The 57671-nt window shown below is 69.2% G+C and carries 48 protein-coding genes (2 of these 48 cut by a window edge); 30 read left to right on the top strand and 18 right to left on the bottom strand.

Going from position 1 to position 57671, the window contains the following annotated elements; all coding sequences use genetic code 11:
• The 4 genes in view from CFP71_RS34905 to CFP71_RS34920 are tightly spaced (at most 42 nt apart) and all read left to right on the top strand, a layout consistent with a single transcriptional unit that may run on beyond the window.
• Positions 1-462, top strand: the end of a protein-coding gene (locus CFP71_RS34905) for a xanthine dehydrogenase family protein molybdopterin-binding subunit (RefSeq protein ID WP_093938206.1). It extends 1986 nt beyond the left edge of the window; the window shows 462 of its 2448 coding nt (coding positions 1987-2448); the start codon falls outside the window, past its left edge; its stop codon occupies positions 460-462.
• Positions 459-1313, top strand: coding sequence for an FAD binding domain-containing protein (locus tag CFP71_RS34910; RefSeq protein WP_093938207.1), 855 nt, complete (start codon positions 459-461; stop codon positions 1311-1313). Before CFP71_RS34905 ends, CFP71_RS34910 begins: the two co-directional genes overlap by 4 nt.
• 19 nt (positions 1314-1332) lie before the next feature.
• Positions 1333-1959, top strand: coding sequence for an SRPBCC family protein (locus tag CFP71_RS34915; RefSeq protein WP_093938208.1), 627 nt, complete (start codon positions 1333-1335; stop codon positions 1957-1959).
• A 42-nt stretch (positions 1960-2001) separates the two neighbouring features.
• Positions 2002-3060, top strand: a complete 1059-nt coding sequence (locus CFP71_RS34920; protein WP_093938209.1) for an NAD(P)-binding domain-containing protein — start codon at positions 2002-2004, stop codon at positions 3058-3060.
• On the opposite strand, the gene CFP71_RS34925 is transcribed toward CFP71_RS34920, so the two are convergent.
• On the bottom strand, positions 3029-3898 hold the full coding sequence (locus CFP71_RS34925) for an alpha/beta hydrolase (RefSeq protein WP_093938210.1): 870 nt from the start codon (positions 3896-3898) through the stop codon (positions 3029-3031). The genes CFP71_RS34920 and CFP71_RS34925 overlap by 32 nt on opposite strands.
• 317 nt (positions 3899-4215) lie before the next feature.
• Between CFP71_RS34925 and CFP71_RS34930 the strand changes: the two genes are divergently transcribed.
• From CFP71_RS34930 to CFP71_RS34945, 4 genes are all read left to right on the top strand, one after another.
• Positions 4216-8010: a non-ribosomal peptide synthetase family protein gene (locus tag CFP71_RS34930; RefSeq protein WP_093938211.1), complete on the top strand. Its 3795-nt coding sequence runs from the start codon at positions 4216-4218 to the stop codon at positions 8008-8010.
• Positions 8011-8027: 17 nt separating this feature from the next.
• Complete coding sequence (locus CFP71_RS34935; RefSeq protein WP_093938212.1) at positions 8028-8774, top strand: maleate cis-trans isomerase family protein; 747 nt, start codon at positions 8028-8030, stop codon at positions 8772-8774.
• A gap of 47 nt (positions 8775-8821) precedes the next feature.
• A complete protein-coding gene (locus CFP71_RS34940; RefSeq protein WP_244199953.1) occupies positions 8822-9400 on the top strand; it encodes a TetR/AcrR family transcriptional regulator in 579 nt (192 codons plus the stop codon).
• A gap of 102 nt (positions 9401-9502) precedes the next feature.
• The gene (locus CFP71_RS34945) at positions 9503-10363 is read left to right on the top strand and encodes an NAD(P)-dependent oxidoreductase (protein ID WP_093938214.1); all 861 of its coding nucleotides are present in this window, start codon (positions 9503-9505) and stop codon (positions 10361-10363) included.
• A 108-nt stretch (positions 10364-10471) separates the two neighbouring features.
• Here CFP71_RS34945 and CFP71_RS44405 read toward each other — a convergent pair whose 3' ends face one another.
• Positions 10472-10636 carry a hypothetical protein gene (locus tag CFP71_RS44405; protein WP_167406382.1) on the bottom strand — a complete coding sequence of 55 codons (165 nt, stop codon included), beginning with the start codon at positions 10634-10636 and terminating at the stop codon, positions 10472-10474.
• A gap of 249 nt (positions 10637-10885) precedes the next feature.
• Between CFP71_RS44405 and CFP71_RS34950 the strand changes: the two genes are divergently transcribed.
• Positions 10886-11977, top strand: coding sequence for a hypothetical protein (locus CFP71_RS34950; RefSeq protein WP_093938215.1), 1092 nt, complete (start codon positions 10886-10888; stop codon positions 11975-11977).
• Positions 11978-12080: 103 nt separating this feature from the next.
• Here CFP71_RS34950 and iolD read toward each other — a convergent pair whose 3' ends face one another.
• From iolD to CFP71_RS34985, 7 genes are read right to left on the bottom strand one after another with little or no spacing between them, the layout of a single operon-like run.
• Entirely contained in the window at positions 12081-13919 is a 1839-nt protein-coding gene (gene iolD / locus CFP71_RS34955; protein ID WP_208636099.1) for a 3D-(3,5/4)-trihydroxycyclohexane-1,2-dione acylhydrolase (decyclizing), read from the bottom strand.
• Positions 13916-14806: a 5-deoxy-glucuronate isomerase gene (gene iolB / locus CFP71_RS34960; protein WP_093938216.1), complete on the bottom strand. Its 891-nt coding sequence runs from the start codon at positions 14804-14806 to the stop codon at positions 13916-13918. The genes iolD and iolB overlap by 4 nt, the downstream gene beginning before the upstream one ends.
• Entirely contained in the window at positions 14803-15735 is a 933-nt protein-coding gene (iolC, locus tag CFP71_RS34965) for a 5-dehydro-2-deoxygluconokinase (protein ID WP_093938217.1), read from the bottom strand. Before iolC ends, iolB begins: the two co-directional genes overlap by 4 nt.
• On the bottom strand, positions 15732-16514 hold the full coding sequence (locus CFP71_RS34970; RefSeq protein ID WP_093938218.1) for an ATP-binding cassette domain-containing protein: 783 nt from the start codon (positions 16512-16514) through the stop codon (positions 15732-15734). The genes iolC and CFP71_RS34970 overlap by 4 nt, the downstream gene beginning before the upstream one ends.
• Entirely contained in the window at positions 16511-17545 is a 1035-nt protein-coding gene (locus CFP71_RS34975; RefSeq protein WP_093938219.1) for an ABC transporter permease, read from the bottom strand. Before CFP71_RS34975 ends, CFP71_RS34970 begins: the two co-directional genes overlap by 4 nt.
• Positions 17542-18528 carry a sugar ABC transporter substrate-binding protein gene (locus tag CFP71_RS34980; RefSeq protein WP_093938220.1) on the bottom strand — a complete coding sequence of 329 codons (987 nt, stop codon included), beginning with the start codon at positions 18526-18528 and terminating at the stop codon, positions 17542-17544. The genes CFP71_RS34975 and CFP71_RS34980 overlap by 4 nt, the downstream gene beginning before the upstream one ends.
• A 23-nt stretch (positions 18529-18551) precedes the next feature.
• Positions 18552-19451 (bottom strand): sugar phosphate isomerase/epimerase family protein, encoded by a 900-nt coding sequence (locus CFP71_RS34985; RefSeq protein ID WP_093938221.1) that lies wholly within the window; start codon positions 19449-19451, stop codon positions 18552-18554.
• A 110-nt stretch (positions 19452-19561) separates the two neighbouring features.
• Between CFP71_RS34985 and CFP71_RS34990 the strand changes: the two genes are divergently transcribed.
• The 3 genes from CFP71_RS34990 (at position 19562) to CFP71_RS35000 (ending at position 22538) form a co-directional block, all read left to right on the top strand.
• Positions 19562-20566 carry a LacI family DNA-binding transcriptional regulator gene (locus tag CFP71_RS34990; protein ID WP_093938222.1) on the top strand — a complete coding sequence of 335 codons (1005 nt, stop codon included), beginning with the start codon at positions 19562-19564 and terminating at the stop codon, positions 20564-20566.
• A gap of 4 nt (positions 20567-20570) precedes the next feature.
• The gene (locus tag CFP71_RS34995) at positions 20571-21572 is read left to right on the top strand and encodes a Gfo/Idh/MocA family protein (protein ID WP_093938223.1); all 1002 of its coding nucleotides are present in this window, start codon (positions 20571-20573) and stop codon (positions 21570-21572) included.
• A 471-nt stretch (positions 21573-22043) separates the two neighbouring features.
• Complete coding sequence (locus CFP71_RS35000; RefSeq protein ID WP_093938224.1) at positions 22044-22538, top strand: hypothetical protein; 495 nt, start codon at positions 22044-22046, stop codon at positions 22536-22538.
• Here CFP71_RS35000 and CFP71_RS35005 read toward each other — a convergent pair.
• Positions 22535-25522, bottom strand: a complete 2988-nt coding sequence (locus CFP71_RS35005) for an AfsR/SARP family transcriptional regulator (protein WP_093938225.1) — start codon at positions 25520-25522, stop codon at positions 22535-22537. The genes CFP71_RS35000 and CFP71_RS35005 overlap by 4 nt on opposite strands.
• Before the next feature lie 402 nt (positions 25523-25924).
• Between CFP71_RS35005 and CFP71_RS35010 the strand changes: the two genes are divergently transcribed.
• From CFP71_RS35010 to CFP71_RS35025, 4 genes are read left to right on the top strand one after another with little or no spacing between them, the layout of a single operon-like run.
• Entirely contained in the window at positions 25925-26320 is a 396-nt protein-coding gene (locus tag CFP71_RS35010) for a GntR family transcriptional regulator (RefSeq protein WP_093938226.1), read from the top strand.
• Positions 26317-27180, top strand: a complete 864-nt coding sequence (locus CFP71_RS35015) for an ABC transporter ATP-binding protein (protein WP_093938227.1) — start codon at positions 26317-26319, stop codon at positions 27178-27180. The genes CFP71_RS35010 and CFP71_RS35015 overlap by 4 nt, the downstream gene beginning before the upstream one ends.
• An 8-nt stretch (positions 27181-27188) precedes the next feature.
• The gene (locus tag CFP71_RS35020; protein WP_093938228.1) at positions 27189-27983 is read left to right on the top strand and encodes an ABC transporter permease; all 795 of its coding nucleotides are present in this window, start codon (positions 27189-27191) and stop codon (positions 27981-27983) included.
• A 14-nt stretch (positions 27984-27997) separates the two neighbouring features.
• Positions 27998-28918 (top strand): ABC transporter permease, encoded by a 921-nt coding sequence (locus CFP71_RS35025; RefSeq protein WP_093938229.1) that lies wholly within the window; start codon positions 27998-28000, stop codon positions 28916-28918.
• Positions 28919-28938: 20 nt separating this feature from the next.
• Here the strand turns inward: CFP71_RS35025 and asnB are convergent, their stop codons facing one another.
• Complete coding sequence (gene asnB / locus CFP71_RS35030) at positions 28939-30771, bottom strand: asparagine synthase (glutamine-hydrolyzing) (RefSeq protein ID WP_093938230.1); 1833 nt, start codon at positions 30769-30771, stop codon at positions 28939-28941.
• 344 nt (positions 30772-31115) lie between these two features.
• On the opposite strand from asnB, the gene kdpF reads away from it, so the two are divergent.
• From kdpF to smc, 9 genes are all read left to right on the top strand, one after another.
• Positions 31116-31217, top strand: a complete 102-nt coding sequence (kdpF, locus tag CFP71_RS35035; protein ID WP_020630647.1) for a K(+)-transporting ATPase subunit F — start codon at positions 31116-31118, stop codon at positions 31215-31217.
• A 37-nt stretch (positions 31218-31254) separates the two neighbouring features.
• On the top strand, positions 31255-32916 hold the full coding sequence (gene kdpA, locus CFP71_RS35040) for a potassium-transporting ATPase subunit KdpA (protein ID WP_093938231.1): 1662 nt from the start codon (positions 31255-31257) through the stop codon (positions 32914-32916).
• Positions 32913-35006 carry a potassium-transporting ATPase subunit KdpB gene (gene kdpB / locus CFP71_RS35045; protein WP_093938232.1) on the top strand — a complete coding sequence of 698 codons (2094 nt, stop codon included), beginning with the start codon at positions 32913-32915 and terminating at the stop codon, positions 35004-35006. The genes kdpA and kdpB overlap by 4 nt, the downstream gene beginning before the upstream one ends.
• A gap of 4 nt (positions 35007-35010) precedes the next feature.
• Positions 35011-35622 carry a potassium-transporting ATPase subunit C gene (locus CFP71_RS35050; RefSeq protein ID WP_093938233.1) on the top strand — a complete coding sequence of 204 codons (612 nt, stop codon included), beginning with the start codon at positions 35011-35013 and terminating at the stop codon, positions 35620-35622.
• Between the two features lie 5 nt (positions 35623-35627).
• On the top strand, positions 35628-38213 hold the full coding sequence (locus tag CFP71_RS35055) for a sensor histidine kinase (RefSeq protein ID WP_093938234.1): 2586 nt from the start codon (positions 35628-35630) through the stop codon (positions 38211-38213).
• A complete protein-coding gene (locus CFP71_RS35060; RefSeq protein WP_005154857.1) occupies positions 38210-38911 on the top strand; it encodes a response regulator in 702 nt (233 codons plus the stop codon). The genes CFP71_RS35055 and CFP71_RS35060 overlap by 4 nt, the downstream gene beginning before the upstream one ends.
• 256 nt (positions 38912-39167) lie before the next feature.
• Entirely contained in the window at positions 39168-39680 is a 513-nt protein-coding gene (locus CFP71_RS35065) for a hypothetical protein (RefSeq protein WP_244199954.1), read from the top strand.
• 285 nt (positions 39681-39965) lie between these two features.
• On the top strand, positions 39966-40253 hold the full coding sequence (locus tag CFP71_RS35070) for an acylphosphatase (RefSeq protein WP_093938235.1): 288 nt from the start codon (positions 39966-39968) through the stop codon (positions 40251-40253).
• 88 nt (positions 40254-40341) lie between these two features.
• Positions 40342-43941: a chromosome segregation protein SMC gene (gene smc, locus CFP71_RS35075; RefSeq protein ID WP_093938236.1), complete on the top strand. Its 3600-nt coding sequence runs from the start codon at positions 40342-40344 to the stop codon at positions 43939-43941.
• A gap of 147 nt (positions 43942-44088) precedes the next feature.
• Here smc and CFP71_RS35080 read toward each other — a convergent pair whose 3' ends face one another.
• The 3 genes from CFP71_RS35080 to CFP71_RS35090 form a co-directional block, all read right to left on the bottom strand.
• Positions 44089-44592 carry a DUF3455 domain-containing protein gene (locus CFP71_RS35080; RefSeq protein ID WP_093938237.1) on the bottom strand — a complete coding sequence of 168 codons (504 nt, stop codon included), beginning with the start codon at positions 44590-44592 and terminating at the stop codon, positions 44089-44091.
• A gap of 116 nt (positions 44593-44708) precedes the next feature.
• A complete protein-coding gene (locus CFP71_RS35085; protein WP_093938238.1) occupies positions 44709-46292 on the bottom strand; it encodes a sodium:solute symporter in 1584 nt (527 codons plus the stop codon).
• A 9-nt stretch (positions 46293-46301) separates the two neighbouring features.
• Positions 46302-47510 (bottom strand): anhydro-N-acetylmuramic acid kinase, encoded by a 1209-nt coding sequence (locus CFP71_RS35090; RefSeq protein ID WP_208636100.1) that lies wholly within the window; start codon positions 47508-47510, stop codon positions 46302-46304.
• A gap of 153 nt (positions 47511-47663) precedes the next feature.
• Between CFP71_RS35090 and ftsY the strand changes: the two genes are divergently transcribed.
• Entirely contained in the window at positions 47664-48995 is a 1332-nt protein-coding gene (gene ftsY / locus CFP71_RS35095; protein WP_093938239.1) for a signal recognition particle-docking protein FtsY, read from the top strand.
• Between the two features lie 64 nt (positions 48996-49059).
• On the opposite strand, the gene CFP71_RS35100 is transcribed toward ftsY, so the two are convergent.
• The gene (locus tag CFP71_RS35100; RefSeq protein WP_093938240.1) at positions 49060-50559 is read right to left on the bottom strand and encodes an MFS transporter; all 1500 of its coding nucleotides are present in this window, start codon (positions 50557-50559) and stop codon (positions 49060-49062) included.
• 107 nt (positions 50560-50666) lie between these two features.
• On the opposite strand from CFP71_RS35100, the gene CFP71_RS35105 reads away from it, so the two are divergent.
• Positions 50667-51392, top strand: a complete 726-nt coding sequence (locus CFP71_RS35105) for a TetR/AcrR family transcriptional regulator (protein WP_093938241.1) — start codon at positions 50667-50669, stop codon at positions 51390-51392.
• On the opposite strand, the gene CFP71_RS35110 is transcribed toward CFP71_RS35105, so the two are convergent.
• Complete coding sequence (locus CFP71_RS35110; RefSeq protein WP_005154827.1) at positions 51382-52158, bottom strand: IclR family transcriptional regulator; 777 nt, start codon at positions 52156-52158, stop codon at positions 51382-51384. The genes CFP71_RS35105 and CFP71_RS35110 overlap by 11 nt on opposite strands.
• A gap of 103 nt (positions 52159-52261) precedes the next feature.
• Here CFP71_RS35110 and aceB point away from each other — a divergent pair, with 103 nt between their 5' ends.
• Together aceB and CFP71_RS35120 are read left to right on the top strand one after the other, a co-directional pair.
• Positions 52262-53848: a malate synthase A gene (aceB, locus tag CFP71_RS35115; RefSeq protein ID WP_093938242.1), complete on the top strand. Its 1587-nt coding sequence runs from the start codon at positions 52262-52264 to the stop codon at positions 53846-53848.
• A 4-nt stretch (positions 53849-53852) separates the two neighbouring features.
• Positions 53853-55049 carry a DUF6986 family protein gene (locus CFP71_RS35120; protein ID WP_093938243.1) on the top strand — a complete coding sequence of 399 codons (1197 nt, stop codon included), beginning with the start codon at positions 53853-53855 and terminating at the stop codon, positions 55047-55049.
• A gap of 103 nt (positions 55050-55152) precedes the next feature.
• On the opposite strand, the gene wzt is transcribed toward CFP71_RS35120, so the two are convergent.
• Positions 55153-55905, bottom strand: coding sequence for a galactan export ABC transporter ATP-binding subunit Wzt/RfbE (gene wzt / locus CFP71_RS35125; protein WP_093938244.1), 753 nt, complete (start codon positions 55903-55905; stop codon positions 55153-55155).
• Between the two features lie 73 nt (positions 55906-55978).
• On the opposite strand from wzt, the gene CFP71_RS35130 reads away from it, so the two are divergent.
• The gene (locus tag CFP71_RS35130) at positions 55979-56623 is read left to right on the top strand and encodes a TetR/AcrR family transcriptional regulator (RefSeq protein ID WP_093938245.1); all 645 of its coding nucleotides are present in this window, start codon (positions 55979-55981) and stop codon (positions 56621-56623) included.
• A 622-nt stretch (positions 56624-57245) separates the two neighbouring features.
• Here CFP71_RS35130 and CFP71_RS35135 read toward each other — a convergent pair.
• On the bottom strand, positions 57246-57671 hold the end of the coding sequence (locus CFP71_RS35135) for an HNH endonuclease signature motif containing protein (RefSeq protein ID WP_093938246.1). Its footprint extends 834 nt past the window's final position; the window shows 426 of its 1260 coding nt (coding positions 835-1260); the start codon falls outside the window, past its right edge; it ends in the stop codon at positions 57246-57248.

Below are 57671 nucleotides of genomic sequence, written 5' to 3' on the forward strand. Positions count from 1 at the left end.
CGCTCCTACGTCTGCGTCGACGACGTCGGCGTGGTCGTCAACCCGCTGATCGTCGAAGGCCAGGTGCATGGCGGGCTCGCGCAGGGCATCGCGCAGGCGTTGTTCGAAGAGGCCGTCCACGACGAAGGCGGGACGCTGACCACCGGCACGTTCGCCGACTACCTCCTGCCGTCGGCGGCGGATCTGCCCAGCTTCACCACCGACCGCACCGAGACACCGTCGACCACGAACCCCTTGGGCGCCAAGGGAGTCGGCGAGGCGGGCACGATCGCCTCGACCCCGGCGGTGGTCAACGCCGTGGTCGACGCCGTCCGGCACTTCGGGGTGGACGACATCGAAATGCCGTTGACCCCGATGCGGGTCTGGCACGCCGTCCGGCACGGGTCGTCCGCCGCGGGCGGGCTGGGCTCGGAAGCAGGCGGCGGTCTCGGTTCGATCGACGCCACCGGAGGTGCCCAGTGATCCCGGCCCCGTTCGACTACGTCGCTCCGTCCACAGTGGACGAAGCGATCGCCGCGCTCGCCGAAGCGGGCGAGGACGCCAAGGTGCTGGCGGGCGGGCAAAGCCTGCTGCCGGTGCTGCGGATGCGGCTCGCCACGCCGACCACGCTGGTCGACCTCGGGAAGGTCGGCGAGCTGCGCGGCGTCCGCGAGGACGGCGATGCGCTGGTCATCGGCTCGATGACCACGCATTACGACGTCCAGCGGGACACGCTTGTCGCCGAGCACGCCGCGCTGCTCAAGGCCGCCACGGACACGGTGGCCGATCCGCAGATCCGCCATCGCGGCACGTTCGGCGGTGCCATCGCGCACGCCGATCCCGCCGGTGACCTGCTGGCTCCCGTGCTCGCGCTCGGCTGCGAACTCGTCGTCGCCGGGCCGGGCGGGCGGCGGACGGTCGCCGCGGCGGACTTCTTCCAGGACATGTTCACCACCGCGCTCGCCGCGGACGAGCTCCTGGTCGAGGTCCGCGTGCCGAAGCACACCGGCTGGCGGGCCCACTACGAGAAGTTCAACCGCGTCGCGCAGGCGTGGTCGATGGTCGCTGTCGCGGCCTGCGTCCGGACCGAAGCGGGCACCATCGAGGAGGCGCGGGTCGCGCTCACCAACATGGGCTCGACACCGGTGCGGGCGGCCGGGGTCGAGGCGGCGCTGGTCGGCTGCGCGGCCACCGCGGAAGCGATCCGCGGGGCCGCGGAACACGCGGCCGAGGGCACGAATCCGACGGCCGACGGCAACTCCGATGTCGAATACCGGCAGCACCTCGCGCGGGTGCTGACCGGCCGGGCGGTCCTCGCCGCGGCAGGGGCCTAGAGAGAAGGGAGGTCGGCCCGTGCGGCTCGACCACGAATTCACCGTTCCCGCCCCGGTCGACGAGGTCTGGAAGGCCGTCGTCGACCCGGAACGGGTGGCGCCGTGCATGCCGGGCGCCACCATCACCGAGGTCGACGGGGACGCCTTCAAAGGCACGGTGAAGGTCAAGCTCGGGCCGATCTCCCTGCTCTACAAGGGCGCCGGCCATTTCGTCGAGAAGGACGCCGAGGCGAAGAAGGTGGTGATCAAGGCGTCCGGCAAGGACGCCAGGGGCGCGGGTACGGCGTCGGCGACGGTGACGCTCACCCTGTCCGAGAGGGACGGCGTCACCCATGGCGCCGTCGCCACGGAACTGGCGGTCACCGGCAAGCCCGCGCAGTTCGGTCGCGGGATGATCTCCGAGGTCGGCGGCAAGATCCTCGACTCGTTCGCGGACTGCCTGTCCGGCAAGCTCGCCACCACGCCCGAACCCGAGGAACGCCCGCCGTTGAAAGCGGTGAAGCCGGTGGCGGAAGGCGAGGCCATCGACTTGATGGAGTACGCGGGCGAATCCGTGGTCAAACGGGTCGCGCCGGCGCTGGTGATCCTCGCCGGGGCGCTCCTGATCGTGGCGATCGTGCGGGCTGTGACGCAGCGGACACAGTGACAGAGAAGGAAATAGAGAGTTCCGCCAGCCGTTGAACCCGGTATGAAGGCGGATCACGAAGTCGACGTGGCGGTGATCGGGGCGGGCCAGGCCGGTCTGTCGGCGGCGTATCACCTGCGCCGCGCGGGATTCGCCAACGAGGCGGGTTTCGTCGTGCTCGACCACGGCAAACGGCCCGGTGGCGCGTGGCAGTACCGCTGGCCTTCGCTGGTCGTGGAGAAGGTCCACGGCATCTACGACCTCCCCGGGATGGCCTTCGGCACCCCGGATCCGAAGCTGCCGGCCGCCGACGTCGTCTCCGAGTACTTCGGCCGTTTCGAGCGCACTTACGACCTCCCGGTCCACCGCCCCGTCGACGTCCTGTCGGTGAGCGCCGAGGGCGATCGGCTCGTCGTGGCGAGCGCCGCGGAGACCTGGGCCGCTCGCGCGGTGATCAGCGCGACCGGCACCTGGGACCGGCCGTTCTGGCCGTACTACCCGGGGCAGGAGACCTTCCGTGGCCGTCAGCTGCACACCGCCGACTACACCGGCGTCGGCGACTTCCGCGGCAAACGCGTGGTCGTGGTCGGCGGTGGCGCGTCGGCCGTGCAGCTGCTGTTGGAGATCGCGCCCTTCGCGCGTTCGACGCGCTGGGTGACCCGGCGCCCGCCGGTCTGGCGCGAAGAGCCGTTCAGCGAGGACTGGGGCCGTGAGGCCGTCGCCAAGGTCGACAGACGGGTCCGGGAAGGCCTGCCGCCGAAAAGCGTCGTCAGCGTGACCGATCTGGCGGTGACACCCGAGGTGCGGGCGGGGCTCGACGCGGGCATCCTCGACCGCCACCCGATGTTCGAGCGGCTCACCCCGGACGGCGTGCGATGGGCGGACGGCACCTCCGAACCCGCCGACATCATCCTGTGGGCCACCGGTTTCCGCGCCGCCATCGACCATCTCGCGCCGCTGCGCCTGCGCGCGTCCGGTGGCGGTATCCGGATGGACGGCACCCGCGTCGTCGCCGAACCGCGGCTGCACCTGGTCGGCTACGGCCCGTCCGCCAGCACCGTCGGCGCGAACCGGGCGGGCCGCGCCGCCGTCACCGAGATCCGGCGCCTGCTCCGACGCTGAGGTCGTCGAGGATCCCGGCCAGCTCGGCGGGTTTCCTCCGGAAGAACCCGGCGTGACTGCTTTCGAGTTCGCGGACGTCGAACGGGTTGTCCGGGGTGAGCGCGTCGCCCTCGGCGACGTAAAGCTCTTGGACGGCGATCGGCATGGAGCGGTCCTCGGTCAGTTTGACGAAGGTGTGCGGGATCCGGCCCCAGGAGTCCTTGTCGGCGCGAAGGTCCCATTCGGGTCCGGTCAGCCAGAACACCTCGTCCGGCTGGCTCGTGACGACGACCTGCAGGAACTGCTCTTCGGTGAGCTCACCGGAGATGGCGTCCCGCAGCGCGGCTCGCTGCGCCCGGTCGGCGCCACGCCAGTTGATCCGGATGAAGCCCTGGCGCGCCGGGTCCCCGACCATGAGCGGTGCCGTCGCGGTGAAGAGAGCGGCGGACGACCACGCGGGCAGCAGCGGGTACTCCCCGGGATGACGTTCCACCGGGCACTGCGCGGCGACATAGACGACGTGGTCGATCAGTTCGGGGATCGCGTTGGCGGCGGCGGTGACCGGCAGCCCGCCGAAGCTGTGCGCGACCAGGATGACCGGGCCGTGGTGGCGCACCCGCTGGACGGTGTCGACGACCTGCCCGGTCAGATCGTCCAGGGTCACCTCGCTCAAAGCCGACGGTTCGGCCGCGAAGGTTTCGAGGTCCTGTTCGTAGTAGGCCTGGGTGAACCCGGCGCCCCGGCCGGGGAGGTCGAGCGCGAGCGTCCGATGCCCGCGTGCCGCCATCTCCCGCTGGGTGGCCGACCAGGCGTGTGCCGAGCTTCCCGAACCGTGCACGAAGACGAAAGTGGGAATCATGCCTTCGAGTGTGACGGATACGGGCGGGTGGGGAGAGAACCTCGGCCCCAAAGGGAAGAAAAGAATGATCGGCGGGGCGTACGCCGCGGTTCGTTTCGATTATTGGCCCACGAGAAACGAATTTCCGCCCCGTGAATACGGTTCTCCCGTTTGTCAAGGAAATTCCAGTCGGGGAACTTTCGGGCCGTTCTCGTTCCGGCCGGTATCTCGGGCCGCCCCGGGCCACTCCTGTGCTTCGTGGTTCACCAGCAGCGCGTCGACGCGGCGCGCGTCCACGGAATACGTAATGGGGGATGGCTTTGCCAGGGGAAAAGATCATGACGTCCGCCGGGAACGGCGCATCGCTTCATCGTGCGCGTTCCAGTACCCGCCTTCCGGATCTGCTCGGGCACTGGACGCGGACGCGGCCGGAGGCGGTCGCCGTCGTCGACGGTGACCGCGAATTGACCTTTCGAGAACTCGAAGAAGCGAGTGCGGATCTCGCCGCGCATCTTTCCGGCCAGGGGATCGGCACGGACGATCTCGTCGGCCTGCACGTCGAGCCTTCCGCGGATCTGATGGTCGGCGCGTGGGGAATCCTCACGGCCGGCGCCGCTTATCTGCCGTTGTCCCCGGAATATCCGGAGGACCGGCTGCGGTACATGCTCGAAGACAGCGGCGCGGGAGTCGTCGTCACTCAGCCGCATCTCGCCGGGCGGCTCGCCGGTCTGGTGCCGGCCGGGACCCGGATCGTGTCCCTGGCCGACGTCGGCGATCCGGCGGGTGAAGTCCCGCGCGGCTCCCGGCCGGACTCGCTCGCCTACGTCATCTACACCTCCGGCAGTACCGGCAAGCCGAAGGGCGTGATGATCGAGCAGCACAGCGTCGTCTCGCAGATGCGCTGGCTGCAAGCCTGCGGTCACCTGGACGCGGGTGTCACGGTGCTGCAGAAGACGCCGATGAGTTTCGACGCCGCGCAATGGGAGATCCTGGCGCCCGCCGCGGGCGCCCGCGTGGTGATGAGCGCGCCGGGGAGTTTCCGCGATCCCGAAGTCCTGATCGACACCGTGATCGAGCACGAAGTCACCACCTTGCAGTGCGTCCCGACGCTGCTGCAAGCGTTGCTCGACACGGAACGCTTCGGGGACTGCGTCTCGCTGCGAAAACTGTTCTCCGGCGGTGAGGCGCTCTCGCGTCAGCTGGCCGGGGAGCTCGCCCGCGCGCTGCCGTCGGCGCGGCTGGTCAACCTGTACGGGCCGACCGAATGCACGATCAACGCGACCGCCCACGTCGTCGACCCGGAGACGATCGGCGAGAGCGCCGGGACGGTCTCGATCGGCGTGCCGGTCGACAACACCCAGTGCTTCGTGCTCGACGCCGAACTCGCCCCGGTCGACATCGAGGAGACGGGCGAGCTGTACATCGGCGGTGTCCAGCTGGCCCGCGGTTACCTGAACCGGCCGGAGCAGACGAGCGAGAAGTTCGTGCCGAACCCGTTCGTGCCGACCGAACGGCTGTACCGCACCGGAGACCTCGCCTACTGGAACCCGGACGGCACGCTCCAGTTCGTCGGCCGCGCCGACAACCAGGTCAAACTGCGCGGTTACCGGGTCGAGCTGGACGAGATCGCGGTGGCGATCGAGGAACACACGTGGGTGCGCCGCGCGGCGGCGGTGGTGACCGACGACGCGCGGACCGGCTCGAAGTCGCTCGTCGCGTGCGTGGAGCTGAACCCACGCGAAGCCGCGGTGATGGATCAGGGCAACCACGGCGGGCACCACCAGTCGAAGGCCAGCAAGCTCCAGGTCAAGGCGCAGCTGTCCGACCCGGGTGTGCGCGACGACCTCGACGGCCGCCCGGTCGTCGCGCTGGAGGGCAAGCGGGAAACCGCCCGGCAGCGGCGGGAAGTCTTCGCGCGCAAGACCTATCGTCACTACGAGGGCGGCGCGGTCACCCGCGATGAGCTCGTCGAGCTGCTCACACCGCGTCCGGCCGGCACGTATTCCCGCGAACCCGGCGAGCTCGCGTTCGCCGAACTGGGCGAACTGCTGCGCTGGTTCGGCGGGTTCCGCAGCGAGGAACGGCTGCTGCCGAAGTACTCCTACGCGTCGCCGGGCGCGTTGTACGCGACGCAGTTGTACCTGGAGACCAGTGGTCTCGACGGCCTCGCCGCCGGGATCTACTACTACCACCCGATCGACCACGCCCTGGTCCTGATCGGCGCGAACACGGGGACCGGGCATTCGGTGCACTTCATCGGCCGCACCGGGGCCATCGAACCGGTCTACAAGAACAACATCCGCGAGGTCCTCGAATTCGAGGCCGGTCACATGGTCGGTGTGTTCGAGGACATCCTGCCCGGTTACGGCCTCACGATCAGTCCTTCGGGGTACGACCCCGCGGTGGCCGTGCGAGCCGGTGCCGCCGCCGACGACCACTATCTCGGCACGTTCTCCTTGCACGCCGACGACGGCGAGCCTCGCCGGGACGACGTCGAACTGTTCGTGCAGGCGCATCCGGGGCAGGTCGAGGGTCTGCTCGCCGGCACCTATCGCTGGCGGAACGGCGATTTCGACCTCGTCTCCGGCAAACTGATCGAGCCGAAACACGTGATCGCGATCAATCAGCGGGTGTACGGGCGCGCGGCCTTCGGCGTCACCGCGGTCAGCCGCGCCGCCGACGAGTGGCTCGAATACATCGGGCTCGGCACGAAGCTGCATCACTTGCAGCGCAACGGCCTGGGGTTCGGCTTCATGTCCTCGGGCTACAGCTCCAAGAGCGGCAACCCGTTGCCCGCCGCCCGGCGGATCGACGACATCCTCGCCGGGCAGGGGATCGCGCCCGGGCCGTCGTACTTCTTCGTCGGCGGCAAGGTGAGCCCGGAACAGGCGAGCAGCGAGGGAATGCGCGAAGACGCCGTGCACGTGAAGGGGCCGGCGGAGATCATCCGCGACGAACTCGCGACCACCCTGCCGGACTACATGATCCCCAACCGGGTGCTGGTGCTGGACGAGTTGCCGTTGACCGCCAACGGAAAGGTCGACGCGAACGCGCTGGCGCGGGCCGACGCCGTCCGCTCCACGGGCGGCGCACCGTACGTCGCGCCGTCGACGAGTCACGAGCGGTGGCTGGCCGGGGTGTGGGGCAAGGCGCTGAAGTACGACGACGTCTCGACGCTGGACGACTTCTTCGCCGCCGGCGGGAACTCGCTGACCGCGGTCTCCCTGGTGAACCGGATCAACCGCGAGTACGGCACCCGGCTGCCGTTGCAGGTCGTCTTCGAGTGCCCGAAGCTGGCCGACCTGGCCGCCCGCATCGGCGAGGGCACCGCCCGGCCGTCCTCGCGGCTGGTCCCGTTGGCGACCGGTGGCGGCGATCCGGTGTTCTGCTGGCCCGGGCTCGGCGGCTATCCGATGAATTTGCGGCTGCTGGCCACGGAAAGCGGTCTGGGGCGGCCGTTCTACGGAGTGCAGGCCCACGGGATCAACGCGGAGGAGACGCCGTACGCCACCGTCGAGGAGATGGCGGAGGCCGACGTCGCCGAGATCCTGCGTGTCCAGCCGGAGGGCCCGTACACGCTGTGGGGCTATTCGTTCGGCGCGCGGGTCGCGTTCGAAACGGCGTGGCAGCTGGAGCGGCAGGGGCGGCGGGTGGCCGACCTGCTGCTGATCTGCCCGGGAAATCCCGAGGTCGAGGGCGGCGAGGAGCGGGTGGCGAGCTACACGAACCCGGCGTACCTGACGATCCTGCTGTCGGTCTTCCTCGGGTCGATCTCCGGGCCGGAAACCTTGGCCTGCCAAGAGACCGTCCGCGACGAGGACGGATTCGTGGCCTTCGTGGCGGACCTGCTGCCCGCCCTCGGCGAACAACTCGTCCGGCGCATCGTCCGGATCGTCGAGGAGACCTACGAGTTCGACTACACCTTCCGTGAACTCGCCCGGCGGCGGATCGCGGCGCGGGTCACCCTGTTCAAGGCCGCGGGCGACGACTACTCGTTCGTCGAGAACAGCTCCGGGTACTCGGCAACGCCGCCGGAGGTGGTCACGCTCGAAGGCGATCACTACAGCGTCCTCAAGGAGAACGGGGTCGCCGAACTGGTGTCGGCGATCCGCGCCCGGCTCGAATCCTTCTGAGCTAAGGAGATCCAGTTGTGCCCGACTCCCTCGGTCCCCGCCTCAAGGTCGGCGTCGTCGTCCCGTCCACCAACACCTCGGCCCAGCCGGAGCTGGACGCGCTGCGCCCCGACGGCGTCACCAACCACACCGGCCGGATGGTCATCGACGACGATCCGATGGTCGACGAGCCCGGTTTCGACCACGTCATGCACAGCATCCGGCTGTCGACACATCCGGCCATCCGCAGTGTCACCGGCTGCGGGCCCGACTGCGTGATCGTCGGCGTGTCACCGGAAAGCTATTGGGAGGGAACGGATTCCCACGGCCGCGTGCTCGACTCGATGCGCGCGGCCGCGGGCGGCCTGCCGGTGACGATGAGCCCGGACGCGATCAACGCCGCGCTCGCGGCGCACGACGCCCGCCGGATCGCGGTCATCACGCCGTATCTGCCGGTCGGCGACGATTCGGTGAGCCGGTTCTTCGCCGACAGCGGCTACGACCTGCTGAACCTCCATGGCCTCGGCGTGCCGAGCCCGGCCAGGATCTCCCACGTCTCCGAGGCTGAACTCAGGGACGCGGTCAAGGAGATCGACAGCGCCGACGTCGAGGCCATCGTCCAGGTCGGCACCAACGTCGCCATGGCGCGGGTCGCGGCGGCCGCCGAGTTCTGGCTCGGCAAACCGGTGATCTCGAACAACGTCGTCCTGTACTGGCACGCCCTCCGCCGGAACGGCGTCACCGACCGGGTGCGCGGCTTCGGCTCGCTGCTGGCCGAGCATTGACCGCCGGTATTTGACTGATCGTTACAGAACGTGCGATGCTGGGTGTCATGCCCCGTCCGAAGGGATTCGATCCCACCGAGGTGCTCGACGCCGCGGTCGGCACCTTCTGGCAAAAGGGATACGCGGCGACGTCGGCCCAGGACCTGGTCGACCGCACCGGCCTGGGGCGGGGAAGTCTCTACAACACGTTTTCGAGCAAGCAGCAGCTGTTCAAGGAGTCGCTGCGCCGCTACGAGGAAACGTCCGCCACCCGGGTGGAGGAGATGCTGGTCGCCCCCGGAACCATCCGGGAGCGGATCCGGCGCGTGCTGATGGACGTGGTCCACGACGAGATGGACACCTCGGGCACGCATCGCGGATGTCTGGCCGTCAACGCCGCCCTGGAACTCGGCGGCGTCGACGACGAGGTCACCGCCCGCGTCCGGCACAACTTCGAACGGGTGGAGAACGCGTTTCACGCCGAGTTCGCCGCCGCCCGGCAGGCGGGCGAGATCGGCTCCGGCCGGGATCCGCGGGCGCTGGCCCGGTTCACCCTCGCCGCGATGTACGGCCTGCGGGTGCTGGGCAAGACAGCGGACCGCCAGGCGCTCACCCAAGTCGTCGAAACCACCATCGAGGCGTTCTGATGTTCCAGGTTTCGTAACAGCCCCCCGCGTTCGAGCGCGACTTTCTTCGCGTTCGTTCTTTAACGACCATTCCACTATCGAGACGAGGAGTGAAGGCGAGTCATGACGGAAACCGTCGCGGTGCTGGGCACCGGGATCATCGGCGCCCCGGTCGCCCGCAACCTGAGCAAGGCCGGGTTCGCGGTCCGGGCCTGGAACCGCACCGGGGCCAAGGCGGAAGCCCTCGCCGGGGACGGTGTCCAGGTCGCGGCGAGCGCCGCGGAAGCCGTCGAGGGCGCGCCGGTCGTGATCACTGTCCTGACGGACGGCCCGTCGGTGCTGGAGGCGATCCGCGCGGCCGCTCCCGCCGCCGGGACGATCTGGGTGCAGCTCAGCACCGTCGGCGACGCCGTCGACGAGCTGATCGCGTACGCCGACGAGCAGGGCCTCGTCTTCGTCGACGCGCCGGTGCAGGGCACCCGCCAGCCCGCGGAGCAGGGCCAGCTGATCGTGCTGGCGGCGGGCGCGGCCGGCGCGCGGGAGACCGTCCAGCCGCTGTTCGACGCGATCGGCAAGCGCACGCTGTGGGTCGGCGAGGACGGCCGCTCCGGCGCGGCGAGCAGGCTCAAACTGGTGCTGAACACGTGGGTGATCGCGCTGACCCACGGCGTCGGCGAGGCGCTGGCGCTGGCCGAGGGACTCGGTGTCGACCCGAAGCACTTCGTCGACGTCGTCACCGGCGGCCCGATGGACAACGGCTACTTCCAGGCGAAATCCGCCGCGATCCTCAAGAACGACTACACCACCGCCTTCTCGGTCGACAACGCGGAGAAGGACGCCCGGTTGGTGCTGGAAGCCGCGGCTCGCGCGGGTGTCCGGATGGACGCCGTCGAGGCCGGGCGCGCCCGCTTCGCCCGCGCTTCCGAAGCCGGGCACGGCGACGAGGACATGGCGGCCGGTTACTTCGCCAGCTTTGACAAATAGGGCGGGGGTGGGCGCGGCCGCGTCCGGTTCGCTGGACGCGGCCGCGCTCTAGCCCTTCACATACCGCACCCGCCCGGACTTGCCGTGGCACACGACCGCCGGTGCGGGTCAGACGTTCGCGAGAACGCTGACGTCCGCCTTGCACGCGGGAACCGTCACGGTTTCTCCGGAATCGCCGAACGGAAGCGTCAACAGGAGAAACGTGGCTGTGAGAACCACACTGGAGATTGCGATCAGCTTGAGAAGTGCCCGAACTGACAGGAAAACGCCCATGACCCTACCCTTCAACCGCCGCTGAGGGCGGGCGAGGCCCGCCCGGCAGTTTGCGACCCGGACTGGTCACAAACAGTTCTATCCCCGGTTCGCGACCTTGTCGGTCCTCTGTACGAGCCAAGGACGTGATCCCACGAGCACCTCCTCCGCCTCGGTTCTCGCTTACGATGGATGTGGCCATTCCAGCGAAGCACTCCCCTCCCGGAGGGGAGCAAGGCGTGAAAACGTCCAACGGGGAGGGAAAAACTCATGCCGAGGCGGCCCGGGGGAGGGGAGAGCCCGCGCGACTCGGTGGAAGAAGGCTTGCGCTTTCTCGCCTTGGATGAGGGGCCGGACATCCGGAAACTCAGCAGGAACGCGGTGGGCGGCGTTGGCACCATCATGGGTCTGGCCCGGACGCCGGAAGACTGGACAGTCGATGCCAAAGCGGCGGCAGTGCTGACCATCGTTCAGGAACTTGTCGAAAAGCTGTCGAATCCGCGATGGAAACTGGCCGCCGAGGCCGCGTTTCGTTTGCCTGCGGAGCGGTTCACCGAAAAAACCTGTGAGTCGCTCGCCGGACGCTTCCGCGTGCTCGCACTCCGGCGCGGCGAACCGGTGTCCCGATGGGAGGCGTATCGCGGCTATTGGATGGCTGCGGCTTCCGCTCTCGCAGTGCAATTGGAAGAGCGCCTGAACGAGTTAACGGCATCATCGAACGGGTGGGGGATTTACCGTCTGAACGAGCCGTTGTCACCGCCGCGGTCCTTGCCTATCTCCATCGACCGCACCGACGTCCTCTACCGTTTCGAGGGGAGACGCGGTGTCGAAGTGTTCACCTACCGCTGGATCACTGCCCATGGCGCGGTGGACCGGTATCCCGCGATCGGGTGGTACTACAACCAGCCGGATGCGCCGGTGGAGATCGTCCCGTTGGCCAATTGTGAACTCGACGGAGAACTTTCCGATCTTCCCCAAGGCGGCAGGCTGGGCAACCTGAAGTTCTCGCACTGGCTCGAACCTGACGAACAGTACTTTTTCGCGTACAGAACGATCTTCAACGCCGATCAGCCGTGCCGTCCCACGATCTTGTACGAGGTTCGAGGTCTGCAGATGAGCGCTTTGACCGTACGTGCACAGTTCGACCCCCGGTGTCTGCCCGTCGGCGTGTCGTGGTTCGATGTCGACGCACAGAACCAAGGGTGGTCTACGCCGCTCTGGTCCGGCGCGTCGGAAATGGTCGATGTGGCCGGTAATGGCTACGCTGCGCACGAGTTCGCGTCCTGCGAACTGGGGCGAAAGTATGGACTCCGTTGGACCTGGAGACCAGAACGACCAGGTCAGAGAAAGGTAAGTTCCTGATGGGTGGAGACTGAACGTCTCGAGGCCGAGACGGTTGGCCACTTTTGCATGTAGTTGGAATTACCGGCCGTCTCGGTAAAAAATCGCTCGGTAGTCGGGTGCCTTAGCTCTTCACATACCGCACCTGTCCCGACTTGCCCCGCTCGAAGCCCTCCCGGCCGGAAAGGTGTTCCGGGACGCCGACCTCCCACCAGGCCCCGGCTTCGGTCCACGAGGCGGGCTGGGTCCGCACCACGACCACCGCCGGCCGTTTCGCGGACACCGCCGTTTCGCGTGCCGTCGCGTATGCCGCCCGCACATCGTCCAAAGAGGACGCCGTGAACACCGCGCAACCCAGCGACTCCGCGTGTTTCGCGAAGTCGACCCGAGGTGGCGAGGCGTGCGCGCTCCGGCAGTCGGCGAGAAAGTTGTTGAACGGCTTGCCGCCTTGACCTTCCTGAAGACGCGCGATGACCGCGTAGCCGTCGTTGTCGCAGACCACCGCGACGAACGGATGCCCGGCGAAGGCGGCGGAGAACAGTTCCGAGTTCAACATCAGGTACGAGCCGTCACCGAGCATGGTGGTGACCAGGCCGCCGGTGTGCGCCATCGCCGCGCCCCACGCGCCCGCGAGTTCGTAGCCCATGCACGAGAACCCGTACTCGACGTCCATGCTGACCGAACCCGATCCGCGCCAGCCGCCGATCAGTTCTCCCGGCATCCCGCCGGACGCTGTCATCACGTAGTCGTGTGGCTCGGAGAGGTCGTTGACCACGCCGACGACCTGGGCGTAGGTCGGCACTTCACCGGAAACCGCGCGCAGGGTGTCGATGTGCGCGTCCCACCGGCCGCGTTCCGCCGCCGCGCGCTCTGTCCACAAGGGATCGACCCGCCAGCTCTCCAGCTGGGCGGCCAGATCCGTGAGCCCCGCGTCGGCGTCACCCACGACGGCCAGCGCGCCGTGCTTCACCGCGTCGAACCGGGCGGCGTTGAGGGTGACCAGCCGGACGCCGGGCGAGAACACCGTCCAGGACGCCGTGGTGAAGTCCTGCAGGCGAGTGCCGACGGCCAGCACGACGTCCGCCTCGGCGGCCAGGACGTTCGCGGACGCCGAACCGGTGACGCCCAGCGGACCGGCGTGCAGCGGATGCCCGTGGGGGACCAGCGTGCGGCCCGCCGTCGTTTCCGTGACCGGGATCCCGTGCCGCTCGGCGAAGGCCAGCGCACGCTCGCCCGCGCCTGAGTACCGGACACCGCCGCCCAGCACCAGCAACGGCTTCCGTGCCGACCGGAGTGCGCCCGCCGCTTCGGTGAGCGCCCGGCGATCGGGCCGCGGGCGCGGCGGGCGATGGGTCACCGGTTCGAAGAGCGAGTCCGGGAAGTCGTAGGTCTCCACCTGGACGTCCTGCGGCAATGCCAGTGTCACCGGGCCCGCGTCCGCCGGATCGGTCAGCACCCTGGCGACCTGCGGCAGCGTCGAAAGCAGCTGCTCGGGCCGCGTGATCCGGTCGAAGTACCGGCTCACCGCGCGGAAGGCGTCGTTGACCGTGGCCGTGGGATCGCCGAAGTGCTCCACCTGCTGCAACACCGGATCCGGGGCGCGGCTGATGAAGGTGTCCCCGGGGAGCAGCAGCACCGGCAGCCGGTTCGCGTGCGCGACCCCGGCCGCGGTGACCATGTTCAGCGCGCCGGGCCCGATCGACGACGTCACCACCCCGACCTGCCGCCGATGCGTCGCCTTCGCATAGCCGACCGCGGCGAGCGCCATGCCCTGCTCGGTCTGCCCGCGCCATAGGGGCAGCTCGTCGCGCTGCTCCTCCAGCGCCGTTCCGAGACCGAGGACGTTGCCGTGCCCGAAGATCGCGAACACCCCGGGGAACAACGGGACTTCCCGCCCGTCCAGGGTCTCCGAGCGTTGCGCGAGCAGCCAGCGCACCAGCGCCTGCGCCGTGGTCAGCTTCATGACACCCGTCCTTCGTGGCTCGTGACCGGGCAGCGCGGATCGAGTGCCTGGTCGTTCCAGGTCTCGCGGACCCAGCCGTGCGCGGGGTCGTCGCAGAAGGCCATCGACCGCTCGCCGGCCGGCCCGGCCAGGACGTTCAGGTAGTACATCGGGTAGCCCGGCGCGGCGACGCAGGGTCCGTGATAGCCGCGTGGGATCAGGAAGACGTCCCCGTCCCGGACCGCGACGTCCTCGTCCAGTTCGCCGTCCGAGGTGTACGTCCGATGGAGGCCGAACCCTTCGCGCGAAGTCGTCACGCCGTCGCGGCCGGCGACGCGGAAGTAGTAAATCTCCTCGTTGACGACCTCGCATTCGGACGCCTCGTCGTGCTTGTGCGGCGGGTACGACGACCAGTTGCCACCGGGGGTGATGAGCTCGCACGCGTTCAGTTTGTCCGCGTGGTCCCAGACACCGGGTACGCCGAAGTTGGTGACCTGCCTCGTGGCCTGCCCCGCCCCGCGCACCTCCACCGGCACGTTCTCGGCCGGTCCGTAGCGCGGTTCGAGACGGCGTGCGCAGCGCGCCATCGGCAGCGCGACCTCGATCCCCTCGACTGTCGACAACTCGACTTCGGCGTCACGCGGGACGTAGGCGAAGTCCGTGACCCGGGTGAACACCGAATCGCGGCCGGCGAGCGCGAAGACCTGCCCGTCGACCCGGACGGTGCACGCTCCGGCCAGCGGCAACACGAACGCTTCGTATTCGCCGGTGCGCACGATCCTGGACTCGCCGGCGGCCAGCGAGAGCACCCTCAGGCCGCTGTAGGTCCAGCCCGCCGAATCCGGGGTGAGCCGGACCGGGTCCCGCCCGTCCGAAAGCGTCCCGAGTGGACGGTGCAGCTTGCTCACAGCAACTCCTCGATCTCGTCGGCGGTGGGCATGGCGTCGGCACAGGCGAGCCGGGAAGCGACGAGCGCGCCCGCCGCGTTGGCGTAGGTGGCGATGCGCACCGGATCCCAGCCGGACAGCAGGCCGTGGATCAGCGCGCCGCCGAAACCGTCCCCGGCGCCGAGCCCGCAGACGACCTCGACCCGCTGGGGAGGCACGGTCCAGCGGCCCTCGGTGGTGGCCACGAGTACTCCCTCGGCGCCCTTCTTGATCATCGCCAGTTCGACACCCCTGGCCAGCATCCGTGACGCGGCCTCGTCGGGATCCGTCGTGCCCACGGCGACCTCCGCCTCGGCGCGGTTGCCGACCGCGACCGTGACGTGGTCGAGCATCCAGCCGATCTCTTCGCGCGCTGTCTCGGTATCGGGCCAGAACATCGGCCGGAAGTCGAGGTCCAGCACCGTGTGCGCGCGGCGTCCGCGCCGTCGGAGCATCTCGCGCTGGGTGCCGCGTGCCGGTTCGACGGAGACGCCGGTCCCGGTGACCCACAGCAGCGGCACCGTTTCCACGACGTCCCAGGGCACATCGGCCTCGTCGAGGGTCAGGTCCGGAGCGATGGGGGACCGGTAGAACAGCAGCGGCGGATCCGCGGGCGGGTCCAGCGCGCAGAACACCACCGGTGTCTGTAAGTCGGCCGACGTCCCGACGTGATCGGGAGAGACGCCGAATTCGCGCAGTGCTTGCCGCACGTAGTCCCCGAAGCCGTCCGGGCCGACCTTCGTCAGCACCGACGTCGAGCGGCCGAGCCGCGCGGCGGCGACCGCGACGTTGGTCGCGGTGCCGCCGAGCGACTTGGCGAAGGTGCTGACCCCGGCCAGCGGCACGCCACTCTGCTCGGGGTAGAGGTCCACCCCGACCCGGCCGACGGTCAGTGCTTCGAGAACGGTCATGAAGAGGACTCCGCGGCTCGCAATTCGTGTTCGAGGGCTTCCAGTTCCGCGCCGCCCGCCATCTGCCGGGTCAGCTCGGCCAGGTCGATCCCGGACTTTTCGTAGGCGCCGAGCGGCGCGCCCCGTTTGAGGAGCAGGAAGCGATCGGCCACGGGGTACGCGTGATGCGGGTTGTGCGTGATCAGCACGACGCCAAGCCCGCGGTCACGAGCCTGCGCGACGTACTTGAGCACGACCCCGGCCTGCTTCACGCCCAGCGCGGCCGTCGGCTCGTCGAGGATCAGCACTTTCGCCCCGAAGTGCACCGCCCGCGCGATGGCGACGCACTGGCGCTCGCCACCGGAGAGTGTGCCGACCGGCTGTTCGACGTCCCGCAGGTCGATGCCCATGTCGGACAACGCCTTCTTGGTCGTCTCGCGGCCCTTCTTCCGGTCCAGCGCGCGGAACGGGCCGAAGCCGACCGTCGGTTCGGAGCCGAGGAAGAAGTTTCGCCACACGCTCATCAGCGGCACCACCGCCAGGTCCTGGTACACCGTCGCGATGCCGCGATCGAGCGCTTCACGCGGCGAGGCGAACTTGACCGGTTCGCCCTCGACGAGGAACTCGCCCCGATCGTGCTGGTGGACCCCGGCCAGGATCTTGATCAGCGTGGACTTGCCGGCGCCGTTGTCGCCGAGTACGCAAGTGACCTCGCCCGCGTTGACCACCGTGGAGACGTCGCGCAGCGCGATCACGCTGCCGTAGGTCTTGCCGACATCCTTGACCTCGAGAAGACTCATCGCCGGACCCTTTCCGCGCGCCGCCGGAAGGCGTTGTTGACCAGGACCGCGGACAGCAGCATCACGCCGAGGAAGAGCATGAACCAGTCGCTGTCCCAGCGGGCGAACACGATGCCCTGCCGTGCCATGCCGAAGATCAGCGCGCCGATCGCGGCGCCGATCGCCGAACCGAACCCGCCGGTCAGCAGACAGCCGCCGATCACGGCCGCGATGATGTACTGGAACTCCAGCCCGATGCCCTGGTTCGCCTGGACGCTCGCGAACCGCAGGATGTTGATCGAGCCGACCAGCCACGCGGCGAGCGCGGTGGTCATGAACAGCATGATCTTGGTGCGCACCACCGGGACCCCGACCGCGCGCGAACTCTGCGCGGAGCCGCCGACGGCGAAGATCCAGTTACCGAGCCTTGTCCGGACCAGCAGCCAGGCCGCCAGCGCGGCGAACCCGATCCACCAGACGATGGAGATCTGGAAGGCCGTCCCGCCGAGGTCCACTGTGGACGCGAAGACGAAACCGGCGGACTCGTAGCCGTCGGTCGAGCGCATCCCGGAGACCTGGACGGTGCCGGTGACCAGCCGGGTGACGCCGAGGTTGAGCCCTTGCAGCGCCAGGAACGTGCCCAGGGTGACGATGAAGCTGGGCAGTCCGGTGCGCATCACCAGCCAGCCGTTGAACGCGCCGACCGCGAGGGCGAAGACCAGCGAAGCGAACAGCGCGAGCCAGACGTTCCAGCCCGCCTGCGTCGCCAAGGTCGCGGTGACCAGCGCGGTGGACGCCGTCATCACGCCCGCCGACAGATCGAACTCGCCGCCGATCATCAGCAGCGACACGGCGACCGCCATGATGCCGAGTGTCGAGGCGTCGTCCAGCCAGGTCGCCACGCCGCTGCCGCTGAAGAACTGGTCGGTGACGACGGTGAAGAACAGGAAGACGACGACGGCGCCGAGCAGCGCGCCGATCTCGGGCCGGACGACCAGCCTGTCCAGCAGCCGCGGCTTGGCGACGCGTTCGTCGAGGGTGGTGGTTGTCATCGCGTGCCCCTTTGCACGTACTGGCCGACGGTGTCCACAGTGGATTTGTCGACCAGGTCGGGGCCGGTGAGCACCGGTTTCCCGCCGCCGACGACGTTCGCGTTGTCCCGGTAGAGCTTGAGGAACTGCACGGGGAGGTAGCCCTGCTCGTACTGCTGCTGGTCGACCGCGAAGACGACGTCGCCCGCCTTGATCGCGCCGACCACGTCGGTGTTGAGGTCGAACGTGCCGACCTGCGCCTGCGAGCCGACCGCCTTGATCGCGCTCACCGCCCGCGCGGCGACCTGAGAGTTCAGCGTCAGGACGGCGTCGAGGGAGGAGTCGGTCTGCACCGCGCCCCTGATCCGGGATTCGGCGTCGGTCGGGTTGCCGATGTCGACCTGCAGGGTCTGCACGTCGCCCGCGAAACCGGCCTTGGCGCCGTCACAGCGCTGGGCCTGCCCGACGTTGCCCGCCTCGTGGACCACGCAGAGCAGCTTCTTCTTGCCCAGTTCCCGGAACTTCTTCCCGGCCTCCTCGCCGGCGATGGTCTCGTTCTGCCCGACGTGGGTGAGCGCGCCGTAGCCCGCGCTCTTGTCCTCACCGGAGTTGATGGTGATGACCGGGATCCCGGCGCGGACCGCGTTCTCGATCGAGGTCTTGAGCGCCTCCGGGTTCGCCATCGACACCACCAGCCCGCCGACCTGCTGGGCGACCGCGTTGTCGATCAGCTTGGCCTGGTTGCCGGGGTCTCCGTCGGAGTTGTACTCGACCTGGACGCCGAGCTGCCTGCCCGCCTCCTCGGCGCCGTTCTTGACCACGTTCCAGAACGCGTCACCCGCCGTGCCGTGCGAGATGACCGCGACCCGCAGCGGCCCGCTCGGCTGAGTCGTCGCCGGGCCCGCGCCCTCGGCGGGTTTCTCCTCGGCCTTCGGCCCGGTGCACGCGGACAGGGCCAGCAACCCCGCCACGAGCACGAAGGCCGCTTTCAAGCGATGGGACATCGTCGTCTCTCCTCGCTTTTCCGTTACCTGGCAGCCGGAAGCCGGCTGACGATTCCGCCGAGATGCGCCAGGCTCCTGGCCACGTCCCGCTTGGGCAGATCTTCCGGGCTCCGCTCGCTCAGCGCGGTGTCCTGTTCCAGTACGTACCACCCGTCATAGCCCGCCTCGTCGACGAACCTGACCATCGCTTCGATGTCGACGTCCCCGTCGCCGAGCGGGACATACAGACCTTTGCCCACGGCTTCGGCGTAGGGAAGCCTCCCGGCACGGACGTCTTCGGCGAGTTCGCCGCGCACGTCCTTGAGGTGCAGGTGGCCGACCCGTTCGGGATACCGCTTGGCCAGCTCGACCGGGTCGGTCCCGCCGATCAGGAGATGCCCGGTGTCCAGGCACAGCGGGAGATCGGAATCGGCGAGGAAACGCTCGACCTCTTCCTCGGTCTCCGCGTGCGTCCCGACATGGGGGTGCAGCACCGTGCGGAGTCCGTGGCGCGCGGCGATCTCCCCGATCCTGCCGGAGGTTTCGATCAGTGTCGCCCATTCGGCGTCACTCAGCCTGGGGCGGTCGTCGTAGCCGTCGAGACCGGTCGCGGCGGCGAGCACGAGCATGCCGCCACCGCAGGCGGCGAACAAAGCGGCGGACTCCTCGGCCTCGGCCAGCGCGGCCCCGGGGTTTTCGTGCAGTACGACGGCGAGGAAACCGCCGACCAGGTCGAGTTCGTGGCCGCTCAACAGTTCACGCAGCTCCGACGGGGCTCGCGGCAGATAGCCGGGCGGGCCGAGTTCGGTCGCGCGGATCCCCAGCTCCGCCATTTCGCCCAGTACGGTCCCCGCGTCGAGCACGCGGCCCCAGCCGGGGACTTCGCAGACGCCCCAGGAGATCGGGGCGGCGGCGATTCGGATCCGGGACGTCGTCACTGTCATCGGCGGCCTCCTGCGGCGAGTGCGGGGATCGGTTGGAGCGCTCTATTGATTAGAGCGCTCTAATCATGTAGCGTCCGTCACAGCAAAGTCAAGGGCAGGGGGAGGATGAAATGGCACGACCGACCATGGAGGACGTCGCCGCGAAAGCGGGGGTGTCCCGTGCGCTCGTGTCCCTGGTGATGCGCAACGCGCCGAACGTCTCCGACGAACGGCGGACGCGGGTGCTGTGCGCGGCGCACGAACTGGGCTACGAGCCGCACGCGATGGCCAGGTCACTGGCCAGCCGGACGTCGACCGTGCTCGGGGTGATGGTCTCCGATCTCCGCAACGCGTTCTTCGCCGACGTCGTCGAAGGGCTCGACGCGGCGGCGGAAGCGGCCGGATTCCACCTGATCCTCAACACCGGCGGCCGCAGCCCCGCGCGCGAGCGTGCCGCGCTGAAGAGTCTGCTGTCGTTCCGGCCCGCGGGGGTGATCCTGTTGTCTCCCGTGGTTCCCGCGTCGGCGATCGAGGAGGCGGCCGCGCAGGGGCCCGTCGTCCTGGTGTCGCGCACCTCGCGTGTGCCGGGGGTGGACACGGTGAACGACGACGGCGAAGCGGGGGCCGCGCTCGCCGTCGATCACCTGGTCTCCTTGGGGCACCGGAGGATCGCCCATCTGGACGGTGGGGTCGCCGCCGGCGCGGCGGCCCGGCGCCGGGGGTATCAGCAGGCCATGCGGCGGCATCGGCTGCACCCGCACATCGTGCGCAGCGAGCACACCGACACGGCGGGCGAGAAGGCCGTGCACGAACTGCTCGGCGAGCCTCCCCTCGGGGGATTGCCGACAGCGTTGCTGGCGGGCAACGACTTCAACGCCGTCGGCGCGATCTCCGCGTTGGAAGAGGCGGGCCTGCGGGTCCCCGAAGACGTCTCCGTCGTCGGCTACGACAACACCTCGCTGGCAGCGCTGAAGCACCTTTCACTGACCACTGTGGACCAGCCGCGCACCGAAATGGGCAGGCTGGCCGTCGAAGCGCTGCTCGAACGGGTCCGGGGTGAACGCACCGAACCGGTCCGGCATCTGCTGCACCCGTCGCTGGTGGTCCGTTCGACCACCGCCGCTCTGGAAAGGTAACGACATGAGGTTGGGACTCGCCGGCACCGGCCGGATCGGCACTTCGCACGCCGAAACCTTGAAGAGCTTCGACGAGGTTTCGTCCGTGGTCGTCGCCGACGTCGACGCCGGGCGCGCGGCGGCGGCCGCGGCCAAGATCGGCGTCGAAGCGGCCGCGGACATCCCCGCGCTCTTCGCGTCCTCTTTGGACGGTCTGGTGATCACGGCGGCGACGGACGCGCATCCGGAGCTGATCCTCAAGGCCGTCGACGCGGGGATCCCGGTGTTCTGCGAGAAGCCGGTCGCCGCCGACATCCCGGGCACCCTCGCGGTGATCGACAAGATCTCCGGCTCGGACGTCCCGGTGCAGATCGGCTTTCAGCGCAGGTTCGACGCGGGCTACGCGGCCGCCCAGGCGGCGGTGGCCTCGGGCGAACTCGGCTGGCTGCACACCTTGCGCGCGACCACGCTGGACCCGGCGCCGCCGCCCGCGGAGTACGTCGCGCATTCCGGTGGCCTGTTCCGTGACTGCGGAGTGCACGACTTCGACGTCGTCCGGTTCGTCAGCGGCCGTGAGGTGGTCGAGGTCTACGCGATCGGGGCGAACAAGGGCGAGCAGTTCTTCGTCGACGCCGGTGACGTCGACACCGCGGCCGCGACCCTGACGCTCGACGACGGGACGCTGGCGGTGGTTTCTCTGACGCGCTACAACGGCGCCGGTTACGACGTCCGGCTGGAAGTGCTCGGCTCGGCGGGGAACGCCGTGGTGGGCTTGGACGATCGAACGCCGCTGACCTCGGTGGAACCGGGCGTTCAGCCGTTGCCCGGCCCGGCCTACCCCGGATTCATGGAGCGCTTCCGGCCCGCGTACCTCAGTGAGCTGAAGGCCTTTCTCGACGTCGCCGCCGGTCGCGCGCCGAGCCCGTGCGGAGCGGCGGACGCACTGGAGGCGTTCTACATCGCCGAGGCCTGCGAGGTCTCCCGGCGCGAACGCCGCCCGGTCCGCGTGGACGAGGTCCGAGCCTGAGTCACGCTTACGACCACCGCACCACCTGGCCGTTTCGCGTGCTCAGACGGACGACACGCGTGACCAGCCGGACGACACGCGTGACCAGCCGGACGACACCAGCGCGGCCGGGGCTAGCCGGGTGTCGTCCGTCGGAACACACGTGTCGTCCATCCCGTCACGAGTGTCGTCCGTCTGATCACGAGTGTCGTCCCTCCAGCCACGCGAGTTCGCCGTCTGATCACGTGAGTTCCGGCTTCAAGCACGCGAGATCCGGCTCTGATCACGCGAGTCACGGCTTCAAACACGCGAGTCACGTGTCGGATCACGCGAGTCACGTCTTCAAGCACGCGAGTCACGTCTTCGGCTGCCTGGGCACCCCGAAAGCAGGTTGCTGCCAAAGACCCACGGCCACCGCGAGACCCTCGCTAACGTGATCGCCGACCATGACGGGCGGGCGGTTCGCGCCGCCGGAACGCGCGAGGAGCCCGGATGCAGCCGAACACACCGCAGCCAGGGTTCGCCCCGTACAGCCGCCCGCTCAAACCGAGGGTGAACGCCACGGCGGCGGTGGTCGCGGGCAGCCTGGCGCTGCTCACCGTCGGGATGGTCGTCTGGTTCACGCTCTACAACGTCGTCTACGCCACCGAGTCGGCCGATCACGTGTCCGGCCCGGTGGTGCAGAACCTGATCGGTGGTGTCGTCGGAGCCGGGGCGCTGGCGGTGGCGGCGGGATTCACGTTCGCCCGCCGGATCGCCGGCGCGTGGACCCTGTCCGCGCTTTGCGCGCTCTACGTACTGGCGATCTTCGTGGCGGCGTCGCTGTTGTGGGGCACGCCCTTCAGCGTCCACCTCGGGTGGATCTTCGGCTTCGACAAGAGCAACGGCGTCGCCGTGGCGCTGACGGTCATCTTCGCGATCCTGACCGCGATCATGGCGGCGATCGCCGGCAGCGTGAGGTCGTCCGGCGAGAAGGCGCGCGGCTAGAGCTCGTCCAGGATCAGTTTCGCGCGTTCCTCGACGAGCCGGTAGCCGGACCGTGCGGCGAGTTCCAGCGCCAGTTCGCCGTGTGTCCGGGCTTCGGCGTGCTTTCCCAGTCGCAGCAAGGTTTCCGCGAGCCCGGTCCGCGCGGCGGCCTCGCACCAGAAGAAGCTGGTCGTCCGGGCGATCGACAACGCGAGCCGGTGATGTTCGGCGGCCTCCTCGGGCAGATCGAGCCGCAGGCAGACCTCGCCGAGCCCGACGAGCGTCCAGGCTTCGGTGCCCCGGTCGCCGATCTTGCGGGTGAGTTCGACGGCTTCGAGCGCGTCGGTGCGGTTCTGCTCGCTCGGATCGCGCCCGCTTTCGAGCACGGCCCGGCCGGACAGCGCCGTCGCCTCGCCGTAGGTGTAGCCGAGTTCGCGGTTGGCGGCGAGCGCGCGGGTGTAGAAGTCGTAGGCGTCGTCGGGAAAACCGAGGTCGCGGTGCACGTTGCCGAGGTCGACCAGCAACACCGCGACGCTGAACCGGGCACCGTCCCGTTCGGCGACCGCCAGCGCGCGGGTGAAGTTGGCGCGCGCCTCGTCGAGCTGACCGGTCTGCCAGTACGGGAACCCGAGGTTCGCCAACGCCATCGAGATCCCCGGCAGGTTCAGTTCTTCGCACAGCCGCAGGGATTCCAGCCCGCAGCGGATCGCCTCCTGCGGGTCGCCGAGGCGCTGGTGCACCGCGCTCAGGTTGTTGAGCACGGCCGCGCGGCCGGCGTCCCAGCCGTCGAGGAGGTCCCCGCGCAAGGCGCTCGTCAGGTGTTCGCGGGCCTCGTCGTAACGGCCGCTGTTGACGCAGGCGAGCGCGATGCTCAGATGCATCGCGGCCTGCGCCTGCCCGGCGCCGCTGCGTCGGGCGGCCTTGAGCGCCGTCGACGCGGTGTCGATCCATTCCGCGTGGTGACCGCGCTGGTGGAAGAAGGCGCGGAGCGCGTCGGCGAGGTGCCAGGAGAACTCCGGTGGACCGTGTTCGGCGCTCTGCTCGACCGCCGCGGCGAGGTTCGGCCACTCGGCGTCCAGCCAGGCCAAAGCCTCTTCGGTGTCACCGAAGGGCTTGTCTTCCGGTTCCTCGCGCGGCAGGCGCAGGAAATGCGGGATGAGGACGCGGCCCGCGGCGTCGGCGGTGGTCAGGTAGCTCTCGAACAGCCGCCTCTCCGCGCTGTCGCGTTCGGGTTTCGTGTCCTCCGACAACGTGCGGCCCGCCGCGAAACTGCGGAGAAGGTCGTGGAACCGGTAGCGCCCCGGGGTGTAGCGCTCGACCAGGTGCGCCGCGGCGAGCGCTTTGAGCTGCTGGTTCGCCTTCGAATGCGGGACACCGGTCAGCGCTTGCGCGGCGGGAGCGGTGAACGTTTGGCCGGGGACGAGCGCGAGCCGCCGGAACAGCAGCCGGTGTTCCTCGGGAAGCGCGCGGTACGAGACGCCGAACGCCGTGGTCACGGCGCTTTCCTCGGCGCCGTCGACGGTCAGTTCGGTCAGCGGGTCGCCACCGGCGAGCTCGCGGGCGAGTTCGGCGATCTCGGGTTCGCCGCTCGCGCCGAGGTTGGCCGCCGCGATCCGGAGGGCGAGCGGGAGGTGCCCGCACAGCCGGGCCAGCTCGGCGGCCGCGACGGCTTCGGCGGCGACGGTTTCGCTGCCGAGCACGGCTTCCAGCAGATGCCGCGCGTCTTCGGCGGGCAGCACCGACAGCGGGAGCGCGCGGGCGCCGGTCCGGGCGATGAGGTCGCCGAGCCGCTGGCGGCTGGTGACCAGGACCGTGCCCGACGGCGGCAGCAGCGGCAGCACCTGGCCGGTGTCGCGGACGTTGTCGAGGACCAGCAGGACCCGGCTGTCGGCGAGGAGGGACCGCAGAAGCGCGGCCCGCGTGTCGGTGTCCGGCGGGATGGCCTTGGGCGCGGTGCCGAGCGCCTGCAGAAGCTGCGTGAGCGCGACAGCCGGGGTGAGCGGTTCGTGGTCGGGATCGAAGCCGCGCAGGTCGAGGTAGAGCTGGCCGTCGGGGAACGCGTCGCGGACGCGGTGAGCCCAGCGGACGGCGAGCGCGGTCTTGCCGACGCCAGCTGTCCCGCTGATGACCCAGATGTCGGTGCCTTCGCCCGCGTGCCGGGTCGCCTCGTCGAGCCGCTCCAACTCGGACGCCCGCCCGGCGAAGCCGCGGACGTCGTGCGGCAACTGTGCCGGGCGGACCGGCTCCGGCCGGGTCGCGGCCGCCGTGGGTTCCAAGGCGGGATCGGCGGCGAGGATGGCGGTTTCCAGTCGTCGCAGCTCGGCCGAGGGGTCGAGGCCCAGTTCGGTGCCGAGCCTGCCCCGCAAGGCGCGGAAAGCCTCGAGAGCGTCGTCGGTGCGCCCTTCGCGGTGCAGCGCGAGCATGAGCTGCCCGACGAACCGCTGCCGCAGGGGATGCGCGGCGACCAGCTCGGTCAGTTCCGCGAGGACCTGCCTGCCGCGGCCGAGCCGCAGCTGCGCGTCGGCGCGATCCTCCAGCGCCGTCCAGCGTTCCTCGTTCATGCCACCGCGGAGCCGCTGGGCGACCTCGCCGCTCACGACGTCGGACAACGCTTCGCCCCGCCACAGGCCGAGCGCCTCGTCCAGGAGTTCCACGGCGGTCTCGTCGTCGGCCTCGCGGGCTTGGGCGGTCAGGCCGGTGAAGCGGTGCAGGTCGACCTGGTCCGGGGTGACCTTGAGCAGGTACCGGGTCCCCTCGGAGACGATCTCCGGCCCGCCCGCGCCGCGGAACACCGCGCGTAGCCTGGACACGAGCGCTTGAACGGTGTTCCGGGCACTCGCCGGCGGTTCTTCGGGCCAGAGCAGGTCGATGATCCGGTCGCGAGGCACCGGCTTGCCCGCCTCCAGCAGCAGAACAGCCAGTACGAGCCGCTGTTTGGGCGAGCCGAGATCGACCGGATCGCCACCGGCCCACGCCTCGACGGCGCCGAGGACGCGGAACTCCACCCGGCCACCTCCGCTCACCTCGTCAGAGCCTGCAAGCGTAGTGCAAGCGCCCTGCATCCGGCCGCCGTGATCCTTGTGAGGTGTCCACCGAGGACCCGTCGCCGGAACCGTGCCCAACCAACAAGACGGGCAGGACCCCCCATTCGGTTCCGGTACGACGGTGGGCACCTTCAACTTGCACAGGCACCGCCTTCTGACGGCGGTGGGGGTTGGGGGTAGTGCCAGCTCGACGTCTTCCCCCGTGTCGTCGAACTGGCGCTTCTTCTTGACTGGGGCTGGGGTTTTCCGTGAAGGCCTCCTCGATGGACTCCATCGGGGAGGCCTTCACGGTTTTCGGCGTTTGACAAGAGCGGCCACCTGCCTGCACCCTTTCACTACTTAATTAGTGAAAGGGTGTTGCCGGTGGTCACCTTCCATCTGGACAAGGGCTCGGGCGTCGCGACGTACGTCCAGCTCGTCCAGCAGGTCAAGAACGCCCTCCGCCTGGGGCTGCTGGAGCCGGGGGACCGGCTGCCGACGGCGAAGGAAGTGGTCGCCGAACTGGCGATCAACCCCAACACCGTCCTCAAGGCGTACCGCGAGCTGGAGCGCGAAGGGCTCGTCGAGGGGAGGCCCGGTCTCGGCACCTTCGTCCAGAAGACGCTCGGAGGCGCTTCGTTCGCCGAGCGCACGCGGTTGCGGAAGAGCCTGGGGGCTTGGGTCCGCGACGCGCGGGAATCGGGACTGGACTCCGAAGACGTCGAGGCACTGTTCACCTCGGTAGTGGTCGACGGCTTTCGAGGGGAGCGAACGGCATGACTGACAAACCCGTGATCGAGGCGACCGGTCTCGGCAAGCGCTACCACCGCAAATGGGCGCTGCGCGACTGCTCGCTGTCCGTCCCGAAAGGACGAGTCGTCGCCCTCGTCGGCCCCAACGGCGCGGGCAAGACGACCTTCCTCCACCTGGCGGTCGGGCTGCTCGGCGCGACCCTCGGCTCGGTCTCGATCCAGGGCACCGTCGCGTTCCTCGCTCAGGACAAGCCGTTGTACCCCGGTTTCAGCATCGCCGAGATGCTCAAGTTCGGCAGGCGGCTCAACCCCGGCTGGGACGACGAGTTCGCGCACAAGCGCATCGATTCACTCGGGCTTCCCTTGAAACACAAGGTCGGCAAGCTGTCCGGCGGGCAGCGCGCGCAGGTCGCGCTCACCCTCGCGCTCGCCAAACGCCCGGACCTCCTGGTACTGGACGAGCCGCTCGCGAACCTCGACCCGCTCGCCCGTCACGAGGTCATGCGCGGGCTGATGGAGGCGGTCGCGGATACCGGCATGACCGTCCTGCTCTCCTCGCACGTCGTCTCGGATCTGGAGAACACCTGCGACTGGCTGATCGTCCTCAACGGCGGCCGCGTCCAGGTCAGCGGCGACATCGACGAACTCGTCGCCGGGCACCGCATCCTTTCCGGGCCTGTCGAGGAGACCGACGCGCTGGCCACCCGCGTCGCTGTCGTCGACGAGGCCCGGGCGGGCAGACAGGCGACCGTCTTCGCCCGCACCGAACCGGTTCCCCTGGGTCCACAGTGGACCGAGAGGCCGGCGAACCTGGAGGAGCTCGTGCTCGCCTACCTGCGGCGACCGGAATCCGCGAGCCTGCCTCGCCCGACACTGGCCTCGGCGTAGGGGGAACGATGTTCTGGCTCACTTACCGCCAGCACCGGATGCAGCTGCTGATCACGGCGGGACTGCTCGTCGCCGTCGGGATCCTGTTGCTGGTCAACGGGAACGCCGCGGCGGACAGTCCGGACCCGGCCAAGCTGTTCGCGGATCTGTACACCTATCTCTCCTGGCTCCAGGTCGTCCCGGTGGCGATCGGCGTCTTCTGGGGCGCGCCGCTGGTCGCGGCCGAATACGAACGCGGCACCACGAAACTCGCCTGGACCCAGTCGATCTCACGGTTCCGCTGGCTCGGCGTGAAACTGGGATTCCTCGCCGTCCTCGCCACGCTCGCGGGTCTCGCGTTCGGCACGATGATGCAGCGCTGGGTGGACGTCTTCCCGACCGATCGCGGCGACACCGCCTTCACCAGCCGCTTCGACAATCCGGTCCTGTTCGCGATGACCGGCGTCGCGCCCGGCGCGTGGTGGCTCTTCGGGTTCGTGCTCGGCACCGCCGCGGGCGCGCTGATCCGCAAGACCCTGCCCGCCATCGCGGTCACCATCGCGGTGACGGTGGGCCTGATGATCGGCGTGGCCAACGTCCGCGACCTCTACGCCGAACCGGAACTCGTCACCCTAGGGGCAGGAAAGGAACCCACCGGCCGGGTCCTCGAAATGATCAGGGACGCCGCCGGGGAGATCACCGCGCTCAAGGTCCTGCCCCAGGACTGGTACTGGCGCTTCCAGTGGACCGAAGCCGCGATCCTGGCGGGCGTTTCGCTCCTGCTCGCCGTCGCCGCGACCTTCGCCATCCGACGCCGCTCCTAGAAAGGCACAAGTTCTTGCTTTGGCTCACCTGGCGGCAGCACCGGACCCAGCTGCTCGTCACCCTGGGGTTCCTGGCCGTGGTCGGCGGGATCCTGCTCCTGTCCGGGCAGGCCGCCATCGACGCTTCGAACGGCAAGACCTCGATGTACTGCCATGGAGGCGGCATCCCGTGCCGAGAGTACGACGCGGGGCTGGAGGACCTCTATCAGCAGATCTACCCACTGGTCGTGATGGTGCCGTTCATTCCCTTGCTGGCGGGTGTCTTCTGGGGCGCGCCGCTGCTGGCCAGGGAATACGAGCGCAACACCCATCAGCTCGCGTGGACGCAGTCGGTGAGCCGCGGCCGCTGGCTGGGCGTCAAGTTCGGCGTCCTCGCCGGGTGCGCTGTCCTGGCCGGACTCGCTTCGGGGCAGATGTTCGGCGGGTGGCTGGAAATGTTCCCCGGCAAGGCGGAGTCCTTCGCCGAGACGTCCTACTTCGGCGCTGTCGGGGTCGCGCCCGCCGCGTGGTGGCTGTTCGCCTTCGCGCTCGGTTCGGCGGCCGGGGTGCTCGTGCGCAAGACCTTGCCCGCCATCGCGATCACGGTCGCGGTGTTCCTCGCGGCTTCGATCGCCTTGCTGTTGCTGAGGCCGCACTACGCCGAGCCGGTACGTACGACCGGCCCTGATCCGGCGACGGTGGGGGCGCTGATCGTGAAGGTGGGCAGAGTCGGGCCGGACGGCCGCGAGATGAACTCACTGGACGAGGTGCCCGGTTGCCCGCGGGGACTGGGGAAGAACGCGTGCGCCGAGGCCGCGGGCTACCGGGACTTCACCGTTTACCAGCCCGTCGACCGGTTCTGGCGGTTCCAATGGACGGAGACGGGCATCCTGCTCGCCGCGACCGCGGTCCTCGGAGGCGCCGCGGTCGGGGGAACGGTCCGCCGCCGTCGCTGAGACGGCGGCGGACCAGAGGCTCAATCCAGCTGCAGTTCCGGCCGGTACAGGTCGAACCAGTGGTAGAGGTCCAGCGCCCGGTCGATCCCGGTGCGCTGAACCGAGGGCATCGTGGCCGGATCCACTTCGGACGCCCGGTGCAGCCAGTCCCGGTCCACCAGTGAGAACACCGGGTTGTCCCGTTCGGTCAGGGCCTCCTTGGCCTGCTGCTGCAACGCCGCCGCGTAGCCCGGGTCCTGTGTGGACGGATACGGGCTCTTGACCCGGTCGCGCACCGAAGCGGGCAGGACATGCTTCGTGGCGTGCCGCAGCAGGCTCTTTTCCCTGCCGTCGAACGTCTTCAGCGACCAGGGCGTGTTGTAGACGTACTCGACGAGGCGGTGGTCGCAGAACGGCACCCGCACTTCGAGTCCGACGGCCATCGACGCCCGGTCCTTGCGGTCCAGCAGCATCCGCACGAACCGGCTCAGGTGGAGGTTGCAGACCGTCCGCATCTTCCGGTCCTGCTCGCTCTCGCCGTCGAGGTGCTCGACCTGGGCGACGGCGGTGGCGTACTGGTCGGCGACGTAGCCGGTCAGGTCCAGCTTGTCCCGGACGTCTTCCCGCAGGAGGGCGCCCCGCTCACTGGTGAGCCCCGTCCGGAAAGCGAGCCAGGGGAAGGTCCCCGAGTTCACCGCGGCGTCGTCGTGGAACCAGCGGTACCCGCCGAAGACCTCGTCGGCCGACTCGCCCGAAAGCGCCACCGTGGATTCCGCGCGGATCGCCTTGAACAGCAGGTACAGCGACGTGTCCATGTCGCCGAGCCCCGCCGGGATGTCCCGCGCGGTCAGCACCTTGCGGCGGATCTCGGGATCGCTGAGCTCGGCCGGGTTCAGCACGACGTCCTTATGGTCGGAGCCGACCAATTGCGCGACGTCGCGAATGAAGGGCGAGTCCGGGGTGTCCCGCATCTCGTCCGGCTGGAAGTTGTCCTCCTGGCCTTGGAAATCGACCGAGAACGTGCGCAGCCGTTCGCCCTGTTCGGCCAGCCGCGCGGCGGCCAGACCGGTGACGGCGCTGGAGTCGAGGCCGCCGGAGAGCAGGACGCAGCGGGGCACGTCGGCGATCAGCTGACGGTGCACGATGTCGGTCATCAGCTCGCGGACCCGCTCGACCGTGGTCTCCTGGTCGTCCGTGTGCTGCTTCGCGTCGAGCTTCCAGTACGTCCGCGTGCGGATCCCGGAGCGGTCGACGGTGACGATCGTGCCCGGCCCGACCTCGTGCATGCCCTTCCACAGCGACCAGCCCGGGGTCTTGGTCATCGACATCAGTTCGCGCAGGCCGTCGGTGTCGACCACCTTGCGCGCCAAGGGGTTCGCGAGGATCGCCTTCGGTTCGGAGCCGAAGAGGACGCCGTCTGACGTCGGGTAGTAGTAGAACGGCTTGATGCCCATGCGGTCGCGGATCATCACGAGCTTCTCTTCGCGCTCGTCCCAGATCGCGAAGGCGTACATCCCGTTGAGGTGGTCGACGACCTCGTCGCCCCACTCCAGATAGCCGTGGAGCACGACCTCGGTGTCGCTGTCGGTCTCGAATTTGTGGCCCCGCTTGAGAAGTTCCTCGCGAAGCTCGGTGAAGTTGTACGCCTCGCCGCTGTAGACCATCGCGGCCAGCCCGGCCTCGGCCATCGGCTGCCTGCCGCCCGGCAGGTCGATGATCGCCAGCCGGCGGTGACCCAGCGCCACGCTCGGCCGCACCCAGGTGCCCGAGTCGTCCGGCCCGCGGCACGCCATGGTCGCGGTCATCGCGTCGACGACCTCACGGCGTTGTGTCAGGTCCGTGTCGAAGGAGACCCACCCTGCGATTCCGCACATCGCTACCTCCCGATGATTAGTTAGCGCATACAACTATCGGTAACACTGGTGTAACACGCTTCGCGCGGCTTGTCTGCCCGAATTGCACGCTCCGTCCTCGGTGCGTCACGGTCTGTGGGGCACGTCACGAGGCGTCAAGAAGTCGTAAAGGCACCCGATCGGGGCATCAAGAGGCCGTCAGTCGATCACCGGAACCGGTCTGACCAGGCGCAGTGTTGCGGGGTCCTGGTCACCGATGGGGTGACCTGTCCTGAGAGGTGCCTAGTGGCCGACTTGCTCTACGCCGTGCTCCTGATCGGCGTATTCGTGGTTCTCGCCCTGACCCTTCGCGGTCTGGAAAAGCTGTGACCGGCACGGGGACCGTGGCCAACGTCGTCGGCGGACTGCTGGCGCTGGGGCTGATCGTCTATTTGTTCATCGCACTGGTCAGGCCGGAGAAATTCTGATGCGTCCCGACGTACTTGCTCCCGCGGAGGGACTGGAATGACAGACACGATGGCCGGCCTCTTGCAGGCCGGCCTCCTCCTCGTCGCGCTCGCCGCGGTCTACAAACCGCTCGGCGACTACATGGCGCGCGTGTTCTCCTCGGAGAAACACACCAAGGCCGAACGCGGCCTGTACCGCCTGTTCCGGGTGAACCCCGGTTCGGAACAGCACTGGAAGACCTACGCGTCCGCCGTGATCGGCTTCTCGTTCGTCTCCGTCGTCTTCCTGTACCTGCTTCAACGGCTCCAGGCGATCCTGCCGTGGAGCCTCGGCAAGGAACCGGTTTCCCCGGCGGTCGCCTTCAACACCGCCGTCAGCTTCGTGACCAACACGAACTGGCAGTCCTACAGCCCCGAAGCGACCATGGGTCACTTCGTGCAGATGGCCGGACTGACGGTGCAGAACTTCCTGTCCGCCGCCGTCGGCCTTTCGGTCGCCGTCGCGGTCGTCCGCGGCTTCGTACGCGCGAAGACCGACCGCCTCGGCAACTTCTGGGTGGACCTGACCCGCGGCACGATCCGGATCATGCTGCCGATCGCGTTCGTGGCGGCGATCGTGCTGATCGCGCTCGGCGTCGTCCAGAGCCTCAAGAGCGGCGTCGACGTCCTCAACCCCGACGGCAGCACCAGCAAGATCGCGCTCGCGCCCGCCGCGAGCCAGGAAGCCGTCAAGGAACTCGGCACCAACGGCGGTGGCATCTTCAACGCCAACTCCGCGCACCCGTTCGAGAACCCCAACGCGTGGACCAACCTGATCGAGATCTTCCTGATCCTGGTCATCCCGGTCTCGCTCACGCGCACGTTCGGCAAGCTCGTCGGCAACACCCGGCAGGGGTACGTCCTGCTTTCGGTGATGGCCACGCTGTTCACCGCGATGCTCGCGGTGACGTGGCTTTCCGAAGCCCACGCGAGCGGCCCCGCGTCGCTGGCCGCCGGGGCGAACCTGGAGGGCAAGGAACAGCGCTTCGGCATCGGCCTGAGTTCGCTGTTCGCCACCGCGACCACCGGCACGTCGACCGGCGCGGTCAACGGCGCGCACGACAGCTACAGCGGGCTCGGCGGCGGCGGGGTCCTGCTCAACATGCTGCTGGGTGAGATCTCGCCGGGCGGGGTGGGCACCGGTCTCTACGGCATCCTCGTGATGGCCGTGATCGCGATGTTCCTCGCCGGGCTGATGGTCGGCCGGACGCCGGAGTACCTGGGCAAGAAGCTCGGCAAACGCGAGGTCACCTGCGCGGCCGTCGCCATGCTGGCGATGCCGACCGTGGTGCTGCTCGGCTCCGGGATCGCGCTGATGCTGGCCGACACCCCGGCCGCCATGACCAACTCGGGCGCGCACGGCCTTTCCGAGGTGCTTTACGCCTACGCGTCGACAGGCAACAACAACGGCAGCGCGTTCGGCGGGCTCACCGTGACGAACGACTGGTTCCAGTCGTCGCTGTCGGTGGCCATGCTGCTCGGCCGGTACATCCCCATCCTCGCCGTGCTGTGCCTCGCCGGATCCCTTGCCTCGCAACGGAAGGTCCCGGAGACCGCCGGCACGCTGCCCACCACCGGACCGCTCTTCGGCACGATGCTCGCGGGCACGATCGTGCTCGTGGCGGCCCTCACCTTCATCCCGGCGCTCGCGCTCGGGCCGATAGCAGAGGCACTGGCATGACCATGACACAGGAACGCACTCCAGAGGAGACTTCACAGCATCACGTGGAGAACACCGGCCGGGTCGGCGCGGGGATCTTCAGCCCGCGTCAGCTGCTGACCTCCCTTCCGGAGGCGTTGCGCAAGCTCAACCCCAAGCACCAGCTGGCCAACCCGGTCATGTTCGTGGTTTGGGTCGGCTCGGCGCTGACCACCGTCTTCGCGATCACCGACCCGAGCGTGTTCACCATCCTCATCACGATCTGGCTGTGGTTCACCGTCCTGTTCGCGAACCTCGCCGAGGCCGTCGCGGAGGGCCGGGGCAAGGCGCAGGCGGAGACCCTCCGGCGCAGCAAGAAGGAGACCGTCGCGCGCCGTCTCACCGAGGACGGCGACGAGGAGAACGTGCCGGGCGCCGATCTGCGCGTCGGCGACCTCGTGGTCGTCGAGGCGGGTCAGGTCATCCCGGGCGACGGCGACGTCGTCGAAGGCATCGCGACCGTCGACGAATCGGCCATCACCGGCGAGTCGGCCCCGGTCATCCGCGAATCCGGCGGCGACCGGTGCGCGGTCACCGGCGGCACCACGGTGCTCTCGGACCGCGTCGTCGTGAAGATCACCACCAAACCCGGCGAGTCCTTTGTGGACCGCATGATCGCGTTGGTGGAAGGCGCTTCCCGGCAGAAGACGCCGAACGAGATCGCGTTGACGATCCTGCTCTCGACGCTCACGATCATCTTCCTGCTCGCCGTCGTGGCGTTGCAGCCGATGGCGGGCTACTCCGGCAGCCAGCAGTCCGTGATCGTGCTGACCGCGTTGCTGGTCTGCCTGATCCCGACGACGATCGGCGCCCTGCTGTCCGCGATCGGTATCGCCGGGATGGACAGGCTGGTTCAGCGCAACGTCCTCGCGACGAGCGGCCGCGCGGTGGAAGCCGCCGGCGACGTCTCGACGCTGCTGCTGGACAAGACCGGCACGATCACCTTCGGCAACCGCAAGGCCACCGAACTGATCCCGGTCGGCGCGTCCACTGTGGACGACATCGCCAAGGCGGCCAGGCTGTCCAGCCTCGCCGACGGCACCCCGGAAGGGCGCAGCATCGTCGAACTCGTCGCGAGGGAACACGGTCTCGCGGAGACGGCGTCCGACGACGAGAAACTCGCGGACTTCGTCGAGTTCACGGCGCAGACCCGGATGAGCGGCATCGACATCGGGGAACGCCAGGTCCGCAAGGGCGCCACCGCCGCCGTGCGCGCGTGGGTCCGCGAACGCGGCGGCGACATGCCGGACGAGACCGAGCGTGTCGTCGACGAGATCAGCCAGCAGGGCGGGACCCCGCTCGTGGTCGCGGAGTACGACGGCGCGAAAGCGTTCGTGCGCGGCGTGATCCGGCTGTCCGATGTGGTCAAACCGGGGATGAAGGAGCGGTTCGTCCAGCTCCGCTCGATGGGCATCAAGACCGTCATGATCACCGGGGACAACCCGCTGACGGCGAAGGCCATCGCCGCCGACGCGGGTGTCGACGACTACCTCGCCGAGGCCAAACCCGAAGACAAGATGGCGCTGATCAAGAAGGAGCAGGAGGGCGGGCGGCTGGTCGCGATGACCGGCGACGGCACCAACGACGCCCCCGCGCTGGCGCAGTCCGACGTCGGCGTCGCGATGAACACCGGGACCTCCGCCGCCAAGGAGGCGGGGAACATGGTGGACCTCGACTCCGACCCGACGAAGCTGATCGAGATCGTGGAGATCGGCAAGCAGCTGCTGATCACCCGCGGCGCGCTGACCACCTTCAGCGTCGCCAACGACCTCGCGAAGTACTTCGCCATCCTGCCCGCGATGTTCACCGGCATCTTCGCCCAGCTCGGCGCGCTCAACATCATGCAGCTGGCGACGCCGAAGTCGGCGATCCTGTCGGCGGTCATCTTCAACGCGCTGATCATCGTCGGCCTGATCCCGCTCGCCCTGCGCGGCGTCCGGTACAAGCCGTCGTCCGCCTCGGCGCTGCTGCGCCGGAACCTGCTGGTCTACGGCCTCGGCGGGATCGTCAGCCCGTTCCTCGGGATCTGGCTGATCGACCTGCTCGTCCGTCTCATCCCTGGAATCGGGTAACGCCATGAACGCACTGCTGAAGCAGACCCTCGCCGGGCTGCGCGTCCTGCTCGTGATGACCGTGCTCCTCGGCGTCGTCTACCCGCTCGGTGTGTGGGCGGTGTCCCGGATCCCCGGGCTCCACGACAACGCCGAAGGCTCGATCATCACCCAGGACGGGCAAGCCGTCGGTTCGTCGCTGATCGGCGTCGACCCGGTCGCGGCCGACCCGGCCAAGGACCCGTGGTTCCACAACCGCCCGTCCGCGGGATCGAAGGACGTTCTCGGCCCCGGCGACCCGTCGTCCTCCGGTGCCTCGAACAAGGGCCCGTACAACGAGGACCTGGTCGCCGCGATCGGCGAGCGCAAGAAGATCGTCGCCGCCCGTGAAGGTGTCCAGGAGTCGCAGGTGCCCGCCGACGCGGTGACGACGTCGGGATCGGGGCTGGATCCGGCGATCAGCGTCGCCTACGCGGACCTGCAGATCCCGCGTGTGGCGCGGAACACCGGCCTGCCGGAGGAGAAGGTCCGGCAGCTCGTGGCCGAGAACACGAGCGGCGCCGGGATCGGCGCGCCGGGCGTCACTGTGCTGAAGGTCAACTTGGCCGTGCGCGACGCGGCCGGAGGAGCACACTGACAGACGTGGACGAGAACACGACCAAGCCGCGCCGGGGTGAGCTGAGGATCTACCTCGGCGCGGCCCCGGGCGTCGGCAAGACCTACGCGATGCTCGGCGAGGCGCGACGCCGCCTCGACCGGGGCACCGACGTGGTCATCGGCCTGGTCGAGACGCACGGGCGCAAGAAGACCGCGGAGCTCGTCGAAGGGCTCGAAACCGTGCCACGCCGCCGGTCCGAGCATCGGGACCACGAGTTCGAGGAGATGGACCTCGACGCGCTGCTCGCCCGCGCCCCCGAAGTCGCCGTCGTCGACGAACTCGCGCACACCAACGTGCCGGGTTCGCGCAACGAGAAGCGCTGGCAGGACATCGACGAGCTGCTCGCCGCCGGGATCGACGTCCTCTCCACGGTCAACGTGCAGCATCTGCAGAGCCTCAACGACGTCGTCGAGCGCATCACCGGCGTCACCCAGCAGGAGACGGTGCCCGACGAGGTCGTGCGGCGGGCCGGACAGCTGGAGCTGGTGGACATCACGCCCGAGGCGCTGCGGCGGCGCCTGGCGCACGGCAACGTCTACCCGGCGGAGCGGATCGACGCGGCGCTGGGCAACTACTTCCGGCCCGGCAACCTCACGGCGCTGCGGGAGCTCGCGCTGCTGTGGGTCGCCGACCAGGTCGACGTGGCGTTGCAGCGGTACCGGGCCGAGCAGAAGATCACCGACACGTGGGAAGCACGCGAACGGGTGGTCGTCTCCATCACCGGCGGCCCGGAGAGCGAGACGCTGATCCGCCGCGCGAGCCGCATCGCGAACCGGGCGGGCGCCGAACTCCAGGTGCTGCACATCCTGCGCGGGGACGGGCTCGCCGGGATGGGGCCGACGGCGGTCGGCAAGTACCGGAAGCTCACCGAGGAGGTCGGCGCGACTTTCCACACCGTCGTCGGTGACGACGTTCCGACGGCGCTGCTCGACTTCGCGCAGGGGGTGAACGCGACCCAGCTGGTCGTCGGGACCTCGCGGCGTTCGCGGGTGGCGCGCTTGTTCGACGAGGGCATCGGCGCGGCCGTGGTCCAGCGGTCCGGCCCGATCGACGTCCACATGGTCACGCACGCCCAGGCGGGCGGACGGCTGCGCGCCCGGTTCAACCGGAGCCCTTTGACGCCATCACGGAGGCTGACCGGCTGGGCGCTTTCGCTGGTGCTGCCCGCGCTGGCGACGCTGCTCGGCGTCGTGCTGAGGGATCAACTGGACTTCTCCACCGACGTGATCGACTACGTCCTCGCGACGGTGCTGGTCGCGCTCGTGGGCGGGCTCGGGCCCGCGCTGCTCGCGGCGGTGGTCTCGGCCGGGCTGCTGAACTTCTTCTTCACCCCGCCGCTGTACAACCTGACCGTCCACGAACCGCGCAACGTGATCACCCTGGTCGCGATGGTGCTGGTGGCGATCCTCGTCGCGGCGGTCGTCGACACCGCCGCCCGGCGCGCGACGCAGGCCGCGCGGGCGCGGACCGAGGCGGCGCTGCTCGCGTCCTACGCGCGGACCGTGCTCACGCACACCAACCCGATCGAGCGGCTGCTGGAGAAGGTCCGCGAGAACTTCGGGATGACTTCGGTGACGCTGCTGGAAAAGCGGGACGGGAAGTGGAAACGGGTCGCGAACGCCGGCACGGATCCCTGCGCCGACCCGGACCAGGCCGACGCCGACATCGCCGTCACCGCCGACGTCCACCTGACGCTGCGGGGCCGCGCGCTGCCCGCGTCGGACCGGGGAGTGCTCGAAGCCGTCGCGGGGCAGGCACTGCTGGCCCTGCGGCAGCAGCGGACGGCGAAGGCGGCCGTCCGCGCCGAACGCAAGGCCGAGGCGACCGAACTGCGCACGGCCCTGCTTTCGGCCGTGGGACACGACCTCCGCACCCCGCTGACGTCCATCAAGGCGTCCATCGGCAGCCTGCGCGCGACCGACATCTCACTGTCCGAAGAGGACACCGACGAGCTGCTCGAAGCGATCGAGGAATCGGCGGACCGGCTCGCCGGGCTGATCGACAACCTGCTCGACTCGTCGCGGCTGGCGACCGGCGCCGTCCGCCCGCACCTGCGCCCTGTCGGCTACGACGAGGTCGTCGCGCACGCGCTGTCCAATGTGGACAACTCGGATTCGGTCGTGGTGGCGATCGACTCGCGGCTGCCGTCGGTGTGCGCCGACCCCGGCCTGCTGGAACGGGTCGTGGCGAACGTGGTCGACAACGCGCTGCGGCACGGGGCGTCCGGCGAACCGGTCGCGGCGCGGGCCAGCACGCATTCGGACCACGTCGAACTGCGCATCATCGACCACGGGCGCGGGCTCAAGAAGGGCACCGCGGACTCGGCCTTCGCGCCGTTCCAGCGGCTCGGGGGAGACCGGGACAGCGTGCCCGGCGTGGGACTGGGGCTTTCGGTCGCCAAGGGGTTCACCGAGGCGATGGGCGGGCGGATCCGGGCGGAGGACACGCCGGGCGGCGGGCTCACCGTCGTCATCTCGCTGCCCGCATATGTTGGTCAGGATCCGGAAAAGAGCCTCCTCGCCTTCGACGACGAGGGCCTGGAAAGCGAAGAGGAGGAGCGAGTGCGATGAGCGCCGACACCGCGTCGGCGACCGTTCTGGTCGTCGACGACGAACCGCAGATCGTGCGAGCCCTGCGGATCAACCTGTCCGCCCGCGGCTACAAGGTGATCACCGCGCACGACGGGACGGCCGCGCTGAAGGCCGTCGCCGAGACCAAACCCGACGTCGTCGTGCTCGACCTCGGCCTGCCGGATCTCGACGGCACCGAGGTGATCGCCGGGCTCCGCGGCTGGACCACGGTGCCGATCATCGTGCTGTCCGCGCGCGGCGACTCGGCCGACAAGGTGCAGGCCCTCGACGCCGGCGCCGACGACTACGTCACCAAACCCTTCGGCATGGACGAACTCCTCGCGCGCTTGCGTGCCGCCGTCCGCCGCTCGGCGACGTCCAGTGTGGACGGTGCGGACGCGGTGGTGGACACGGGCTCGTTCCGGATCGACCTGGCGGCCAAGAAGGTGCGCCGGGACGGCAAGGAAGTACACCTCACCAAGACCGAATGGGGCGTGCTGGAACTGCTGGTGCGCAACCGGGGGCGTCTCGTGGCGCAGAAGCAGCTGCTGCACGAGGTGTGGGGGCCGACGTATGAGACCGAGTCGCACTACCTGCGGGTGTACCTGGCGCAGCTGCGGCGGAAGCTGGAACCGGAACCCTCGCGGCCGCGGCACCTGCTGACGGAACCGGGCATGGGCTATCGCTTCGAGATGTGACCGGTTGAGGCGTCGGTGCCGGCGCTTGCCCGCTTGCTGTACATGAAGGCCCCTTCCTTGCGCTAGGCGCAGTGAAGGGGGCCTTCATGTACTTGCCGCTGTGACTGCTGGTGCATGCGGGGCGCACGTGACGATCGCGAGTCCGGCGCCGGAATGTAGTGAAGGCCTCCTTCCCTACCCTCAAGGTAGGCAAGGAGGCCTTCACGGACTTACGAAGTCTTACTGGGCGCTGCTCGTGGAGGTGTCGGTGCCGGAGATGCTGGACTTGCCCGGCGAGGACTCGCTCGGGGCGCCACCTGGGCTGGAGCTGCCGTTCGGGGTGCTCGACGGCGGATCCGTCGGCGTCGTGGGCGTGGTCGGAGGAGTCGTCTTCGTCGGTGTGGTGGTAGTCGGCGGTGTCGGCGTGCTCTTTGTCGGCGGAGTCGGCGTCGGCACCACCACCGGCGGCTCACCGCCACCCGGCGGGGGCACCACGGGCGGCGGCGCGACGACGCTCGTCGTCGCCTTGCCGTCCGGGCCGACCGAGGTCACCGTGGTCGGCGGCGCCGACGAGCTGGACGAAGCGCCGGGGATCGGCGAGCCGCTGACGGTCATCGGGCCGCCGGGGACGGCGTTGCCCGGGACCAGCTGGACACCGGCGGGGGACGTGCCCTGTCCGCCGGGGACACCGGTGCCGCCGGCCGTGGCGGAGACGCCGGGGCCCGCCAGTTCGGCGATCGCGGCGAAGGCCGTCGCCACCACGAGGCCGCTGACGCCGAGTACGGCGTAGCCGGCACGGTTGAGCTTGCCGGTGGCGCCGCGCGGGGGCGCCACGGACACGCGTGCGCTCGGATCAGACCCGTCGGGACGGGACATGGGCTGGCTCCTCGGATGGGGGACTTCGGGGAGTGAAGCGACTGGTGAGAGAACACCGGGACGCTTCCGGCTACCCGGGCGAGGTAGCCCAAAGTGGGGACCCGGCGCGGAGATTATCACCGTGGCTTCACTGTCTGCGAACCGCTGCGAACGGTGTGTTCACCCTCCGCGTTCATCCGCGTGGTGCACGATAGGGGACGTGAGTGAAGAACTAACGCACATCAGGCTGACCGCGTGGGTCCACGGTCGCGTGCAGGGGGTCGGTTTCCGCTGGTGGACCCGCAGCCGGGCGCTTGAGCTGGGGCTGGTCGGCAGCGCGGGCAACCTGGCCGACGGACGTGTCGAGGTGGTAGCGGAGGGTGTTCGAGAACACTGTGAGCGGCTTTTGGCGGCTTTGAGGTCCGGCGAATCACCCGGAAGTGTGGATCACGTCGTCGAGCGATGGTCGCCCGCGAAAGGCGGGATCAGCGGGTTCGTGGAGCGTTGACGCCCCGCGTCCCACGATCACGGTGAGCGCACAGGTAGCCTGGACCGATTGAACGACCGGTTCCCGCAGCCAGAGGGGTCAGCACGACGTGCACCTGAAGAGCCTGACGCTCAAGGGCTTCAAGTCCTTCGCCTCGGCGACGACGTTGCGTTTCGAGCCGGGCATCACCTGCGTGGTCGGCCCGAACGGCTCCGGCAAGTCGAACGTCCTCGACGCGCTTCGCTGGGTCATGGGCACCCAGGGCGCGAAGGACCTGCGCGGCGGCAAGATGGAGGACGTCATCTTCGCCGGGACCGCCGGCCGCGCCCCGCTCGGGCGCGCCGAGGTCACCCTCACCATCGACAACGCCGACGGCGCGCTGCCGATCGAGTACTCCGAGGTCTCGATCACCCGCCGGATGTTCCGTGACGGCGCGAGCGAGTACGAGATCAACGGCGACCGCTGCCGTCTGATGGACGTGCAGGAACTGCTGTCGGACTCCGGTATCGGCCGCGAGATGCACGTCATCGTCGGGCAGGGCCAGCTTTCGGCGATCCTCGAATCCAAACCCGAAGAGCGCCGCGCCTTCATCGAAGAGGCGGCCGGTGTCCTCAAGCACCGCAAGCGCAAGGAACAGACCCTGCGCAAGCTCGCGAACATGCAGGGCAACCTCGACCGTCTCGGCGACCTCACCACCGAGCTCCGCCGCCAGCTGAAACCGCTGGGCAAGCAGGCCGAGATCGCCCGCAAGGCGCAGTGGGTGCAGTCCGAACTGCGCGACGCCCGGCTGCGGCTGTTCGCCCACGACCTGGTCACCCAGCGCGCGGGCATCGCCAAGGAAGAGGCCGACGAGCGGGTCGCCCGGCAGCGTCGTGGCGAGGTCGAGCAGGCGCTGGAGATCGTCGCCGCCGAGGAAGCCGAGCTCGAAGCGTCGCTCGCCGAGGACGCGCCGCGCCTCGCCGCGGCCCAGGAGACCTGGTACAAGCTTTCCGCGCTGACCGAGCGGCTGCGCGGCACCGTGCGGCTCGCGCTGGAGCGTCAGCGGCACCTCTCGTCCGACGTGCAGCAGGCGAGCACCGGCCGCGACCCCGAAGAGCTGCTGGCCGAGGCCGAGCAGGTCGCCGAGCGGGAGCAGGAGCTCAACGAGGCCGTCGCCGAGGCCCGCATGGTGCTGTCGGAGACCGTGCAGAAGCGGGAGCAGCTCGAACACCTCGTCCAGGCCGCCGAGCGCGCGCACATGGCCGCGGTCCGCGCGATCGCCGATCGCCGGGAGGGGCTCGCGAAGCTCACCGGTCAGGTCGAGGCGTTGCGCAGCAAGAACGGCGCCACCTCCGACGAGATCGACAGGCTCACCGTTTCGCTCGAAGAGGCCGCCGAGCGCGCGGAAATCGCCGTCGAGGAACTCGAAGAGGCCAAGGCCGAAGGCGGCGTGGAGGAGTCCGACGACCTCGACCTGCAAGCCCACCACGACCGCGCGGTGGAGGCCAACAACGCCGCCAAGGCGCGGGTCGAGGAACTGGTCAAGGCCGAACGGTCCGCCGAACGCGAGATCGCGTCGGAGAAGGCGCGCGTCGAGGCGCTGTCGATGGGCTTGCGCCGCAAGGACGGCGCCGGCGCGCTGCTCGGCGCTCAGCACGAGCTGCCGGGCCTGCTCGGTTCGGTGGCCGCGTTGCTCACCGTCGAGGCGGGCCACGAGGTCGCGCTGGCCGCGGCGCTCGGCCCGGTCGCCGACGCGGTCGCGGTCAACGGCGGCGAAGACGCGCTCGCCGCGCTGAAGTTCTTGAAGGACAACGACTCCGGCCGCGCGGGCATCCTGCTCGGCGGCCTGGGGTCCACTGTGGACACCGCCTCCTGGCCGTCGCTGACCGAGGGCGCGCGCTGGGCGCGGGAAGTGGTCACGGCGCCGCCGGCGTTGCGGTCCGCCGTCGAGCACGCTCTCGACCGGGTGGCCATTGTGGACGGTCTGGAGTCCGCGCGCCGCCTCGTCGAGGTGTACCCCGAGGTCAGCACTGTCACGCCCGAGGGCGACGTCTTCGGCGCCCGCTGGGCGGTCGGCGGTTCGGCCCGCAGCGAGAGCGTCATCGAGGTGCAGGCCGCGGTCGACGAGGCGGGCGACCGGCTGAACGCCGCCGAGCGCGCGCTGGAACGCACCGCCGCGGAACTCGAAGGCGCCCGCGCCGGACAGCAGGCGCGGCGCGAAGAGGTCGGCAGGGCCAAGGAAGCGCTCGGGGACGCGAAGGTCCGCAAGGCGCGCTCGTCCGAGCGGCTGAACCGCCTGCAGCAGGCCGCCCGCGGCGCGCAGGCCGAGATGGACCGCCTGAGCACTCAGCGCGCGAAGGTCGAGCAGAGCCGGGAACAGGCGTTGCAGCAGCTCGCCGAACTCGAAGAGCGGCTGACCGCCGTCGCTGAACAGGAAGTCGACGAGGATCCGGACACCGCCGAGCGCGACCAGGCCGCCGAAGACCTCGGCACGGTCCGCCAGGAGGAGATGGAGTCGCGCCTCGCGCTGCGCACCGCCGAGGAGCGCGCGCGGAGCATCCAGGGCAAGGCCGAATCGCTCCGCCGGGCCGCGCACGCCGAGCAGCAGGCCCGTGATCGCGCCGAAAAGTCCAGGGCCGCGCGGAAACGCGGCGCCGAGATCGCCAACGCGGTGGTCAACGGCGGCGAGATCGCGCTGGAGCGCATCGAGGTCTCTGTGCAGCGCGCCGCCCACGAACGGGACGAGGCGCAGGCGCAGCGGCAGTCGCGGGAGACCGCGCTGACCCAGGTCCGCAGCAAGGTCCGCGAGCTGACCGGTGAACTGGAGAAGCTCACCGACGCCGTCCACCGCGACGAGGTGCTGCGCGCCGAGCAGCGGCTGCGGCTGGAGCAGCTCGAAACCAAGATCGCCGAAGACTTCGGCATCGGCCTCGAAGACCTCGTCTCCGAGTACGGACCGGAAAACCCCGTGCCGCCGAGCGCGGGGGAGATGGCCGAGTACGAGGCGGCCAAGGAACGCGGCGAGGACGTCACCCCGCCGCCGCCCATGCCGTTCGACCGCGACACCCAGGCCCGCCGGGCGAAGCGCGCGGAAAAGGACCTGAGCCTGCTGGGCAAGGTCAACCCGCTGGCGCTGGAGGAGTTCGCGGCGCTGGAGGAACGGTACAAGTTCCTCTCGACGCAGCTCGAAGACCTCAAGGACACCCGCAAGGACCTCGAAGCCGTCATCAAGCAGGTCGACGAAAAGATCCTGGAGGTCTTCGCGTCGGCCTACGAGGACGTCGCGCGCGAGTTCGAGACCGTGTTCGGCGTGCTGTTCCCGGGCGGTGAAGGACGGATGGTCCTGACCCAGCCCAACGATCTGCTCTCCACCGGTGTCGACGTCGAAGCGCGCCCGCCGGGCAAGAAGGTCAAGCGGCTCTCGCTGCTTTCCGGTGGCGAGAAATCGCTCGTCGCCGTCGGCATGCTGGTGGCGATCTTCCGCGCCCGGCCTTCGCCCTTCTATGTCATGGACGAGGTCGAGGCCGCGCTCGACGACACCAACATGCGACGGCTGATCGGGCTCCTGGAGCAGCTGCGGGATTCTTCGCAGCTGATCATCATCACCCACCAGAAGCCGACCATGGAGATCGCCGACGCCCTGTACGGCGTTTCGATGCAGGGCGACGGCATCACCAAGGTGATCTCGCAGCGGCTCCGGACCTCGGAAGAGGACCCGGTTCCCGCCTAGCGCTTGTCGCGGGCCGCGGCAAAGGTGCCATGCTCGCTCGAGGGGGTCGTGAGTGGTAAGTGGGGTTAGAACGCCACTTGCCACTCACGACCACCCACACCGATCGCTTCGCGCGATGCGGGGAAGCCCCCTTCACCGCGCTCGTCACTACTTCGCGACCCAGAACGCGTAGTCGGCCGAGTACCGGACGGCCGTCTGCGCGCCTGTCGCGCAGGTGCCGGCCGGGGCGAGTCCGCCGCGCGTGTCGAGCCGCTGGACGTAGGTGACCTTGCCGAACACCCCGTCACCGCTGTTCAGGTTCGCCTTCAGCAGCAGCTCCGGCACCGCGTTCGGCCGGGGGACGGAGGCGCCGGGCACCGCCGCCGCCCCGACCGTGCTGCCGTCCACAGTGGACGTCCACACCGGACCCTTGCTGTGCAGCGCGATGGTCCGCCCGCGGTGGCTCAGGGTCGCGGCGGGCTGGATCAGCGTCCACGCCCCGCCGGTGCAGCCATAGATCTGCACGCCTTCGCCCCGGTAGGTCGCGAGACGCTTGTTCCCGTCCGGCACCTTGATCGCGTCCGGTACGCCGCCGGTCGTCGCGGCGTACGCGGTGGTGCCACCGCCGATCAGCAAGGCGCCGACGGCGATGGCCACGGTCGTTCGCTTCATGATTTCGCCTCTCCTCATCCCGCCGTGTGCCGGCGGGTCCCGCAGTCGACACGGGGACGATCAGAGGCTCGGTTCATGACTGTGATGTGGGTCATATTAGTGGAAAACCGTTGTGATCAAACGGATTCCGGTTCTTTGCTCACCTCTTCGGTGAGCGGATCCGGGCTGCTGTGCCGCAGTGAGAGCAGTCCGCCCACCACGAGCGTGATGATCACGCCGCACAGCGTGTACCAGGGCCACGCCAGCGCCACCGTGTTCCCCGACGCCTTGCCGAAGTCGACGCCGATCAGGCTGCCGTCCGGTTTGTTGAACTTGACGCCGAGGATGATGAACGCCATCACGACCACCGTCGAAACGAACGCCACGATCGCGTCCGCCTGCCTGGCTCGTTTGATCAGCAGGCCCAGGAGGAACGCGCCGAGCAGTGCGCCGTAGGTGTAGCCGGTGATGCCGAGCGCCTGCACCACGATCGGATCGGCCGAGGTCTTGTTGGAGGAGGCGAAGAAACCCGCGCACAGGATCAGCGCGCCCGCCCAGACGATCGTCCAGATCCGGCCGTGCTTCAGCCGTTCGGCTTCCGGCAGCTCCCGGCCGATCACCCGTTCGTAAACGTCGGTCACCGTGGACGAGGCCAGCGCGCCGAGCGACGAACTCAGTGCGGCGGCGAGGATCCCGGCGATCACGAAGCCCGAGAGCCCGCTCGGCAGGTCGTTCACGATGAAGTTCGCGAACAGCTCGTCCTTGTTGGCCAGCCCGAGGCCTTCCGGCTTCGGCTTGGTCGGGGCCAGGCCGTTGTACAGCGCCCACAGCAGCACGCCGATGAACAGGAACAGCGCGAACTGGATGAAGACCACGAAACCGCTGGCGACCAAGGCCTTCCGCGCGGCGCGCAGGTCGTTGGTGGCTTGCAGCCGCTGCACGATCAGCTGGTCCGAGCCGTGCGAGGCCATCGAGAGCACCGCGCCACCGATCACCGCGGTCAGCAGCGCGTACTGCCCGGTGAGCATGTTCGAGGAGAAGTCGAGGATCTGGAACTTGTTGGCGTCGAAGGCTTTTCCGAACCAGCCGTCCGGAAGCCTGCCGGAGATCACCCAGATCACCACGACCGCGCCGAGGATGTACCAGAGCATCTGGATCGCGTCGACCCAGACGACCGCGCGCACCCCGCCGAAGAAGCTGTAGAGCACCATCGCGATACCGAGCCCGACCACGATGGTCCAGTACGAGACGTTCAGGCCGTAGGCCGCCATCACGACCTTGATCGGGATCGCGGTGGCGAACAGCCGGATGCCGTCGGCCAGCGTCCGGGTGAGCAGGAAGGTCACCGACGCGGTGCCCTGTAATCCGCTGCCGAACCGTTTGCCCAGGAAGGCGTACGCGGTGACCAGATTGCCCGCCACGTAGCGCGGCAACAGCACCATCGACACCACGATCCGGCCGACGATGTAGCCGATCGCCAGCGCCAGGTACGTCATCCCGCCGTCGCCGGGGGTCGCGATGTAGGCCACCGTCGGCACGGAAAGCACGGTGAGGGTGGACGTCTCCGCGGAGACCACCGAGAGGCAGGCCACCCACCAGGAGATCTTGCCTTCGCCGACGAAGTAGTCGGAGCCGGATTTCTGTTTGCCGCCGATCCAGACGCCCAACAGGGGCATACCGACCAGAAAAAGCCCGATGATCGCGAGGTCAAGTGCGCGCATCCGTATCTCCTATCGCTCGCCGGTCGTCGCCGCCACCCGTAGCCGGGTCACGGTTGAGTCATGAGGCGCGGGCAGTCGCAGGGGGCCCGCGCCAGGGGTGATGCTGCCGAGCAGCCGGTCGCCCCGGGCCCCGGTCGCCGACGGGAGATTCCCCGGGACGCCGGACCAGGTCAGCCAGCCGAGCAGAATGGTCAGGTATGCCTCTTTGCCCGCGCGTGGCAGGCCGTGGTCGTCGCTGGTCTTCAAGGCCGCGCCGGGCAGATTCCGGGCGAGCGCGGCCATCAGCGCCGGGTTGTCGGCGCCGCCACCGGAGACGATCAGCGTGACGATGTCGTGGCGACGGCATTCCGCGGCGATCGTCACCGCGGTCAGCTCGGTCAGGGTCGCCAGGAGATCTTCCGCGCCGACCGGCGGGAGTCCGTCGAGCGCCCTGTCGAGGTACGCGCCGTGGAACAGCTCCTTGCCGGTGGATTTCGGCGGCGCGGCCGCGTAGTACGGGTCGAGCAGCAGTTTCGCCAGCAGGTCGGGCCGGACGGTGCCGCGCAGGGCGAGCGCGCCGTCGAGGTCGGCGCGCTGTCCGGTGGCGCGGTGCGCGGCGAGGTCCATCAAGGCGTTGCCGGGTCCGGTGTCGTAGGCGAGCACGGCACCGTCGGCGGGGACCACGGTGATGTTCGCGATACCGCCGATGTTGAGCGCCGCGACCGGGCCGAGCGCCGCCATTTCCCGTAGCCACAAGGCGTCCAGCGTGCTGGCGAGCGGTGCGCCGTGCCCGCCGGCGGCGACGTCGCGCACGCGGAGGTCGGCCACGACGGGCAGCCCGGTGCGCTCGGCGATCCACGCCGGGTTGCCCAGCTGCAGGGTGCCGCGAGCGGTTCCTTCCTCGACCCAGTGGAACACCGTCTGGCCCAGTGAGGCGACGACGTCCGCGTGACCACCGGCCAGCTCCTCGACGCCGCGCGCGGCCGCCTCGCCGAAGGCCTGCCCCACCAGGGTGTCGAGTTTCGTGAGCTGCTCGGCGCTGCACGGGTTCGGCGGCAGGGCGTCGATCAAGGCTTCGCGCAGCGCCTCGGGATACGGGACTTCGAGTTTGCCGAGCGGGGAAAGCACCACCGTGTCCCCGTCGGCGCGCAGTTCGGCGGCCGCCACGTCGATCCCGTCGATCGACGTGCCGGAGATGAGCCCGATCACCCGGACCCCAGCGCCGGTGAAAACCGTCATTCGGAGTGGTCTAGCCGTCGTTCCGGAGACCGCGCAAGCGAGACTGTTTCTTCTTGTCCGAAATGAGTCCTATCCAGTGGGCGTCTCACAAGATCGGCTTCCTTCCCGTGGGGCGTCTACGGCGGGCCGTGCGCGGATGCGAGGATTGGCGCCGTGTCGAGCACCCCCTGGTTCTGGATCGTTGTCGTTGCCGTCGTGGTACTGGTCGCCGTCCTGGTGGCCGGGCTGCTCATCGCGCGCCGCCGCCGGATCAGCCTGGACGAGTCCAAGGCTGCCGACGTCGTCGAGAAGCCGAAGGGCGGCGGCTATACCGCGACAGGCGGGATCGCGCTCGCTCCTGGCGGTGAGAAGACCGAAGAGCCCGCGCATCCGGTCGAAGAGCGACCGGAGACCGACGGCCAGCCCGCCGTCGGGGACGACGCGTCGGTGCCCCGGGATTCCGCGCAGCGCACGGTGCGCGACGTCGAACTTCCCGAGCCCGCCGAGCCTGCCGAGACTTCGGCGCCCGAGCCCGAGCCCGAGCCCGCTCCCGTGCCCGCCGAGGAGATCGCCCCGGCCACCGGGCGCCTGGAGCGGCTGCGCGGCAGGCTGGGCAAGTCGCGTTCGGTGTTCGGGCAGAGCCTGCTCGGCCTGCTGGGCGCCGGTGACCTGGACGAGGACTCCTGGCAGGACGTCGAAGACACGCTGCTGATGGCGGACCTGGGCGCCGCGACGACCACCGAGATCGTCGAGCGCCTTCGTGAAGAGCTGAAGCGCCGCGCCGTGCGGACGTCCGAGGAGGCTCGCACCGTCTTGCAGGAGGTGCTGACCTCCGCCCTGTCGACCGACGCGGTCCGCGCCGTCCGCGCGCTGCCGCACACCGTCGACGGGAAGAAGCAGCCCGCGGTCGTGCTGGTCGCCGGGGTCAACGGCACCGGCAAGACGACCACCACCGGCAAACTCGCCCGAGTGCTCGTCGCGCAGGGGAGCACCGTCGTGCTCGGCGCGGCCGACACCTTCCGCGCCGCCGCGGCCGACCAGCTGCAGACCTGGGCCGAGCGGGTGGGCGCGGAGGTCGTGCGAGGCAAGGAAGGCGCGGACCCGGCGGCGGTCGCCTTCGACGCCGTCAAGCGCGGCACCGAGGCGGGCGTCGACGCTGTCCTGGTCGACACCGCCGGCCGCCTGCACACCAAGACCGGCCTGATGGACGAGCTGGGCAAGGTCAAGCGAGTCGTCGAGAAGCAGGCGAAGGTCGACGAGGTGCTGCTGGTGCTCGACGCCACCACCGGGCAGAACGGGCTGATGCAGGCCCGCGTGTTCTCGGAGGTCATCGACGTCACCGGCATCGTCCTGACCAAGCTGGACGGCACCGCGAAGGGCGGCATCGTCTTCCAGGTGCAGCGCGAACTCGGGGTGCCGGTCAAGCTGGTCGGCCTCGGCGAGGGACCGGACGACCTGGCGCCGTTCGAGCCCGGTGCCTTCGTTGAAGCGCTTCTGAGCAGCTAGCAAGCGACATGAAAGGCCCCTTCATTGCAAAATTTGCAATGAAGGGGCCTTTCATGTCATGCCGTCAGGCCGTGACAGGGACGTTCTCGACCGGAGTGACCGGAGCGGCCCTCTTGTCCCGCATCACCAGGAAGGCGACCACCGCCGCCACCAGCACGCCCACGGCGCTGATCAGGAACGTCGTCGACATCGCCGAGGTGAACGACTCGCGGGCCGCCGCCATGAGGCCGTCTTGGCCGGTGGCGAACGCGTCGCCGATCGAGAGCCGCGCCTGAGCCGGAGCCGACTCGGGCATGTGCGAGGTGAACAGGCTCGACACGACACTGCCCAGGATCGCGATGCCGAGCGCGGCGCCCAGCTGCTGGATGGTGTCGTTGAGCGCGGAGCCGACACCGGCCTGCTCCTCCGGGACCTCGCCCATCAGCGCGGAGATCGCCGCAGGCATCGCCAGTCCGCCACCGGCGCCGAGCAGGAACAGCGCGATCGCCGGCAGCAGGAAGCCCGAAGTCGTCGAAACGGTGCCGAGCATGCCGAACCCGCCGGCCATCACGATCATGCCGGCCGTGGTCAGCGCGCGGTTGCCGATCTTCTGGCCCAGCGTGGCGCCGAGGGTGTTGCAGAGCAGCGACGCGAGGGCCATCGGGATGAAGGCCAGGCCCGCCTGGGTCGGGGTGTAGCCGAGGACGAACTGCAGGTACTGGGTCAGGAGCAGCAGCAGGCCGCCGTTGCCGATCTGCACCAGCGTGAGCGACAGGCTGCCGCCGCTGAAGTTGCGCTTGCCGAACAGCTTGAGCGGGACCATCGGCGACGGCGTGTGCCGCTCCCAGAGCACGAACCCGGCCAGGCTCACCACCGCGATCGCCAGCGGGACCAGGGTCCCGGCTTCGGTGAACCCGTGCTTGGGCAGTTCGATGATCGTCCAGATCAGCGCGACCATGCCGGTCGCGGACAAGATCGCGCCGAGCGGGTCGGGCTTCTGCCAGGGGCCCTTCGATTCCGGCATCAGCGTGAACGCGGCGATGACGGCGATGACGACGATCGGCACGTTGATCAGGAAGACCGCGCCCCACCAGAACCACGCGATCAGCACACCGCCCAGCACCGGGCCGCCGATCAGGCCGAGCATCGCGACCGCGCTCCACGCGGCCATCGCCTTGCGGCGCTCTTCGTCGTCGAAGACGGTGATCAGGATCGACAGTGTGCTCGGCATGATCAGCGCGCCGCCGACGCCCATCACCGCGCGGGACGCGATCAGTTCGAGCGGATTCGCGGCGAACGCGGCGACGAGTGAGGCCACTCCGAACAGGAGGAGGCCGATGACCATCACCTTCCGGCGGCCGAACCGGTCCCCGAGGCTTCCCGAGGTGAGCAGCAGGCCGGCGAACACCAGGATGTAGGAGTCCAGGATCCACTGCGTGTCCTGGGCGCTCGCCCCGAGGTCTTCGGCGAGCGGCGGCACGGCGACCGTCAGCACCATGTTGTCCACGACCAGCACGAGCGTGCTCAGGCACAGCACGATCAGGATCCACCAGCGGCGCGGGTCGCGCCTTTCCGGCTCGTTCATCGGGATACCCCCAGAGATGGTTGCGTACGTTGTTCGGTTGATGCGCACACTGTACGCAGATGGAAACATCGTTCGCAAGAGGGCACGTCGTGCGCTAGGGTGGAGCCATGGCAACGGAGGAACGAACGATCCAGTCGGTGTGGACGCGGCCCCGCCGCCAGCGGGATCAGCCCGCGTTGAGCCAGGCGCAGATCGTCGCCGAGGCCGTCCGGATCCTGGACGCCGAAGGGGTCGACGCGCTGAGCATGCGCAGGCTCGGCACCGCGCTGAACGCGGGCGCGACCTCGCTCTATCGCCACGTGGCCAACCGCGACGAGCTGATCGAGCTGGTCGTCGACGAGGTCTACGGCGAAATCACCGTGCCGGACGGCGACGATCCGGAGAGGTGGCGGGAGGCGGTCGTCGTCGGCGCGCAGAGCGTCCGCGCCATGATCCTGCGGCACCCTTGGGTCGCTTCACTGCTCGGCTCGGTCGGCCTGTCGTACCTCGGGCCGAACGTCATGCGGCTCAACGAGCGGCTGCTGGCCGTCTTCGTGACCGCGAGCTTCCCCGGCGACGAGGTCGAGCAGGCGATCAGCGCGGTCATCTCCTATGTCGTCGGCATGGGAACGACCGAGGCGGCTTGGCTGACCACCGTCGCGAAAAGCGGCAGGAGTGAACGAGAGTGGGCGGAGCAGCTGCGCCCCGCCGTCGAAGCCGCGGCACAGGAGCATCCGTACCAGCGGGAACGGATCGCCAAGAGCGACGCCGATCCGGAGCGGCTTCGCGACGAGAAGTTCCGCTACGGCCTGGAGAGGATGCTCGACGGTTTGGAGACCAGGCTCAAACGGTGACCCCGTCACGCGAAAGGGTGGAGCCGAGCGAGTTCGCGATCCGCTGGACGACGGGCGCGATCCGCTCGACGGCCTCCACCGTGAGCCGTCCCGAAGGCCCGGACACCGACACGGCCGCCGGCACCGGAGCACCCGGAACCGCGACGGCCACGCAGCGGACGCCCAGTTCCTGCTCGGCTTCGTCGAGCGCGTACCCCTGCTCGGCGATCTTCGCCAGCTCACGCAGGAGCGCGTCCTGGTCGGTGAAGGTGTGCTCGGTGTAGGAAGGCATGCCGGTCCTGGCGAGCAGCGCCGTGACGTCGTCGGAGGGCAGGTGCGCGAGCATCGCCTTCCCCACGCCGGTGCCGTGCGGCAGGAGACGGCGGCCGACCTCGGTGAACATCCGCATCGAGTGTTTCGACGGCACCTGGGCGACGTAGACGACCTCGTCCCGCTCCAGGACGGCGAGGTTCGCGGTCTCGCCGACCTCGTCGACCAGTTCCGCGAGAAGTGGCCGCGCCCAAGAGCCGAACTGCATGCTGGCGTTCTCACCCAGCCGGATGAGCCGGGCGCCCAGCGCGTACCGGCGGTTGGTGTTCTGCCGGACGTAGCCCAGGTCCACCAGTGTCCTGATCAGGCGGTGGATGGTCGGCATCGGCAGCCCGGACAGCGTCGCCAGCTCCGAAAGGCTGGCCTCACCGCCGGTGTCCGCGAGATGCTCGAGGAGCTCGAAGGCCCGCTGAAGTGACTGGACGCCGCCATCGCGCCCGTTCTTCTCCGCTGCCACCGTGGTACTCCTAACGTCGGCGTTGATGTTCCGCTATGCAGAAACTATAGTCCGTCATGTAAAACCGTAGGGACGTTATTTATCCGAACTCGGGGTGTTTCTCATGTCTGACCAGATCTCAGCCCAGGTGCTCGGTGCGCCCGTCGAGCGTGGGAGCGAGATCCTCACGCCGGAGGCCCTCGCCTTCCTCGCGGGTCTGCACGAGGCTTTCGCCGGCCGTCGTGACGAACTGCTGCAGGCCAGGAGCAAGCGCCGCGAGGAGGCCCGGACCACCGGCAAGCTCGACTTCCTTCCCGAGACCAAGGAGGTCCGCGAGGGCGACTGGAAGGTCGCCGAGGCGCCGCCCGCGCTGCGCGACCGCCGCGTCGAGATCACCGGTCCGACCGACCGCAAGATGACCATCAACGCGCTGAACTCCGGCGCCAAGGTCTGGCTCGCCGACCTCGAAGACGCGAACACGCCGCACTGGGCGAACGTCGTCTCCGGCCAGGTCAACCTGTACGACGCCGTCCGCGAGAACATCACGCTGGAGAGCGGCGGCAAGAGCTACGCGCTGAAGGACGACGTCGAACACGCGACGATCGTCGTCCGCCCGCGCGGCTGGCACCTCGACGAACGCGGCCTGTCCTTCGGTGGTCGCCAGGCCGTCGGCGCCCTGGTCGACTTCGGTCTCTACTTCTTCCACAACGCGCAGGAACTGCTCAACCGCGGCAAGGGCCCGTACTTCTACCTGCCGAAGATGGAGAGCCACCTCGAAGCCCGGCTCTGGAACGACGTCTTCACCCACTCGGAGAAGACGCTCGGCATCGAGCACGGCACCGTCCGCGCGACCGTGCTGATCGAGACCATCCCGGCCGCGTTCGAGATGGAGGAAATCCTCTACGAACTGCGCGAACACGCGTCCGGTCTGAACGCCGGCCGCTGGGACTACCTGTTCAGCGTCATCAAGTACTTCCGCGACGCGGGTGAGAAGTTCGTGCTGCCGGACCGCAACTCGGTCACCATGACCGCGCCGTTCATGCGCGCCTACACCGAACTGCTGGTGCGCACCTGTCACAAGCGGGGCGCGTTCGCGATCGGCGGCATGGCCGCGTTCATCCCGAACCGCAAGGACCCCGAGGTCACCGCCGCCGCGCTCGACAAGGTCCGCGCGGACAAGAGCCGTGAGGCGGGCGACGGCTTCGACGGTTCCTGGGTCGCGCACCCGGGCATGGTCGACATCTGCCGTGAGGAGTTCGACAAGGTCCTCGGCGACAAGCCGAACCAGCTCGACCGGACCCGCGACGAGGTGTCCGTCACCGCCGACCAGCTGCTCGACGCCGCTTCGACGCCGGGTGGCGCCACCGCGGCCGGTCTGCGCGCCGCCGTCGACGTCGGTATCCGCTACATCGCGTCCTGGCTTTCCGGCAACGGCGCGGCGGCGATCCACAACCTGATGGAGGACGCGGCCACCGCGGAGATCTCGCGTTCGCAGGTGTGGCAGTGGGTGCGCAACGGCACGCAGCTCGACACCGGTGACAAGGTGACCGAAGAGCTCGTGCGAGGCGTGCTGGCCGAGGTCCGCGGGGATCTGGCCGCCGAGATCAAGCCGGAGCTGCTGGAGCCCGCCGTCGAGCTGTTCGAGCAGGTCGCGCTCGCCGACGAGTTCCCGGACTTCCTGACCCTGCCCGCCTACGAACGGATCAAGTAGACAGATGGGGAACGGGCGGCTCACCGAGGACGTTTACACCGCCGCTGACGCGCGCCTCGCCGAGGCCGACGCGCGCGTCACGGCCGAATATCCCGGCGAGCCGCCCGGCCGCCAGCCCGTGCACACCGTGTACGTGCCCGCGTCGCGATACAAGACGCGGCTCGTGGCGGATTGGGGCAAGCAGGCCCTGCGGGTCTTCGGCGAACACGCCGACCAGCTGGGCCTGGACGCGGACATCGCCGACCGGGTCAGGACCAAACTCCTGACCGAGCCGATCGAAGATCTGCGGATCGACTTCGAGGACGGCCTCGGCAGGCCGGGTGACGACGAGGAGGACGCCACCGCGCTCGCCGCGGGGCGGACCCTCGCCGTCACCGGCGGGACGCCGTTCGTCGGGATCCGGTTCAAGAGTTTCGAGCAGGCGACCCGGCGCCGCGGCATTCGCACCCTCGACCTCTTCCTGGCCGGGCTGCTGGAAAGCGGGCCGCTGCCGGAAGGCTTCGTCGTCACGCTGCCGAAGGTGACCGCCGTCGAGCAGGTCGAAGTGGCGGCGGACGTCCTGGAGCGCCTCGAATCCGCGTACGGCCTGCCCGAAGGCTCCTTGCGGTTCGAGGTCCAGATCGAGACCGCTCAGTCCGTTGTGGACCTCGATGGGACCGTCGCGGTGCCGCGGATCATCCAGGCCGCGCGCGGCCGCTGTTCGGGACTGCACTACGGGACGTACGACTACAGCGCCGGGCTCGGGATCAGCGCCGAGTACCAGAGCATGGAACACCCGGCCGCCGATTTCGCCAAGCAGCTCATGCAGGTTTCGGCCGCGGGCACCGGTGTCCGGCTTTCCGACGGCTCGACGAACAAACTGCCCGTCGGCGACGCGATCCTCCCGGCCTGGCGCGAACATCTGCGGCTGGTGCGACGCTCCCTGGAGAACGGTTTCTACCAGGGCTGGGACCTGCACCCGCACCAGCTGCCGACCCGGTTCGCGGCGACGTACGCGTTCTTCCGCGAGGGGTTCCCGGCGGCGCTGGGCCGCTTGCGGGACTACGCCGACCAGACCGGCCGCGGGGTGCTGGACGAGCCGGCGACCGCTCAGGCTTTGGCGAGCTTCTTGTTGCGTGGCTTGGATTGCGGTGCCGTGGACGCGGGGGAGTTGTCGTTCTCTCGAGCCGAGTTGGACGGCTACGCGCGACGGACCGTGTGAGCAGCCCGTCCCGTCGCGCGTTGCTGATCCACGTTCGTCGACGCGGAACTCCGTGCGGGCGAACGGGTCGTGCTGCGGGATCCGGACGGACAGGATCAGCTGGTCAGGATCTTCCTTTGAGCGCGCCGTGATAGGTCGCGAGCACTTCGTCCAGTGAGCCGTGCGCGCGGATCCGGCCCTCGTCCATCCAAAGAGCGGTGGTGCAGAGCTCCCGTAGCAGCTCGTCGGAGTGCGAGGCGAACACCAGGACTCCGGAGCGGCGGGCGAGGTCGACCAATCGTTCGCGCGCCTTGGCGAGGAACGCGGCGTCGATCGCGCCGAGTCCTTCGTCGAGGATGAGGATCTCGGGGTCGATGGTGGTCACCACGCCGAGCGCGAGCCGCACCCGCATGCCGGCGGAGTAGGTGCGCAAAGGCAGGTGCAGATAGTCGCCGAGTTCGGTGAACTCCGCGATGTCGTCGACTCGTTTCGCCATCTGCTTGCGGGACATGCCGAGGAACAGGCCCCGGATCAGGATGTTCTCGTGGCCCGAGACCTCGGGGTCCAGTCCTACGCCGAGGTCGAAAACCGGCGCGATCCTGCCGACGACCCTCGCGGTGCCCCGGGTCGGTTCGTAGATGCCCGACAGCAACCGCAGGAGAGTGGACTTCCCGGCGCCGTTGTGCCCGACCAGGCCGACTCGATCGCCGTCGCTCAGCGACAGGGAGATGTCCCGCAGGGCCTCGATGATCGGGACTTTCGCGTCGGTGCCGATCTTGCCGCCGACCTTGCCGAGTACCCGCTTCTTGAGTGACCTGGTCTTGGCGTCGAAGATCGGGAAGTCGACGTAGGCGCTCTCTACCTCGATGCTCACCATGGTGCAGCCTCCTCGTCGTCGTAAAATGCGAACGGAAGTTATTATTCGCATCTGGTGCGGTAACGTGCGCCCGGTGAGTCAGCCATCCGCCGATCAGGGGTTCCGTCCGCCGCAGCAGGCCCGCAGCCGGGAGTCCTTGCAGAAGGTGCTGGCCGCCGCCGAGCACGTCCTGGCGGTTCAGGGCATCGAGGAGTTCACCGTCGGGGCGGTCGCGGAGCAGGCGGGCATGTCGGTGGGGGCGATCTACCGCCGGTTCTCCGGCAAGAACCAGCTGCTGTACGCGGTGAAGGACCAGCTGCTCGGGCAACTCGAGACCGGTGTCGCCGAAGCGCTGCGCGCGGCAGGGCCCGGCCTGGGCGAGATCGTCGGCGCGTTCGCCCAGGCGCTGGCGGACACCTTCGCCCGCCGGGACCGGATCTTCCCCGAGCTGCTCGACAACCAGCGCGCCGAGGGACGCGATCGTGGCCTCCAGGCGCTGGCCACCATCCAGGACGCTTTCGTGGACGCCGTTCGGCGCTGTCTTCCGGAGATTCGCCGGCCGGACCAGGAGCAGGCCGTCCGCATGACGGCTCGAACCGTCATCGGTTCCTGTGTGCACCGGGCCGCCAGCGGCCGGTTCTGGCCGGATGGCCTGACCTGGAGTGAGTGGGCCGCCGAAACGACCGGGATGGCGCTGGCCTATCTGACTTCGCCGGAGGAAAGTGGCCCTCGCGTTTAGTCCTCTGAATGCGGGGCCGGGGTGGCGCTGAGCGTCAGGGCAGTGTCCCGAGCGCCACGTTCGAGACTGTGAGCGTCCCAAGCGTGGCGCTCGGGACGCTACTCGCCGATCCGGCGCGGGGAAACCGTGCACCCGCCCGGCACGACGCATTTGCCTTATCCCGCATGGGTTTCTCGGGTCATGGTTGTCAGGTCGCGTCGGGGTGATCACGCAGGCTTTTGCTGATCCAGGGAGTGCTATCGCGACTGGGCAGCTAGGTGGTCGGTCCAGTAGCCGATGCCTTCGTGCTGGAGGAAGGTCGTCCGACGGGGGAAGATTCCGGACGCTCAACGTCCGGAATCTTCCCCGTCGGACGCTGATGGACTGTCTCGGATCGCTGATCCTCGATCAGTGGAGGTTGTGGGACATGGAGTGTCCCCGCTCCGCCGTTGATCAACGACATCCTTGAGTGGATGACCGTGTCGTTCCAGCTACTTTTGAGCTGGTCGGGCGTGGGTAACCAAATATCTATCCGCTCTAGGTTGCTTGCCACTCGCGACCCGCTTGAGTCAGGCGGCGGGTGAGATGGGCATGGCGAGGAGCCCGTCGCCGGGTGGCCGACGGGCTCCTCGGGGCATGCGGATCAGGCGGGGGCGCGGTGGAGGGTGTTGCGCTGGATTCTTCGTAGCGGATCCAGATACTGGGGTGGGATGAACTCTGGTAGCCCGTCGGCGGCCATGCGGACTTGCCAGTCGTCGTGGTGGATCAGGCGGTGGTGGAAGCCGCAGAGGAGGGCGAGGTTGCGGAGGTCGGTGGGTCCGCCGTCTGCCCAGTGGTGAATGTGGTGGGCGTGGCAGTTCTTCGGTTTCCGATGACAGCCCGGGAACGCACAGCCCCGGTCCCGGATGTTGAGCGCCCGGCGTTGGCCTGGGGTGACGAACCGTCTCAGCCGTCCCACGTCGAGGGGTTCCCCGGCGGCGTTCATCACCACAGGCAGCATCAGGCAGTCGCAAGCGGCCATGCGCGCGTCGCGTGCGGTCATGGTGCCGACGAAGTCGAGGCAGGCTTT

The sequence above is a fragment of the Amycolatopsis thailandensis genome (assembly GCF_002234405.1).
GTDB lineage: Bacteria > Actinomycetota > Actinomycetes > Mycobacteriales > Pseudonocardiaceae > Amycolatopsis > Amycolatopsis thailandensis.

What these genes read in the sequence shown, in the direction of transcription:
- CFP71_RS34920 (WP_093938209.1), top strand. Translation starts at nt 2,002, where the DNA reads ATGAAGGCGGATCACGAAGTCGACGTGGCGGTGATCGGGGCGGGCCAG.
- CFP71_RS34925 (WP_093938210.1), bottom strand. Translation starts at nt 3,898, where the DNA reads ATGATTCCCACTTTCGTCTTCGTGCACGGTTCGGGAAGCTCGGCACAC.
- CFP71_RS34930 (WP_093938211.1), top strand. Translation starts at nt 4,216, where the DNA reads ATGACGTCCGCCGGGAACGGCGCATCGCTTCATCGTGCGCGTTCCAGT.
- CFP71_RS34940 (WP_244199953.1), top strand. Translation starts at nt 8,822, where the DNA reads ATGCCCCGTCCGAAGGGATTCGATCCCACCGAGGTGCTCGACGCCGCG.
- CFP71_RS34945 (WP_093938214.1), top strand. Translation starts at nt 9,503, where the DNA reads ATGACGGAAACCGTCGCGGTGCTGGGCACCGGGATCATCGGCGCCCCG.
- CFP71_RS44405 (WP_167406382.1), bottom strand. Translation starts at nt 10,636, where the DNA reads ATGGGCGTTTTCCTGTCAGTTCGGGCACTTCTCAAGCTGATCGCAATC.
- CFP71_RS34950 (WP_093938215.1), top strand. Translation starts at nt 10,886, where the DNA reads ATGCCGAGGCGGCCCGGGGGAGGGGAGAGCCCGCGCGACTCGGTGGAA.
- iolD (WP_208636099.1), bottom strand. Translation starts at nt 13,919, where the DNA reads ATGAAGCTGACCACGGCGCAGGCGCTGGTGCGCTGGCTGCTCGCGCAA.
- iolC (WP_093938217.1), bottom strand. Translation starts at nt 15,735, where the DNA reads ATGACCGTTCTCGAAGCACTGACCGTCGGCCGGGTCGGGGTGGACCTC.
- CFP71_RS34970 (WP_093938218.1), bottom strand. Translation starts at nt 16,514, where the DNA reads ATGAGTCTTCTCGAGGTCAAGGATGTCGGCAAGACCTACGGCAGCGTG.
- CFP71_RS34975 (WP_093938219.1), bottom strand. Translation starts at nt 17,545, where the DNA reads ATGACAACCACCACCCTCGACGAACGCGTCGCCAAGCCGCGGCTGCTG.
- CFP71_RS34980 (WP_093938220.1), bottom strand. Translation starts at nt 18,528, where the DNA reads ATGTCCCATCGCTTGAAAGCGGCCTTCGTGCTCGTGGCGGGGTTGCTG.
- CFP71_RS34985 (WP_093938221.1), bottom strand. Translation starts at nt 19,451, where the DNA reads ATGACAGTGACGACGTCCCGGATCCGAATCGCCGCCGCCCCGATCTCC.
- CFP71_RS34990 (WP_093938222.1), top strand. Translation starts at nt 19,562, where the DNA reads ATGGCACGACCGACCATGGAGGACGTCGCCGCGAAAGCGGGGGTGTCC.
- CFP71_RS34995 (WP_093938223.1), top strand. Translation starts at nt 20,571, where the DNA reads ATGAGGTTGGGACTCGCCGGCACCGGCCGGATCGGCACTTCGCACGCC.
- CFP71_RS35000 (WP_093938224.1), top strand. Translation starts at nt 22,044, where the DNA reads ATGCAGCCGAACACACCGCAGCCAGGGTTCGCCCCGTACAGCCGCCCG.
- CFP71_RS35015 (WP_093938227.1), top strand. Translation starts at nt 26,317, where the DNA reads ATGACTGACAAACCCGTGATCGAGGCGACCGGTCTCGGCAAGCGCTAC.
- CFP71_RS35020 (WP_093938228.1), top strand. Translation starts at nt 27,189, where the DNA reads ATGTTCTGGCTCACTTACCGCCAGCACCGGATGCAGCTGCTGATCACG.
- asnB (WP_093938230.1), bottom strand. Translation starts at nt 30,771, where the DNA reads ATGTGCGGAATCGCAGGGTGGGTCTCCTTCGACACGGACCTGACACAA.
- kdpA (WP_093938231.1), top strand. Translation starts at nt 31,255, where the DNA reads ATGACAGACACGATGGCCGGCCTCTTGCAGGCCGGCCTCCTCCTCGTC.
- kdpB (WP_093938232.1), top strand. Translation starts at nt 32,913, where the DNA reads ATGACCATGACACAGGAACGCACTCCAGAGGAGACTTCACAGCATCAC.
- CFP71_RS35050 (WP_093938233.1), top strand. Translation starts at nt 35,011, where the DNA reads ATGAACGCACTGCTGAAGCAGACCCTCGCCGGGCTGCGCGTCCTGCTC.
- CFP71_RS35060 (WP_005154857.1), top strand. Translation starts at nt 38,210, where the DNA reads ATGAGCGCCGACACCGCGTCGGCGACCGTTCTGGTCGTCGACGACGAA.
- CFP71_RS35065 (WP_244199954.1), top strand. Translation starts at nt 39,168, where the DNA reads ATGCTGGACTTGCCCGGCGAGGACTCGCTCGGGGCGCCACCTGGGCTG.
- CFP71_RS35080 (WP_093938237.1), bottom strand. Translation starts at nt 44,592, where the DNA reads ATGAAGCGAACGACCGTGGCCATCGCCGTCGGCGCCTTGCTGATCGGC.
- CFP71_RS35085 (WP_093938238.1), bottom strand. Translation starts at nt 46,292, where the DNA reads ATGCGCGCACTTGACCTCGCGATCATCGGGCTTTTTCTGGTCGGTATG.
- CFP71_RS35090 (WP_208636100.1), bottom strand. Translation starts at nt 47,510, where the DNA reads ATGACGGTTTTCACCGGCGCTGGGGTCCGGGTGATCGGGCTCATCTCC.
- CFP71_RS35100 (WP_093938240.1), bottom strand. Translation starts at nt 50,559, where the DNA reads ATGAACGAGCCGGAAAGGCGCGACCCGCGCCGCTGGTGGATCCTGATC.
- CFP71_RS35105 (WP_093938241.1), top strand. Translation starts at nt 50,667, where the DNA reads ATGGCAACGGAGGAACGAACGATCCAGTCGGTGTGGACGCGGCCCCGC.
- aceB (WP_093938242.1), top strand. Translation starts at nt 52,262, where the DNA reads ATGTCTGACCAGATCTCAGCCCAGGTGCTCGGTGCGCCCGTCGAGCGT.
- CFP71_RS35120 (WP_093938243.1), top strand. Translation starts at nt 53,853, where the DNA reads ATGGGGAACGGGCGGCTCACCGAGGACGTTTACACCGCCGCTGACGCG.
- wzt (WP_093938244.1), bottom strand. Translation starts at nt 55,905, where the DNA reads ATGGTGAGCATCGAGGTAGAGAGCGCCTACGTCGACTTCCCGATCTTC.